48 protein-coding genes and 1 pseudogene (1 of these 49 running past the window's edge) are annotated in these 57,671 nt (G+C 72.0%); 18 read left to right on the top strand and 31 right to left on the bottom strand.

Going from position 1 to position 57,671, the window contains the following annotated elements; genetic code table 11:
* Positions 1-3,089 carry the 5' portion of a DNA polymerase III subunit alpha gene (locus tag ACFXB5_RS17915; protein ID WP_385208546.1) on the bottom strand. It extends 502 nt beyond the left edge of the window, so the window shows 3,089 of its 3,591 coding nt (coding positions 1-3,089); the start codon lies at positions 3,087-3,089; its stop codon lies off the left edge, out of view.
* 215 nt (positions 3,090-3,304) lie between these two features.
* On the opposite strand from ACFXB5_RS17915, the pseudogene ACFXB5_RS17910 reads away from it, so the two are divergent.
* Together ACFXB5_RS17910 and ACFXB5_RS17905 are read left to right on the top strand one after the other, a co-directional pair.
* Positions 3,305-3,795 (top strand): annotated as a pseudogene (locus ACFXB5_RS17910) (PPOX class F420-dependent oxidoreductase).
* A gap of 547 nt (positions 3,796-4,342) precedes the next feature.
* Positions 4,343-4,786, top strand: a complete 444-nt coding sequence (locus ACFXB5_RS17905) for a subtilase-type protease inhibitor (protein WP_385208543.1) — start codon at positions 4,343-4,345, stop codon at positions 4,784-4,786.
* Positions 4,787-4,918: 132 nt separating this feature from the next.
* On the opposite strand, the gene ACFXB5_RS17900 is transcribed toward ACFXB5_RS17905, so the two are convergent.
* The 10 genes from ACFXB5_RS17900 to ACFXB5_RS17855 all read right to left on the bottom strand — a co-directional run bounded on the left by ACFXB5_RS17900 (position 4,919) and on the right by ACFXB5_RS17855 (position 18,296).
* Positions 4,919-5,995, bottom strand: coding sequence for a S1 family peptidase (locus tag ACFXB5_RS17900; protein ID WP_385208540.1), 1,077 nt, complete (start codon positions 5,993-5,995; stop codon positions 4,919-4,921).
* Positions 5,996-6,326: 331 nt separating this feature from the next.
* Positions 6,327-7,244 carry a slipin family protein gene (locus ACFXB5_RS17895; RefSeq protein ID WP_385208537.1) on the bottom strand — a complete coding sequence of 306 codons (918 nt, stop codon included), beginning with the start codon at positions 7,242-7,244 and terminating at the stop codon, positions 6,327-6,329.
* A 219-nt stretch (positions 7,245-7,463) separates the two neighbouring features.
* The gene (locus tag ACFXB5_RS17890; protein ID WP_385208535.1) at positions 7,464-8,369 is read right to left on the bottom strand and encodes a S1 family peptidase; all 906 of its coding nucleotides are present in this window, start codon (positions 8,367-8,369) and stop codon (positions 7,464-7,466) included.
* A 315-nt stretch (positions 8,370-8,684) separates the two neighbouring features.
* On the bottom strand, positions 8,685-9,986 hold the full coding sequence (locus ACFXB5_RS17885) for an NtaA/DmoA family FMN-dependent monooxygenase (protein WP_385208532.1): 1,302 nt from the start codon (positions 9,984-9,986) through the stop codon (positions 8,685-8,687).
* A complete protein-coding gene (locus tag ACFXB5_RS17880; protein ID WP_385208530.1) occupies positions 9,983-11,098 on the bottom strand; it encodes an LLM class flavin-dependent oxidoreductase in 1,116 nt (371 codons plus the stop codon). The genes ACFXB5_RS17885 and ACFXB5_RS17880 overlap by 4 nt, the downstream gene beginning before the upstream one ends.
* A gap of 37 nt (positions 11,099-11,135) precedes the next feature.
* Positions 11,136-12,098 (bottom strand): ABC transporter substrate-binding protein, encoded by a 963-nt coding sequence (locus ACFXB5_RS17875; RefSeq protein WP_385208527.1) that lies wholly within the window; start codon positions 12,096-12,098, stop codon positions 11,136-11,138.
* Between the two features lie 143 nt (positions 12,099-12,241).
* On the bottom strand, positions 12,242-12,994 hold the full coding sequence (locus ACFXB5_RS17870; protein ID WP_385208580.1) for an amino acid ABC transporter ATP-binding protein: 753 nt from the start codon (positions 12,992-12,994) through the stop codon (positions 12,242-12,244).
* A gap of 5 nt (positions 12,995-12,999) precedes the next feature.
* A complete protein-coding gene (locus ACFXB5_RS17865) occupies positions 13,000-13,890 on the bottom strand; it encodes an amino acid ABC transporter permease (protein ID WP_385208524.1) in 891 nt (296 codons plus the stop codon).
* 170 nt (positions 13,891-14,060) lie between these two features.
* Positions 14,061-16,016: an FAD/NAD(P)-binding protein gene (locus tag ACFXB5_RS17860; protein WP_385208522.1), complete on the bottom strand. Its 1,956-nt coding sequence runs from the start codon at positions 16,014-16,016 to the stop codon at positions 14,061-14,063.
* Between the two features lie 1,056 nt (positions 16,017-17,072).
* Entirely contained in the window at positions 17,073-18,296 is a 1,224-nt protein-coding gene (locus tag ACFXB5_RS17855) for a DUF5685 family protein (RefSeq protein WP_385208578.1), read from the bottom strand.
* Positions 18,297-18,529: 233 nt separating this feature from the next.
* On the opposite strand from ACFXB5_RS17855, the gene ACFXB5_RS17850 reads away from it, so the two are divergent.
* Positions 18,530-18,961, top strand: coding sequence for a cell division protein SepF (locus tag ACFXB5_RS17850; protein ID WP_020872403.1), 432 nt, complete (start codon positions 18,530-18,532; stop codon positions 18,959-18,961).
* A 12-nt stretch (positions 18,962-18,973) separates the two neighbouring features.
* Here the strand turns inward: ACFXB5_RS17850 and ACFXB5_RS17845 are convergent, their stop codons facing one another.
* Both ACFXB5_RS17845 and ACFXB5_RS17840 read right to left on the bottom strand, forming a co-directional pair.
* Entirely contained in the window at positions 18,974-20,161 is a 1,188-nt protein-coding gene (locus ACFXB5_RS17845) for an acyl-CoA dehydrogenase family protein (RefSeq protein WP_201853737.1), read from the bottom strand.
* A 477-nt stretch (positions 20,162-20,638) separates the two neighbouring features.
* A complete protein-coding gene (locus ACFXB5_RS17840; RefSeq protein ID WP_385208519.1) occupies positions 20,639-22,372 on the bottom strand; it encodes an MFS transporter in 1,734 nt (577 codons plus the stop codon).
* 461 nt (positions 22,373-22,833) lie between these two features.
* Between ACFXB5_RS17840 and ACFXB5_RS17835 the strand changes: the two genes are divergently transcribed.
* Both ACFXB5_RS17835 and ACFXB5_RS17830 read left to right on the top strand, forming a co-directional pair.
* Entirely contained in the window at positions 22,834-24,024 is a 1,191-nt protein-coding gene (locus ACFXB5_RS17835) for a mannosyltransferase family protein (RefSeq protein WP_385208517.1), read from the top strand.
* 320 nt (positions 24,025-24,344) lie between these two features.
* On the top strand, positions 24,345-25,379 hold the full coding sequence (locus ACFXB5_RS17830) for a phosphatase PAP2 family protein (protein WP_385208514.1): 1,035 nt from the start codon (positions 24,345-24,347) through the stop codon (positions 25,377-25,379).
* Between the two features lie 223 nt (positions 25,380-25,602).
* Here the strand turns inward: ACFXB5_RS17830 and ACFXB5_RS17825 are convergent, their stop codons facing one another.
* Positions 25,603-25,818, bottom strand: a complete 216-nt coding sequence (locus ACFXB5_RS17825) for an I78 family peptidase inhibitor (protein ID WP_385208512.1) — start codon at positions 25,816-25,818, stop codon at positions 25,603-25,605.
* 394 nt (positions 25,819-26,212) lie between these two features.
* Here ACFXB5_RS17825 and gvpO point away from each other — a divergent pair, with 394 nt between their 5' ends.
* The 9 genes from gvpO (at position 26,213) to ctaD (ending at position 31,449) form a co-directional block, all read left to right on the top strand.
* Positions 26,213-26,515, top strand: coding sequence for a gas vesicle protein GvpO (gene gvpO, locus ACFXB5_RS17820; RefSeq protein WP_201853732.1), 303 nt, complete (start codon positions 26,213-26,215; stop codon positions 26,513-26,515).
* Between the two features lie 56 nt (positions 26,516-26,571).
* Positions 26,572-27,021, top strand: a complete 450-nt coding sequence (locus ACFXB5_RS17815; RefSeq protein ID WP_385208508.1) for a gas vesicle structural protein GvpA — start codon at positions 26,572-26,574, stop codon at positions 27,019-27,021.
* Positions 27,018-27,737: a GvpL/GvpF family gas vesicle protein gene (locus ACFXB5_RS17810; RefSeq protein WP_385208505.1), complete on the top strand. Its 720-nt coding sequence runs from the start codon at positions 27,018-27,020 to the stop codon at positions 27,735-27,737. The genes ACFXB5_RS17815 and ACFXB5_RS17810 overlap by 4 nt, the downstream gene beginning before the upstream one ends.
* Positions 27,737-27,943, top strand: a complete 207-nt coding sequence (locus ACFXB5_RS17805) for a gas vesicle protein GvpG (RefSeq protein ID WP_385208502.1) — start codon at positions 27,737-27,739, stop codon at positions 27,941-27,943. The genes ACFXB5_RS17810 and ACFXB5_RS17805 overlap by 1 nt, the downstream gene beginning before the upstream one ends.
* Before the next feature lie 80 nt (positions 27,944-28,023).
* Positions 28,024-28,338 (top strand): gas vesicle protein, encoded by a 315-nt coding sequence (locus ACFXB5_RS17800; protein WP_385208575.1) that lies wholly within the window; start codon positions 28,024-28,026, stop codon positions 28,336-28,338.
* Entirely contained in the window at positions 28,335-29,195 is an 861-nt protein-coding gene (locus ACFXB5_RS17795; protein ID WP_385208500.1) for a GvpL/GvpF family gas vesicle protein, read from the top strand. The genes ACFXB5_RS17800 and ACFXB5_RS17795 overlap by 4 nt, the downstream gene beginning before the upstream one ends.
* The gene (locus ACFXB5_RS17790) at positions 29,192-29,392 is read left to right on the top strand and encodes a gas vesicle protein (protein ID WP_014059691.1); all 201 of its coding nucleotides are present in this window, start codon (positions 29,192-29,194) and stop codon (positions 29,390-29,392) included. Before ACFXB5_RS17795 ends, ACFXB5_RS17790 begins: the two co-directional genes overlap by 4 nt.
* A complete protein-coding gene (locus tag ACFXB5_RS17785) occupies positions 29,389-29,667 on the top strand; it encodes a gas vesicle protein K (RefSeq protein ID WP_201853727.1) in 279 nt (92 codons plus the stop codon). The genes ACFXB5_RS17790 and ACFXB5_RS17785 overlap by 4 nt, the downstream gene beginning before the upstream one ends.
* Before the next feature lie 78 nt (positions 29,668-29,745).
* Entirely contained in the window at positions 29,746-31,449 is a 1,704-nt protein-coding gene (gene ctaD, locus ACFXB5_RS17780) for a cytochrome c oxidase subunit I (protein ID WP_385208495.1), read from the top strand.
* Here the strand turns inward: ctaD and ACFXB5_RS17775 are convergent.
* From ACFXB5_RS17775 to ACFXB5_RS17765, 3 genes are all read right to left on the bottom strand, one after another.
* Positions 31,418-32,377 (bottom strand): helix-turn-helix transcriptional regulator, encoded by a 960-nt coding sequence (locus ACFXB5_RS17775; RefSeq protein WP_385208493.1) that lies wholly within the window; start codon positions 32,375-32,377, stop codon positions 31,418-31,420. The genes ctaD and ACFXB5_RS17775 overlap by 32 nt on opposite strands.
* A gap of 119 nt (positions 32,378-32,496) precedes the next feature.
* Positions 32,497-33,357, bottom strand: a complete 861-nt coding sequence (locus ACFXB5_RS17770; protein WP_385208572.1) for a hypothetical protein — start codon at positions 33,355-33,357, stop codon at positions 32,497-32,499.
* 41 nt (positions 33,358-33,398) lie between these two features.
* Entirely contained in the window at positions 33,399-34,637 is a 1,239-nt protein-coding gene (locus ACFXB5_RS17765) for a glycosyltransferase family 4 protein (RefSeq protein WP_385208491.1), read from the bottom strand.
* A 268-nt stretch (positions 34,638-34,905) separates the two neighbouring features.
* Here ACFXB5_RS17765 and ACFXB5_RS17760 point away from each other — a divergent pair, with 268 nt between their 5' ends.
* Positions 34,906-35,865 (top strand): hypothetical protein, encoded by a 960-nt coding sequence (locus tag ACFXB5_RS17760; protein WP_385208569.1) that lies wholly within the window; start codon positions 34,906-34,908, stop codon positions 35,863-35,865.
* Positions 35,862-36,341 carry a hypothetical protein gene (locus tag ACFXB5_RS17755; RefSeq protein WP_385208488.1) on the top strand — a complete coding sequence of 160 codons (480 nt, stop codon included), beginning with the start codon at positions 35,862-35,864 and terminating at the stop codon, positions 36,339-36,341. Before ACFXB5_RS17760 ends, ACFXB5_RS17755 begins: the two co-directional genes overlap by 4 nt.
* Before the next feature lie 126 nt (positions 36,342-36,467).
* Here ACFXB5_RS17755 and der read toward each other — a convergent pair whose 3' ends face one another.
* The 14 genes from der to ACFXB5_RS17685 all read right to left on the bottom strand — a co-directional run bounded on the left by der (position 36,468) and on the right by ACFXB5_RS17685 (position 52,917).
* The gene (der, locus tag ACFXB5_RS17750) at positions 36,468-37,931 is read right to left on the bottom strand and encodes a ribosome biogenesis GTPase Der (protein ID WP_201853723.1); all 1,464 of its coding nucleotides are present in this window, start codon (positions 37,929-37,931) and stop codon (positions 36,468-36,470) included.
* A 55-nt stretch (positions 37,932-37,986) separates the two neighbouring features.
* Positions 37,987-38,661 (bottom strand): lysophospholipid acyltransferase family protein, encoded by a 675-nt coding sequence (locus tag ACFXB5_RS17745; RefSeq protein WP_385208485.1) that lies wholly within the window; start codon positions 38,659-38,661, stop codon positions 37,987-37,989.
* Positions 38,658-39,362, bottom strand: coding sequence for a (d)CMP kinase (gene cmk / locus ACFXB5_RS17740; protein WP_385208483.1), 705 nt, complete (start codon positions 39,360-39,362; stop codon positions 38,658-38,660). The genes ACFXB5_RS17745 and cmk overlap by 4 nt, the downstream gene beginning before the upstream one ends.
* A gap of 142 nt (positions 39,363-39,504) precedes the next feature.
* Positions 39,505-40,590, bottom strand: a complete 1,086-nt coding sequence (locus ACFXB5_RS17735; RefSeq protein WP_385208480.1) for a prephenate dehydrogenase — start codon at positions 40,588-40,590, stop codon at positions 39,505-39,507.
* Positions 40,587-40,949 (bottom strand): chorismate mutase, encoded by a 363-nt coding sequence (gene aroH / locus ACFXB5_RS17730; RefSeq protein WP_385208477.1) that lies wholly within the window; start codon positions 40,947-40,949, stop codon positions 40,587-40,589. Before aroH ends, ACFXB5_RS17735 begins: the two co-directional genes overlap by 4 nt.
* Positions 40,950-41,134: 185 nt before the next feature.
* Positions 41,135-42,265, bottom strand: coding sequence for a pseudouridine synthase (locus tag ACFXB5_RS17725; protein WP_385208474.1), 1,131 nt, complete (start codon positions 42,263-42,265; stop codon positions 41,135-41,137).
* Between the two features lie 41 nt (positions 42,266-42,306).
* Positions 42,307-42,963: an SMC-Scp complex subunit ScpB gene (gene scpB / locus ACFXB5_RS17720; RefSeq protein ID WP_385208471.1), complete on the bottom strand. Its 657-nt coding sequence runs from the start codon at positions 42,961-42,963 to the stop codon at positions 42,307-42,309.
* A complete protein-coding gene (locus ACFXB5_RS17715; protein ID WP_385208468.1) occupies positions 42,960-44,561 on the bottom strand; it encodes a segregation/condensation protein A in 1,602 nt (533 codons plus the stop codon). The genes scpB and ACFXB5_RS17715 overlap by 4 nt, the downstream gene beginning before the upstream one ends.
* A gap of 68 nt (positions 44,562-44,629) precedes the next feature.
* On the bottom strand, positions 44,630-45,211 hold the full coding sequence (locus ACFXB5_RS17710) for a hypothetical protein (RefSeq protein ID WP_385208466.1): 582 nt from the start codon (positions 45,209-45,211) through the stop codon (positions 44,630-44,632).
* Positions 45,196-46,212 (bottom strand): ParA family protein, encoded by a 1,017-nt coding sequence (locus ACFXB5_RS17705; protein ID WP_020872375.1) that lies wholly within the window; start codon positions 46,210-46,212, stop codon positions 45,196-45,198. Before ACFXB5_RS17705 ends, ACFXB5_RS17710 begins: the two co-directional genes overlap by 16 nt.
* Before the next feature lie 559 nt (positions 46,213-46,771).
* Entirely contained in the window at positions 46,772-47,887 is a 1,116-nt protein-coding gene (ald, locus tag ACFXB5_RS17700; protein ID WP_385208567.1) for an alanine dehydrogenase, read from the bottom strand.
* Positions 47,888-48,113: 226 nt separating this feature from the next.
* Positions 48,114-50,378, bottom strand: coding sequence for a tetratricopeptide repeat protein (locus ACFXB5_RS17695; protein ID WP_385208463.1), 2,265 nt, complete (start codon positions 50,376-50,378; stop codon positions 48,114-48,116).
* A 176-nt stretch (positions 50,379-50,554) separates the two neighbouring features.
* Positions 50,555-51,181 (bottom strand): NUDIX domain-containing protein, encoded by a 627-nt coding sequence (locus ACFXB5_RS17690; protein ID WP_385208460.1) that lies wholly within the window; start codon positions 51,179-51,181, stop codon positions 50,555-50,557.
* Positions 51,182-51,261: 80 nt separating this feature from the next.
* A complete protein-coding gene (locus tag ACFXB5_RS17685) occupies positions 51,262-52,917 on the bottom strand; it encodes a CTP synthase (protein WP_201853713.1) in 1,656 nt (551 codons plus the stop codon).
* A gap of 420 nt (positions 52,918-53,337) precedes the next feature.
* On the opposite strand from ACFXB5_RS17685, the gene ACFXB5_RS17680 reads away from it, so the two are divergent.
* Both ACFXB5_RS17680 and ACFXB5_RS17675 read left to right on the top strand, forming a co-directional pair.
* Positions 53,338-55,146, top strand: a complete 1,809-nt coding sequence (locus ACFXB5_RS17680) for a glycoside hydrolase family 15 protein (RefSeq protein ID WP_385208457.1) — start codon at positions 53,338-53,340, stop codon at positions 55,144-55,146.
* Positions 55,147-55,423: 277 nt separating this feature from the next.
* Positions 55,424-57,076 (top strand): PucR family transcriptional regulator, encoded by a 1,653-nt coding sequence (locus ACFXB5_RS17675; protein ID WP_385208454.1) that lies wholly within the window; start codon positions 55,424-55,426, stop codon positions 57,074-57,076.
* The last annotated feature ends 595 nt before the right edge of the window (positions 57,077-57,671 follow it).

Raw genomic sequence — 57,671 nt, 5'->3', positions numbered from 1 at the left:
AGCTCCTCCAGGAAGTCCCGGTGGTCGCCCATCAGATGGCGGGAGACGTCCATACCGAGGATGCCGAGTTCGGCGCCGAGGCGTTCGTCCGCGTCGAGGTCGGGGAGCCCGGCGGGGGCGGCGGGGCCGGTTTCGGCCAGCGGAAGCTGGCCCTCCGCGTTGCGCCGGGCGGCGCCCCGCTGCTGCCGGTGCAGCTCGGCGATCCGCAGCAGCAGATCGCGGCGGCTCGCGCCGAACGCGTCCAACGCGCCGACCTGGGCCAGCCGTTCGGCGACCGGCCGCCCGGGGTGGGCGCGCAGCCACAGGTCCTGGAGCGAGGAGTATGGCTGTCCGGCCGCGATCCGCTCGGTCTCGGCCTCGCTGATGCCGTGGACGTCGCTCAACGCCAGCCGGATACCGGCGTCCGCTTTGCGACGGCTGTCACGCTTATCACGGCTGTCACGCTTATCACGGCTGTCATGCTTATCACGGTCGTGATATTTATTACTTCCGTCACGAGAATCGCCAGACGTCAGTTCGATTCGATAGGTGGCCCCCGACCGGTTCACATCCAGCGGCAGGATCGGCACCCCGCGCCGCCGCGCGTCCGCCAGCAGCAGCCGCTTCGGGTACATCCCGGGGTCATGGGTGAGCAGCCCGGCGTAGAAGGCGGCCGGATGGTGCGCCTTGAGCCAGGCGGACTGATACGTCGGGACCGCGAAGGCGACGGCATGTGCCTTGCAGAAGCCGTACGAGCCGAACGCCTCGACGATCTTCCAGGTGCGCGTCAGCACCTCCGGCGCGTAGCCCCGCTTCTCCGCCTCCGCGTGGAACCAGGCCCGCACCCGCCCCTGCCGCTCGGGGTCGGACAGCGCGCGCCGCGCCTCGTCGGCGAGGTCCCTTTCACATCCGGTCATGATCGACACGATCTTGATGATCTGCTCATGGAAGACCACGACCCCGTATGTCTCGCGCAGCGCGTCCTCCAGGTCCGGATGCGGATAGCGCGGGGGCTTGCGGCCGTGCCGGGCGTCGATGAAGGGCCGGACCATGTCGGCGGCGACCGGACCGGGCCGGAAAAGCGATATGTCGACCACGAGATCGTGGAAGGAGGTGGGCTGCAGCCGACCGAGCAGATCGCGCTGACCGGGCGATTCGATCTGGAAGCAGCCGAGGGTCTCGGTGGAGCGGATCAGGTCGTAGGTGGCCGAATCGCCGGGCCGCACCTGTTCGGGGTCGTCGATGTCCACGACACGCCCGGTGGCCCGCCGGATCTCCGCGACCGCGTGCGCCATCGCGGACTGCATCCGCACCCCGAGGACATCCAGCTTGAGCAGTCCGAGCTCCTCCACGTCGTCCTTGTCGAACTGCGACATGGGGAAGCCCTCGCCGCTGGTCGGCACGATGGGCGTACGGGCCAGCAGCCCGGCGTCCGAGAGCAGCACTCCGCAGGGGTGCATGGCGATGCCACGGGGCAGCCCGTCGAGCGCCTCGACCAGCTCCCAGAACCTGCCGAAACGTTCCTGCTCGACGGTCGCCTCCCGTAGCTCCCGCAGCTCGGGCAGTTCCGCGAGCGCCGCGCGGGCATCGCGGGCGCGGATGTGCGGGAAGGACTTGGCGAGCCGGTCCACCTCGGCCGGGTCCATGCCGAGCGCCGCGCCCACGTCCCGTACGGCGTGGCGCACCCGGTAGGTCTCGGGCATCGAGACGGTCGCGACCCGCTCCGCCCCGAACCGCTCGAAGATCGCGCGATAGACGTCGAGCCGGCGCGCCGACTCCACATCGATGTCGATATCGGGCAGCGCGGCGCGCCGCACCGACAGGAAGCGCTCCATCAGCAGGCCGTTGGCCACGGGGTCGGCATGGGCGATGCCCAGCAGATGGTTGACGAACGATCCGGCGCCGGAGCCCCGGGCGGCCACCCGGATGCCCAGCTCCCGGGTGTCGTCGACGACCTGCGCGACGGTGAGGAAGTACGAGGCGAAGCCGAGCCGTTCGATGGTGCGCAACTCGTCCTCCAGCCGCTCCCAGCGCGCCCGGTCGCGGTCGTACCCCCGCAGCACCATCGCGGCGGCGCAGCGCGACCGCAGCACCCGCTCGGCGCTCCGCCGCCCGGCCCCGACCAGCCGGGGCTCGGGGAAGTGGACGCTGCCCAGGCCGATGTGGTCCTCGGGGTCGACCAGACACCCGGCGGCGGTGCGCCGGGTCTCCTCCAGCAGCCGGTGCGCGGCGTCCCGCCGCATCCCCGCCGCCTCCACGATCCGCTCGGCCGCCTTCGCCATGTCCCGGGGGCCCTTGAGCCAGCGCTCGCCGCTGTCGAGCGCCCCGGGGGTACGCGGGTCGATGGGGACCAGCCGGCGGGCCGAGTCCAGAACGTCGGCGACCGGCCCCTCCCCCGGATCGGCGTAGCGGACGGCGTTGCTCAGCACGGCCGGGACGCCCTGCTCGGCGGCGAAGCCGACGGTACGGGCGGCGAGCCGCAGCGAGCCCGGTCCGGTGCCGGTGCGGCCGTGCCATACGGCCTCCAGCCGCAGCGCGGCGCCGAAGAGTTCACGCCAGGGGGCGATCAGCCGGGCGGCCCGGTCGGGGCGCCCGGCGGCCAGGGCCCGGCCGACGTCGGAGTCCGGGCCGAGCAGCACGGTCAGCGGGGCGAGCGCGCCGGGGTCGCTCACCAGATCGCGCCAGTGCAGCAGGGGCGGGCCAGCGCCGTTCGTCCGGGCGGTTCCGGGGTGGGCGAGCCCCGCGTGGGCGGCGGAGACCAGCCCGCACAGCGCGGCCCACCCGGGCGCGCCGTCCCGGGCGAGGAAGACCGCCCGGGGCGTGGACTCGTCGATGAACGCCCCGCCGCGCACCGGCGTACGGCGTCGGGCGGTGCGCCCCGGCTCCGGGGCCTCCATCCGTACGGCGAGGTCCACCCCGAACAGCGGCCGCACCCCCGCGCGCTCACACGCCCGGGCGAACCGCACCGCTCCGGCGAGGCTGTCGCGGTCGGTCAGCGCGATCGCGTCCATGCCGCGCTCGGCGGCACGCTGCGCCAGCCGCTCCGGGTGCGCGGCCCCGTACCGCATGGAGAACCCGGACGCGGTGTGCAGATGCGTGAAGCCTGGCATCCGCACCTCCCGCTGCTCACACCCCCTGACCGACCCCGCATGTCCCACGCCCCACCATAACCCCATTCTCGAACACGCGTGCGAGTCGGTTTCGATGACACTTCCCTCTCCACCATAAGCACCTAAAACGCCCCTTAATCCCGCGTGTCGCCTTGTGAACGCGGCACACGGAAGCCGGTGGGTCGAATCAGTAGGCGGGCCACCGGCCCGTGCGTATGCTGATCACCATGACGGAGGGATCCCTGCTCGATCTGCTACGGGAGCAGCGCACCGGCGCGCTCGTCACCCTCAAGCGGGACGGACGGCCACAGCTGTCCAATGTCGCCTTCACCCATGACCCCGCGACGCGCCTCATCCGGATCTCCGTCACCGACGACCGCGCCAAGACCCGCAATCTGCGCCGCGATCCGCGCGCGAGCTTCTACGTCACCAGCGGGGACCACTACTCCTATCTAGTGGCCGAGGGCGATGCCGAGCTGACGCCGGTCGCCGCCGATCCCCATGACGCCACCGCCGATGAGCTGGTGGAGGTCTACCGCGCGATCCAGGGCGAGCATCCGGACTGGGAGGAGTTCCGCGCGGCGATGGTGGCCGAGCGGCGATGGTGGCCGAGCGGCGACTGGTGGTGCGGCTGCGCGCGGAGCGCGGCTACGGCTGGGGGAGCCGGACCGGACCTCTGAGCGGAGAGTTGCCCCAGGGCGACTAAGCGCTCCGCGGGAAGTGGCGCGAGGTGCGGTCGTTCATCCGCGGCCGCGTCGTGGCTGGTCGCGCAGTTCCCCGCGCCCCTTCGGGGCGCAACCGAACCGCACCGGACTTCAGCGAGGCCGCTTAGGACCCCCGGGGCGAGCCGCGGATTCCGGGGTCCGACCCCACTCCGCCGGTCGGCTTGCCCTGGCAGGTTCTCGCCCTAGCGTGGTACGCGACAGCCCTCACCCCAGAGGCATCACGAACATCACTCGATCTCGCTCACCTGAGCGCTCTTGAATCGATTTGAGCACCTCGGCGCCTCGCTGAGCACGCCATCCGCAGGAGCGCGAGACGGCGGACGGGGTCCCTCGAGGGGCGCAATGCGCGCGGCACCGCGCACCCGGTCGCCACGCGGCGTTCCGCGCCCGGACATCCACCGCACGCGACAATAAGCCACCGAACGACTACTTGTAGCGACCGGAAGTGCTCGATCGACGTGCGTTCCTGACGCGCACCGCGTAGAACTCCGTCCGGTATCTGCAACGACGAGCAAGGGAGTGTTCGAAATGCGGAAGACTACTGGGGCGATCGGGCTGGGAGCCGCACTGGCCGTGAGCGCCGTGCTGGGGATCGGCACGAGCGGCGCGGCACACGCCGCGCCCGCCAAGCCGCAGAGCCTGTATCCGCCGTCCGCGCTGGTCCTGACCGTCGGCTGGGGGGCCGACGCGGCCACGACCGAGGTCCAGCGGGCGGTGACTCTGAGCTGTCGCCCCACCCCCACCGGTACCCACCCGGCCCCCGCTCAGGCATGCGCCGAACTCCGCTCCGTGGGCGGCATGTTCGGTCAGCTGCGGACCGGGGCGGAGTCCGGCCGGGTGTGCACCAAGGAATGGCACCCCATCACCGTCACCGCCGAGGGGATCTGGGACGGCCGCCGGGTGTCGTACGAGCACACCTTCGCGAACAACTGCTTCAAGAGCGCGGCCCCGACCCTGGTCTTCGAGTTCTGATGAACTGACCGGAAAGGGGAAGGCCCCCGGACGCCGTCCACGGGTGTCCGGGGGCCTGCTTTCGTTCACACGGGAGCGGATCGCCGGAGCGAAACGCTCACCAGGTGAGCCGGGTCAGGCAGGTCAGCCAGATCAGCCGATCTCGGCGCCGAACGCCTGCAGCGCCTCCGGCACCGGCTGGAAGAAGGTCTCGCCGCCCGAGGAGCAGTCACCGCTGCCACCGGAGGTCAGACCCAGCGCCGTGTCGCCCGCGAAGAGCGCGCCGCCGCTGTCGCCGGGCTCGGCGCAGACGTTGGTCTGGATCAGCCCTTCGACCGACCCTTCCTGGTAGTTGACGGTCGCGTTGAGGCCGGTGACCTCGCCGTCGTGCACCTGGGTGGTGGAGCCGCTGCGGGTCACCTTCTGACCGACGGTGGCGTCACCGGCCTTGGCGATCGCCTGGGTGCTGCCGTTGTAGAGGTCGACCGCGCTCGGGTGGTCGGTGTCCTTGGTGTACTTGACCAGGCCGTAGTCGTTGCCGGGGAACTCGCTGCCCTCGTTGGTCCCGATCTCCTCGCCGCTCTGCGAGTCCGACCAGCTGCTGATGGCCTCGGTGCAGTGACCGGCGGTCAGGAAGTACGGCTGGCCGCCCTTGACGACGTTGAACCCGAGCGAGCAGCGCCCACCGTCGCCCCAGATGGCATCGCCACCAGCGATGAAGGTGGAGAACTTCCCGGCCGAGCGCTTCACCTCGACCTTGTCGCCGAGCGCGTCGGCGACCTTGTTGAGGGTGGCCATCCGGGTGCCCTTGACGGAGCTGTCCGCGGTGACGACGACCTTGTTGCTTCTGGGGTCCACCGACCACGAGGTGCCGGGGATGGTGGCCTTCTGCTTCAGCGTCTGACGCGCGCTGCTCAGCTCGGCCAGGGTGTTCGTGACCACCTTGGCCTCGGCCCCGGCCTCCCGGACCTTGTCCACGACGCCCTTGTTGACCACGTTGACGACGAGCTTCTTGGCCTTGGCGTCGTAGTACGAACCCGCCGTGTCGCTCTTGAGCGAGGAGGTGAGCGTACCGGCGAGCTTTCCTGCGGCGCCGACCGAGAGGGTGTCGGGCTGGGGCTCACCGGGGGCGGCGTTGGCGCTCTGCAGGGTGATGCCCGTGGCGACCAGGGCCGCTATGCCGGCTCCGGCAATGACGACACGACGCTTGGGTATGCGGCGGTGCTTCAACTCTCTGCCTTCCAGTGGGGGGTTGGGCCCATCGGCAGTGGGGTGCCAGGGCCCGGAGGGCGTAACGGCATAGCGCTTCTCCCCACCCGGGGGCGCGTCCATGCCAAATTGCGCCGCCGAGTATTCCCATCACCACCGGGCACGCACAAGGGCGCGTTCACGTCATGGGTGTGAAATTTACACTGCGGACTCATGTCCGGACATGGCGGTGCCCGCACACCTTCGAGGTGTACGGGCACCGAATCAGCTCTCCGGACGAGCCGTCAAACCGGGCGGATCACCGCAGGGAAACCCCTCGCGGGATTCCCCGCCGAACGTCACCTCCCACGGCTCATCGCTCGACCGAATGCGGCTCCGGCTCGCGCTCGGTGAGCGTCGGCATCGCCTGCCGAGCGGGCTGGGCCGGCTGCGTCGGCCGCGCGGGCGCGGCCTCCCGCTCCGGCGCGGCGGCCGGAGCGCCGCCCTCCGTCCGGGCCGCCGCCGGGATCTCCTGCTGGCCCTTCTCCAGGAAGCGCAGCAGCTCGACCGGGATGGGCAGCACCAGCGTGGAGTTCTTCTCGGCGGCGACCGCCATCACCGTCTGCAGCAGCCGCAGCTGGAGCGCCGAGGGGGTGTCGGCCATCTGGGAAGCGGCCTCGGCCAGCTTCTTCGACGCCTGCAGCTCCGCGTCCGCGTTGATCACCCGGGCGCGGCGCTCCCGGTCGGCCTCCGCCTGGCGGGCCATCGACCGCTTCATGGTCTCCGGCAGCGACACATCCTTGATCTCCACCCGGTCGATATGGACGCCCCATCCGACGGCCGGGCTGTCGATCATGAGCTCCAGGCCCTGGTTGAGCTTCTCCCGGTTGGAGAGCAGATCGTCCAGATCGCTCTTCCCGATGATCGACCGCAGCGAGGTCTGGGCCATCTGGGAGACGGCGAAGCGGTAGTCCTCCACCGCGACCAGCGCCTCGGCCGCGTCCACGACCTTGAAGTAGACGACGGCGTCGACCCGCACGGTCACATTGTCCCGGGTGATGCCCTCCTGGGCGGGGACGGGCATCGTCACGATCTGCATATTGACCTTCTGGAGCCGGTCGACGAACGGAGCGATCATGGTGAACCCCGGCCCCCGGATATCCGAACGGAGCCTCCCGAGCCGGAAGACCACCCCCCGCTCGTACTGCTTGACCACCCGGGCCGCGGCCAGCACGCCCAGGGCGCCGAGGCAAGCCAGTACCACTATCAATGTCACGAGCGCATCGACCATCACGGCCACCTGCCGTCCGTATCGCGAACAATGCCCCTCGTGGGGTACTGATGTCCACGATAGTCCGCCCGCCGAACAGTGGGGAGGGCTGTGGAAAACCCCCGTCGGGCCGCCCGGAGAGGCGTTCCCCACCGATGCGGAGAGCCCCCGTCCGGCGGTACGGACGGGGGCTCTCGGTCAGCCTGGTGCGGAGCTGATCGGCTTCAGGAACGGCGCCGATCAGTAGACGCTCACGCCGTACGCGTTCAGCGCCTCGACGACCGGCTGGAAGAACGTGGTGCCACCGGAGGTGCAGTTGCCGCTGCCGCCGGAGGTGAGGCCGAGGGCGGTGGAGCCGGCGTAGAGCGGGCCGCCGCTGTCGCCGGGCTCGGCGCAGACCGTGGTCTGGATCATGCCGTAGACGATGTCGCCGCTGCCGTAGTTGACCGTGGCGTTCAGCGCGGTGACCCGGCCGCTGTGGACGCCGGTGGTGGAGCCGCGCCGGGTGACCGTCTGGCCCACGGTCGGGTTGGCGGCCGAGGTGATGTCCTGGCTGCCGACGGTGCCCTCGGGGCTGACCGAGCCGCTGTACCGGACCAGACCGTAGTCGTTGGTCGGGAAGCTGGAGCCGGACGTCGGGCCGATGGTGGTGGTGTGGCCGGAGTTCGACCACCAGGTGCCGGCGCCGTCGGTGCAGTGACCGGCGGTGACGAAGTAGTTCGCCCCACTGCTGTTGCGCACGTTGAAGCCGAGGGAGCAGCGCCAGCTACTCGCGTAGATCGCGTCGCCGCCCGAGATCAGCTTCTGAATCTTGCCGGAGGTCCGCTTGACCTCGATCGCGTCGGCGTTCGAGCCCGCGGTGTTCTTGATCTTGGCTATCTCGCCCTGGGACACCGTGCTGTCGGCGGTGACCACGAGCTTGTTGGTCCCCTTCTCGACATACCAGGCGGTGCCCGCGACATCGGCCTCGAGGACGGCGCTGCTCGCCGACTTGGCCTCGGCCGCGCTGAAGGTGCGGGCGCCGTCGCTGCCGGCGTAGGCGGCGGGGGCGGCGAGCGCCGTTCCGGCCACCAGGGCGGAGGTCGCGGCGACCAGGGCTATACGTCTCGCCTGCTTGCTGTGGGGGGCGTTGCGCTTGATCCTCAACTCTTCCTCCGAGGGAATCGGGGGTCCGCTTGGGTGGGCAGGCCCGTGAGGCGCAGTCAACGAGCACGCCGATATGACCGATTCGGCGTGCCCCTGACAAGCGCTTCCGGAAGTATTCGTGGCTCCGGGCGCAGCGCGCAAGAGGACAATTCGGAACAGCCGTCGGGCACACGCCACATAGCCCCGGCGGGTTCAGGCCGCCGGGGCTTGTGCTCCCATCCCCTTGGGTATCCGGTGAGACGGACGCGCGGGCGATCGGGTTCCGTTATGGCACGGACGTATCGCGTCCCGGCGCCCGGGCCGCCGCGCCGCCGCTCAGCCCCGCTCCCCCGGATGCGGAAGTCCCAGGTGGTCCCGGAGTGTCGGACCGGTGTACGCGGTGCGGAACACCCCGCGCTCCTGGAGCAGCGGCACCACCCGGTCCACGAAGTCATCGAGCCCGCCGGGGGTCAGATGGGGTACGAGGATGAACCCGTCGGCGGCGTCGGCGGCCACGAATTCCGCCAACTCCGCCGCGACCGCCTCCGGGGTGCCGATGAACGACTGACGCCCGGTCGCCTCGATGACGGTCTGCCGGATGGACAGCCCTTTCTCCTCCGACAGCGCCCGCCACTTGGCGGCGACGGCCAGCGGATCGCCGTGCCGGACCCGGCCCTGGGCCAGCTGGGATTCGGGGTCGGGGTCGATGTCCGGAAGCGGTCCGTCCGGGTCGTAGCCGGACAGGTCCACACCCCAGATCTGCTCCAGGGTGAGGATCGCGGTCTGCGGCGAGACCTGCTGCCGCCGGATCTCGGCGGCCTTCTCCCGGGCGTCGGCCGGGGTGTCACCGAGCACCAGGGTCACCCCGGGCATGATCTTCAGCTCCCCGGGGGTGCGTCCGTACCGTGCGAGCCGCCGCTTGACGTCGGCGTAGAAGGCGCGCCCGGCCTCCAGTGAGCCGTGCCGGGTGAAGATGATGTCGGCGGTGGAGGCGGCGAACTCCCGGCCCTCGTCGGAGTCCCCGGCCTGGATCACCACCGGATGGCCCTGCGGCGAGCGTGGCACGCCGAACTCGCCGTCGATGGTGAAGTGCCGGCCGGTGTGGACGAACGGGCGCGGTGTGCCGTCCGGCGTCCAGGAGTCCCACAGCTCACGGGCGGCGGCGACGAACTCGGCGGCCCGGGTGTAGCGGTCGGCCCGGTCCAGGAAGCCGCCGCGCCGGAAATTCTCGCCGGTGAAGGCGTCGGAGGAGGTCACCACGTTCCAGGCGGCGCGGCCCCCGCTGAGATGGTCCAGTGAGGCGAACCGGCGGGCCAGTTCGTACGGTTCGTTGAACGTGGCGTTGACGGTGGCGGCCAGCCCCAGCCGTTCGGTGACGGCGGCCAGCGCGTTGAGCACGGTGATCGACTCGGGCCTGCCGACCACGTCGAGGTCGTGGATCCGGCCGTTGTGCTCGCGCAGCCGCAGCCCCTCGGCGAGGAAGAAGAAGTCGAACAGCCCCCGCTCGGCGGTGCGCGCGAGGTGTTCGAAGGAGGAGAAGTCGATCTGGCTCCTGGAGCGGGGATCAGTCCAGACAGTGGTGTTGTTGACGCCGGGGAAGTGGGCCGCGAGATGCATCTGCTTGGGCCGCGAGGTCATCGGGCGGCCTCCCGCTCCAGGGCGTAGCGGTTGGCCGGGCGGGAGAGCCCCAGGTGGTCGCGGAGTGTCGCACCGGGGTAGAAGGTGCGGAACAGCCCCCGGTGCTGGAGCAGCGCCACGCTGCCGTTGACGAAACGTTCCAGGTCATGGCGTGGGTCGACGGGGATGATGTGGAAGCCGTCCACGGCGTCGGCGGTGTGCCAGCCGGTGATCAGCTCGGCGAGCTCCACCGGTCCCCCGTGGTACAGCGGAGGTCCGCCGGGCGTGTCGGTCAGCGGGACCGGTGCGTCGCCCGTGGCCGGGGAGCTCCCGGGCGCGCCCTCCCCATCGGCCAGGTCCACGGCGACGGCGGCGAGCACCGTGAGCGCGCCGGGCTCCCGGCCGTGCGCCACCGCACGCCGCCGCAGCTCGTCGCGGATACGGCCCGCCTCCTCCGGGGAGGTGGCGCGGATGTACACCACATCGGCGTGTCGGGCCGCGGTCTGCCAGGTCACCGGGTCGGTCGCGGCGATGGCCAGCACCGGGTGGCCCTGCGGGGGCCGGGGCACGATGGCCGGGCCGCGCACCGTGAAATGGGCGCCCTCGAAGTCCACGTAGTGCAGCTTGTCGCGGTCGACGAAGCGGCCGGTGGCGGTGTCGCGGATCTCGGCGTCGTCCTCCCAGCTGTCCCACAGCCGGGCCACCACATCGGCCACCTCCCCCGCCTCGGCCCACAGCTCCCCGGCGGGGGCGGCGGGGCGGCGGCCCACCAGCCGCGCCTCCGCCTCCGTCGTCGACACCTCGACCCGCCAGCCCGCCCGGCCGCGGCTCACCCAGTCCAAGGTGGCCACGGACGAGGAGACATGGAACGGCTCGGTGTGGGTGGTGGTGACCGTCGGCACCAGGCCGATCCGCCCGGTGGCGGGCGCGACACGCGCGAGGACGGCGAGCGCGTCGAACCTGCCCCGACCCGGCCCCGGAGGGCCGAGGCTGTCGTCCAGGGTGATGAAGTCGAGCACGCCGTCCTCGGCGAGTCGGGCGAGCTCCACGTAGTACGGCGCCTGGTACTGCCCGTCGCCGTCGAGGGCGTCGATGGCGGCGGCCAGATGCAGGGTGCCGGTCGGTACGGCCATGGTCGGGGCCTTCCTCGTTCTTCGGGGGGTCAGCGGGTCACGGCTTGGGCAGACCCGGCGGGTTGATCTCGGACTTCTTCACCGCCTCGCTGGAGAGCCCCCACCGCTTCAGGACCTTGGCGTACGAACCGTCCTGGATCACGTGGTCCAGGGCCGCGGCATAGGCGTCGACCAGCCCGCTGCCCTTCTTGGTGGTGGCCGCGATCTTGCCCTGCACCTGGTCGCCACCGCCCGAGAACCGGCCGATGATCTGGGTCTGACCGGCCGAGGCGACGTGGTAGGCGGAGGTGGGGTTCGGGCCGAAGTAGGCGTCGATACGGCCGGACTGGAGGGCGAGGTAGTAGTCGGTGTCCTTCTGGAAGTACTTGATGTCCACGGGCTTGCGGCCCGCCCTCTCGTTCTGCTTGCTCCAGTCGACCAGGATCTTCTCCTGGTTGGTGCCGGAGGCGACCGAGACGGTCTTGCCCGCCACGTCCTTCGGCCCCTTGACCCGCCAGGAGGTGCCCTTCTTGGCCTCGAAGGCGAGGTCGTCCAGCCGGTAGGTGGCGAAGTCGTACTTCTCCTTGCGCTCCTCGGTGACCGTCACATTGGAGAACACGCCGTCGAACTTGGAGCTGTCCAGGCCGACGAAGAGGTTCTCCCAGGAGACCGGCTGGAAGTCGACCTTGAGCCCGAGGGTGTCGGCCACCAGCGTGGCGATGTCGAGCTCGGAGCCGATCCGGGTCTTGTCGTCGGTCGCGTAGAAGCCGAGCGGGGCGGAGGCGTCGGCGCTGCCGCCGATGCGCAGGGTGCCGCGCTCCCGGATCGCGGCCGGGACCTTCGCCGCGATCGAGTCGACCTTCTTCCCTCTGACGCGGTGCTGGTCAGGGCTGATGTTGATGGCGTTCTTCGAGCCCTTGGAACCCACCGTCTCCTGGGCATCGCCGTCGCCGCAGCCGCCGAGCAGGGCGGAGGCGGTGAGCGCGGCGACGGCGGTGACGAGGGTGCGGCGGGTCTTCACGGGGGTGCTCCTTGCGTAGGTGAACATCGGTGGTCTGGTGGTGACCTGTGATCTGGTGGACATCGGTGATCTGGTGGACATCGGCGGGCTCGTGAACATCGGTGATCTCGTGAACATCGGCGGGGTCGTGAACATCGGTGGCCTCAGAGGACCTTGGAGAGGAACGCCTTGGTGCGCTCGTGGCGCGGGGCGTCGAGCACCTCGGCGGGCGTGCCCCGCTCGACGATCCGGCCGCCGTCCATGAAGACGACGGTGTCGGCGACCTCCCGCGCGAAGCCGATCTCATGGGTGACGACGATCATCGTGGTGCCCTGATGGGCCAGGTCCTTGATGACGTCGAGGACCTCGCCGACCAGTTCGGGGTCCAGGGCGGAGGTCGGCTCGTCGAAGAGCAGCAGCTCGGGCTCCAGGGCGAGGGCGCGGGCGATCGCCACCCGCTGCTGCTGTCCGCCGGAGAGCTGCCGGGGGTACGCGGCCGCCTTGTCGGCCAGACCGACCCGGTCGAGCAGCGCCTCGGCCGCGCGCACCGCCTCCTTCCTGGGGCGGCGCAACGCCGAGACCGGTGCCTCGACAATGTTCTCCAGCACCGTCAGATGCGGGAAGAGGTTGAAGTTCTGGAAGACGAAGCCGATCCGGGTGCGCTGCCTGAGGATCTCTCGTTCGCGCAGCTCGTAGAGGCGGTCGCCCTGACGGCGGTAGCCGACCAGCGAGCCGCCGACGCTGATCCAGCCGCTGTCCACCTTCTCCAGGTGGTTGATGGCGCGCAGCAGGGTGGACTTGCCGGAGCCGGAGGGGCCGAGGACGACGGCCACTTCCCCGGAGCGCACCTCCAGGTCGATGCCGCGCAGCACCTGGAGCGACCCGAAACTCTTGTGGACGGAGCGGATGTCCACCATGGCGGTCATCGGGTGGCTCCCCGCGAGAAGTGGCGCTCGACGTAGTACTGCGCGACCGAGAGCACGGTGGTCAGGATGATGTACCAGACGGTCGCGACCATCAACAGCGGCACGACCCGGCCGTTGCGTCCGTAGATGACCTGCACCTGGTAGAAGAGCTCGCCGATCGCCATGACGGAGACGATCGAGGTGCCCTTGAAGAGCGAGATGACCTCGTTGGCGGCGTTCGGCAGGATCGACCGCATCGCCTGCGGGAGCACGATCCGGCGCAGCTGTCGCAGCCGGGGGATGCCGAGCGCGGCCGCCGCCTCCAACTGTCCGCCGTCCACGGCGAGGACGCCGCCGCGCACGATCTCCGCCGCGTAGGCCGCCTGGTGGAGGGCGAGTCCGAGCACCGCCGCGCTCATCGCCCCGACCAGACCGGCGGTGTCGAAGGAGAAGAAGCCGGGGCCGAAGGGGATGCCGAAGTCCAGCCGCTTGTAGAGATAGGTGAGGTTGAACCAGAACAGCAGCTGGACGATGAGCGGGATGGAGCGGAACGCCCAGATGTAGGTGAAGGCGACCGACTTCAGGAAGGGGCTGTGGGACAGCCGCATGAAGGCGAGGACGATGCCGAGGGCGAAGCCGAGCGCGGTGCCGTAGAAGGTGAGCTGGATGGTGATCCAGACGGCCTTGAGGATGGTCCGGGTGGTGAAGAAGTCGGCGAAGACGTCCCACTCCCAGCCGGGGTTGGTGATCAGGCCGTGGGCGAACTGGGCCACCAGGACGGCGGTGACGACGACGGCGGCCCAGCGCCAGGGGTGGCGTACCGGGACGACCTTGAGGGCGGAGTAGTCCTCGCGTTCGGCGCCGCTTGCGGCGGCCTTGCCGACGGGTGGATCGGAGGTCAGGGACATGGAGGGTCCTTCGGAGGGAGAGCTGGGGGTTGTGCGGGGGAGGGTTTCCAGGGGGACTCAGTCGGCCGGGCCCCAGGCGGTGAAGCTCAAGCGACGAAGCTCAAACGGTGAGGCTCAGGCGGCGAACCTCAGGCGGTAAGGGTCAAGCCGTGAGGCTCAAGCCATGAGGCTCAGGCAGTGGCCGTGGCCGGACAGGACAGCTCGCGCAGACAGCGCAGCAGGGCGCGCGCGGTGGCGTCGTTCTGCCGGAACGCGGGCGCGTTGGTGCGGGGCCTGGCGAAGGCGCCCGAGGCGCGGGCGTCGGTGTGCGGGCCGAGCGCGAAGCGGCGCGGATGCGGACGGCCGGCCCGGTCCAGGATCCGGGCGTCGGCGGGGCTGACGGCGAGCAGTCCGGCCGGGGTGGCGGCGGCGCCGTCGCGGTGCAGGGAGCGCAGCAGGGTGTCGCGGGAGCGGTCCACGGTCGGCTCCGGCAGCCGGGCCTCGACCAGCGCGCGGGCCTCGACGGCATGGCCGGGCACACTGGCGGAGCTCGCCCGGAACACCCCGCGCACCGGATCGGCGGTCACGGTCGTCTCGGCGCCGAGGAAGCGGACCACTCCGGCGCGGGAGAGCGCGAGCAGCTGCTCCAGCCGTGGCCCCGGCGGGCCGGAGGCGAGGAAGCTGAAGAAGCCGTGCCACCAGCCGCCGATGTCGCCGAGCCGGATCAGCTGGCCGTAGACGGAGAGCAGGGCGAGGAAGACGGCCAGGTCGGGGCTGTGCGCGGGGTCGTGGCGGCGGGCGAGGTCGGCCTCGACATGGCCGCGCAGCGCCTGCTGCAGGGCCTCGTGGTCGCCGAACCGCAGCCCGGCCAGGGGGTGGTCGAGGGCGTCCAGGTCAAGCCGGTCGGCCGGGTCGGGGACGGCCGCGGCGACCAGGACGTCCAGGTCGGGGCCGCCGGGCGGGCAGGCGGCGTACTTCTCCTCGAACGCGGGCCACTCCCCGGCCACGCGCTCCGGATGGGCGGTGAACAGCCGGTGGTAGTGGGCGAACCCCAGCTCCTTGGCGATCAGCGGCCAGACGTCACGCCGGAAGTCCGGCCGCCCGGGGCGGGAGAGCAACGCATCGACCTCGGCGGGGCCGAAGAAGCGCGGCACCGGGGGCCGCTCACCGCTCAGCGAGTAGCCGATCTTGGCGTGGTACGGCACGCCGCGCCGCGAACCGGCGTACAGCACGGGCTCGCGGCCGGAGGGCCGGTAGACCAACTCGCCGCCCGGGCCGCGCTCATAGCGTCCGCCGCGTCCCTCGGTGAGCAGCACCATCAGATCGACGAAGGCGAGGCCGAGCCCGCGTACGATCACCGGCTCGCCGGGGCGCAGCGCGCTCATATCGCTGTCGGCGGTGAACTCCGGTGGGAGATGGACCAGTTGGTGCTCGGCGGCGAACGCGGTGAGCGCTCGCTGCTCGGCGTCGGGTTCGGCGTCGAGGTGGCCGAGGGCGAGGACCACGGCGTCGGCGGTGAGCGGCACGGTCCGCCCCTCCAGCCACACCTGCTGCCGTCCGTCGCGCGGCCCGCTGACGCGTACGGCCCGGTCCCGGTGCTCATGGACGGTGGTGCCGGGCGGCAGATCGGCCACCGAGCGCTCGTACACCCAGCGCAGATAGGCGCTCTGGAGCCGTCTGGTGGCGAAGCTCTGCCCGGTCAGGGCGGCGGCCTCGGCGGCGAGTTCGGGCGGCAGGGCGTGCTGCGGCTCCCCTCCGCGGCCCTCACGGCCCTCATGGGCCTCGCGGAACTCACGGACCTCGCGGGCCCATTCGGCGAGGGAGGGGCCGGGGCGTATCGGGCCCTCGCGCTCCACCGACTCGTCGGTGAACATGGTGACGTCCTCGGCCATGGAGTTCATCCACAGCAGCGGGGACTGGTCGGGGCGCCAGATGCGGCCGCCCCCGGGCGGATGCGGATCTACCAGGTGCAGCTCGAACGGGACGCCATCGCCGTACAGCTCGGGGGCGTTGGCGGCGAGACGCTCGATCAGACCGGTGGCACGCGGGCCCGCGCCGACGATGACGACCGTGGCGGGTGGGACGACCGTGGCGGGTGATCGGAAGGGGTGGTCCGGATGCGCGGGATGGTCCGGGTTCGCGGACATGCGGAGGCTCCGTGAGTTCTGAAGTGAACACACGCATGGCCTTCACACACGCCGAGCCCCTCAGCTCGACAACGGCCGGGCCCCTCAGCCCGGCATGCGAGCCTCTCGGCCCGGCATGGACCCGAGGTTAAGACGACCCCACGGTGCGCTGTCAAGACTGTCCGAACTGTGAGCAGCGCGTCTCACCGCGGTTGACGAGGAAGCGGAAGGCTGCTCCACTTGTCCCATGGACTCACGGCAGCGACTGGTCACACGCGACCACATCGACTTCGGTCGGGTGTGGTCGTCGTCCTGTTCGGGCTGACCGCCCGCCTCCGCTGCCATAGGGGGACTCCCTTCCCCAGCGCCTCGAGGCTTCGCCCGCGCCCGCCGGATTCCCTCCCCGGTGTGGCCGCAGCACATCCGCGTCGTCACGCGCGTTCGGCCTTCCCACACACGTCAGTGCCCCACCCCTCCCCTCAACCCGTCTTTCGGCTACGGGGGTGTCCGGCGGTTCTTTCCCCTCCCCGCCCCTTCCCGCAACCATGGGCTCCGCCCCTGGACCCCCGGGGGCCGGGGCCAAGCCCTGCCACGCGGCGAAGTCGCATACCGATGCCACGGAGCGGAAAGGTGCGAAGCCCCCGGCCCAGGGCCTGGAGCAAAGCCCCCCACCCGGAGCCTGGAGCAAAGCCCCGGCCAGGAGACTGGGGCGAAGCCCCCGACCGGGGACCGGGGCAGAGCTCCGGCCCGGGGACTGGGGCGAAGCCCCCCACCCGGAGCCTGGAGCAAAGCCCCCGACCGGGGACTGGGGCAAAGCCCCCACCCGGAGCCTGGAGCAAAGCCCCCGACCGGAGCCTGGAGCAAAGCCCCCACCCGGGGTCTGGAGCAAAGCCCCCCACACGGAGCCTGGAGCAAAGCCCCCCACCCGGGGTCTGGGGCGGAGCCTGGAGCAAAGGCCCCCACCCGGGGTCTGGGGCGGAGCCCCGGCCCGGGGTCTGGGGCGGAGCCCCGGTTTCGGGAAGGGGCGGGGAGGGGAACAGCCCGCCGCAGGCGGCACGGTCCGCCGACCCCTGGCGGCTAGCAGTCGCAGCCGCAGTCACACCCATCACAGCAGTCACAGCTGCAGCAGTCGCCGCAGTTACCGCAGCAGTCACAACAGTCGCAGCAGTCATCGCACTTATGGCACAGGCCCTCACGCGGCTGCCCGGTCCACGGGTCGTGGTACGGGTCGCGGCAGCACACCTGGCAGGTGCAGCAGAGCCCGGTCCACACCAGACAGCCCGCGATCAGCCCCCGCCGGCGGCCGTGCGGCGGCTCCGGGGGCGGGGGCGCGCCGCCGGGGCCGCCCGGGTTGATCCACGGCGACTGCGGCGGCCCGTAGGAGGACTCCGGGGCGCCCGGAGTGCCCGCGCCCCGGCCGCCGGTGTGCGCACAGCCGGTGGTGCCGAAGGCGCGGTCGACCGCGCGCCCCAGCTCATGGACCAGCAGTACGTGGGCGAGCCGCCCGGAGCCCTTGTCCGCGAATTCGGTGTCCTTGAGCGCCAGCCGCACCCCGTGCACCGCGTCGTCACACAGCCTGCGGACCTCCGCGAGGTCGGCCCCGGTGGCCGCGATCGGGTTCCAGGCGCCCGTCTCGGCGTCCTCGGCCAGGTCCTCCACCGCGTCCAGCAGATGCGCCAGCCGCCCGAAGAGCCGGCCCGCCTCCTCCAGCGGGGCCCGGTTGCCGGGCCGCCCGGCCAGGACGGCGGTGTGCCCGAAGGCCGCGGCGGTCGCGGTCTCGGTGGGCTCGGTGACGGTCAGCAGGGAGGTGCCGGGGCCCGCCAGGGACTCCAGTTCCTCCTGCCGGCCGACCGCGTCGAGCAGCAGCGCGGTGTCGAAGCCGAGCGCGGCGCCGCTGCGCTCCCCCGCCCGGTCCCACCGCCCGGCCACCCGGCGGGCGGCCGCGGCGACCGGCCGCCGGGCCAACGCCCCGTCGCCGTCCGCCACATGGTCGCGTACCTTCGCCGAGGCCAGCACCAGCGAGACGGTGGCCGCGAGACGCGCCCCCTCGCCCTGGGCGACCGACGCCGTCCGCATCCCGCGCAGCGGACAGGGCCCGGCGGTCCGCCGCCAGCCCTCCGACCGCCCGGCCTGGGCCTCCACCAGCACCGATATCACCAGGCCGTCGTAATTGGTGGCGACGCGGGCGAACTGCCCGTGGTCACCCCTCAACGCGAGGCACAGCCCGCACAAATGCGCCATCCACTCAGTGCGCAGGTTTTCCGACAGCCGATGCCGACAAGGCCGGATAATGCCAAACACCACGATCCCCGTTCACCCGTACGTCCCCGACGTCACCCGTCCGGCAGCGGCGGAGTCTACCCACCACTCCGTCAGCCTTCGTAAGCAGGTGGAACTCTGATATGGCGCCAGCCGTTGTGCACCAGTAACGTCACGAATCCCCTGTGCGGCCGCAATCCACGTGGCAGACCATCCGCATCATGGACGACCATAGAGGGGCGGACGGTACACACCATCAGGGAGAGGAGGCGTCCATGGGATCGGTACGCAAGGCAAGTGCCTGGCTTGGCCTCGTCGACGACAGCGATGACGAGCGCTACTACGACGACGACTACGCCGAGGGGTCCGAGCCCGGCGGCTCCTGGATGACCGACCCGCGAGCGCGGGTGGCCGACGAGACCGCGCGGGACCAGGGCACCCGGATCGCCACGGTCACCCCGGACGGATTCCGGGACGCCCGCGGCATCGGCGAGCTGTTCCGGGAGGGCGTACCGGTCATCGTGAACCTCACGACGATGGAGTCCGCCGACGCCAAGCGCGTGGTGGATTTCATGGCCGGGCTGATCTTCGGGCTGCGGGGCTCGATCGACCGGGTGGCCAACCGCGTCTTCCTCCTCACCCCGGCCGACTTCCAGATCGTCAGCGGACAGTCCGGCCACGCCACGGGCTTTTTCAACCAGAGCTAGCCCCGGGGCCGCTCACCGGAAGGCGTCGATTCCGGTGAGCGCCTTGCCCAGCACCAGTTGGTGCATTTCGACGGTGCCCTCATAGGTGAGCACGGACTCCAGATTCGTGGCGTGCCGCATCACCGGATACTCCAGCGAGATCCCGTTGGCGCCCAGAATCGTCCGGGCCGTACGGCAGATCTCGATCGCCTCCCGCACATTGTTCAGCTTGCCGAAGCTGATCTGCTCGGGGCGGAGCCGCCCCGCCTCCAAGCGCCGCCCCAGATGGTGGGCGAGCAGCACCCCCTTGTGGAGCTCCAGCGCCATATCGGCCAGCTTGGCCTGGGTGAGCTGGAAGCCGCCGATCGGCCGGCCGAACTGCTCCCGCTCCCGCGCGTAGTCCAGCGCCGACTCGAACGCGGAGCGGGCCGCGCCCATCGATCCCCAGATGATGCCGTAGCGGGCGTGGCTCAGACAGCTCAGCGGCCCGCGCAGTCCGGTGACCTCGGGCAGCACCGCGTCGGCGGGCAGCCGCACCTCGTCCAGGACCAGCTCGCTGGTGACCGACGCGCGCAGCGACCACTTGTGCTTGATGTCGGGGGCCGAGAAGCCGGGCGCGTCGGTGGGGACGACGAAGCCGCGGATGCCCTCGTCGGTGCGGGCCCACACCACGGCGACGCCGGCCACCGAGCCATTGGTGATCCACATCTTGCGGCCGGTGAGCACCCAGTCCGAGCCGTCCCGCTTGGCGTAGGTGCGCATTCCCGCCGGATCGGAGCCGTGGTCGGGCTCGGTCAGCCCGAAGCAGCCGATGACCTCACCGGCGGCCATCCGGGGCAGCCACCGCTCCTTCTGCTCCTCGGAGCCGAAGCGGTGGATGGCGTACATGGACAGGGAGCCCTGCACCGACATCAGGGAGCGGATCCCGGAGTCGGCGGCCTCCAGCTCCAGACAGGCCAGACCGTACTGGATCGGGCCGGCGCCCGCGCAGCCGTAGCCGGTGAGGGACATCCCCAGCGCGCCGAGGGAACCGAGCTCCCGGGCCAGCTCGCGGATGCCGGGCACCTCGCCGCGCTCGTACCAGTCGGCGATGTGCGGCAGTACGCGGTCGGCGGCCCACTGCCGCATGGTGTCGCGGACCGCGAGGTCCTCGGGGTCGAGGAGATCGTCGAGCCCCAGCGGGTCGCGCGGATCGAACGACGGCAGGGTGCCAGCGGACATGGGTGGCGGCCTCCGGTGGATGCGGTTCCGGGTACGCCGGGCGCGTACCGGCCACCGGGGCGCGTCCTCCCGCCCGGCGGCCGGGGTGATCAACCCGGCCGATCCGACGCTACGGCCGGGTAACCCCTGACGTCCAGACCTGCTCACGCCGGGTCATCAGGGGCCGGGCAGCACTCGGACAGGACGAGGGCGGCACTCGGGCGGGCTGTCCCCTACCCGCGGCGGGCTGCTCCCCTCCCCGCCCCTTCCCGCGGCATCGATACGCGGCTCCGCCGCATGGCAAGGCGCGGCTCCGCCGCATGGCAGGGACTCCACCGCATGGCAGGGACTCCGCCCCTGGACCCCGGGGTCTGGGGCGGAGCCCCAGTTGTGGGAAGGGGCGGGGAGGGGAAAGCATCGATATGCGGCTCCGCCGCGTGGTCCGCCGACCACCCCGTGGGGCCCGGGTGGGGTCGGTCGGGACCCGGCCCGGGTCGGTCAGGACTCGGCGGCGACGGTGGCGCGGTCGAGGCGGGCCGGGACGTCCGGGGCGTCCGTGCACTCCGGCCCCTGCTTGTCCGCCGTCCCCTGCTTGTCCGCCGTCCCCTGCTGGTCCGCCGTCCCCTGCTGGTCCGCCGAGCCCTGGTCGGGCTCCTCGTCATCGCCGGCGCACTCCATGGCCTTGGGCAGCCGCAGTGCGGCCAGCGCACCGAGCGTCAGCAGCCCGGCGCTGACCGCGAGCGTGACGTGCAGACCGTGGACGAAGGCGGCGCGGGAGGCCGAGCGCAGGGCCTCCCCGGCGTGGCCGCCGAGCCGGTCGGAGACCTTGTACGCGGCGCCCAGCGACTGGCTCGCGTCGGAGCTGGCGGAGGCGGGGACGCCGGGCACCGAGGAGACGCCGGGCTTGTAGGCGGCGTTCATGACGCTGCCGAGGAGGGCGATGCCGATACCGGCGCCGAGCTGGTAGGAGGTCTCGCCGATGGCGGCCGCGCCGCCCGCGGAACCGGACGACGCCTCGTTGAGCATGGACTCGTACGCGCTGAAGAGCGTGGTCTCCAGGCCGAAGCCCAGGACGATGAAGCCGCCGACGAGCACGGCGGGCCGGTCGGACAGGCCCATGGCGGTGAGTGAGAGCACGGCGAGGGCGGTGAGCGCGAAGCCGACCACGACCATGGCCCGCGGGCCGAGCCACTGGAGCATCCGGGACCCCACAAGCCCGGCGGCCATGGCGGCGAAGGTGAGCGGCAGCAGCCGCAGACCCGTCTCGAGCGGGGTGAGCCCGAGCACGAGCTGGAGGTACTGGGCGGCTATGAGCTCCAGGCCGACGAGCGCCAGCAGGGCGAGCACGATACAGCCGACGGAGATCGAGAAGGCGGGCCGCGCGAACAGCTTGAGGTCCACCAGCGGATGCGTACGGCGGCGCTGGCGGCGGACGAAGAGCACCAGCAGCACCACCCCGACCAGCACCGGGGCGGCGGTCACGGCGTCCAGCGGCCCCGCGCCGCTGCCCACCCGCTTGACGCCGAGGACGACGCAGAACAGCCCGCAGGCGGCCATGAGCGCGCCCAGCACGTCCCAGGGGCCGTTCTTGTCGCCGGTGGACTCCGGCAGCAGCCAGCGGCCGACGGGCAGCGCCACGATCATCAGGGGGAGGTTGACCAGGAAGACCGAGCCCCACCAGAAGTTCTCCACCAGGAAGCCGCCGAGCAGCGGGCCGACGGCCGCGCCGACGGCGGCGACCGCGCTCCAGATGCCTATCGCCAGTGCCCGCTCCCGGCGGTCCGGGAAGACCTGGCGCAGTATCGACAGGGTGGCAGGCATGATCATCGCGCCGCCGACGCCCAGCAGGGCGCGGGCCATGATGAGGATCTGGGGGTTGGGGGCGAAGGCGGCGATCGCGGAGGCGGCACCGAAGAGCGCGTAGCCGAGCAGCAGGACGCGTCGTCTGCCGACGCGGTCGCCGAGGGTGCCGAAGAGGATCAGCAGCGAGGCGCAGACCAATGGGTAGACGTCCACGATCCACAGCAGTTCGATCCCGCCGGGGCGCAGATCCTCGGTCACCGCCGGGACCGCGACATGGAGCACGGTCGCGTCCACGGCGACGAGCAGCAGACTGACGCAGAGCACGAGGAGCACGACCCAGCGGTTCGCCCCGCCGCTCGCCTCGGTGCCGCGCCATTGCCGGGGAACGCCCGCCGTCCGCCGATTGCCGGCCGTGGTCGTCCCGGACATGTACGCACCTCCCTGGGTCTTGCGCTCGCGGTCCGCCGTCGTGACGGCGATACGTCACGTCGCAGGGACGTCCGGGTGACCCCGGTGGCGAAGGCGCGAGTGAGAGGTCAGGGTACGCGAGTCCCCGCGCGAGCCGTGTGCCGCAGGTCATGTTGGGACGTTCCTGCGGATGGTTACGGAGGCGTACGTTCCAGACTTCCCCTTTTGTCCCCCGTCTTGTCCCCCGTCCGTCTGCCGTCCCTCCTGTGTCCTCCCGGCGTCCCACCCGCGTCCCACCGCTGGTCCACCCGTGGTCCACCGGTGGCCGTCTTCCGTTCGTCCTCCGTTGTCGTCCGCCGTTCGCCCTCCGTTGTCGTCCGTGGTTCCCGCGACGTAGTTGTCCACAGCCTCCGCGGCCCCCTCCGCGGAGGGTTGTCCACAGGCCCCGCGAGTAGCCCGGAACATCCTTGATAATCGTCGCCGTGACTGATCTCGCCCAGGCCGGCACCGCGCCGCTCAGCGACGACGGCCGACCGGGCCGCGCCGCTGGTCGCGCGCTGCGCCGGGCCGCTCCAGCACTGCTCGCATATGCGGGGACGCGCCTGCTCGGGCTGGTGGTTCTCGCGATCTGGGGAGCCTTCGCGGACAAGAGCCCGCACCAGCTGCTCTCCGCGCGCTGGGACTCGCTGTGGTACACCCGCATCGCCGAGGAGGGGTACGGCTACGCGCTCCATCTGCCCGACGGCGCGGTCCACTCCAACCTGGCGTTCTTCCCCCTGCTCCCGGCGTTGGAGCGAGTGATATCGGTCATAGCCCCGCTGGACGCGGCCGACGCCGGTCTGCTGGTGAGTTCGGTTACGTCCCTGTTCGCCGCCTGGGGGATCTTCGCGATCGGGGATCTGCTGTACGGACGGCGGGTGGGCGTCACGCTGGCCGTGCTGTGGGGTGTGCTGCCGGTCGGCATCGTGCAGTCGATGGCGTACTCGGAGTCCCTCTTCACGGCGCTGGCCGCCTGGGGGGTCTACGCGGCGCTCACCGGGCGGTGGCTGTGGGCGGGGCTGTGCGCGGCGCTCGCGGGGCTCACCCGGCCGGTGGGGGCGGCGGTGGTCGCGGCGGTCTGGGTGGCGGCCGCCGTGGAGCTGCTGCCGGACGGGCGCTGGCGCCAGGCGTGGCGGAAGAAGGACCGAAGTCTGCTCGCGGGCGTCGTGCTCGCGCCGCTGGGCTGGCTGGGTTACGTGGTGTGGGTCGCCCTCCACACCGGAAGCGTCACCGGCTACTTCGACGTGCAGAACGGCTGGGGCAACGGCTTCGACGGCGGTCTGGCCTTCGCGGGCTTCATCGGGGGGCTGCTGATCGAGCCGCCCTTCGTGGGCGGGCTCGGGCTGCTGCTCGGCGTCGGGGCGCTGATCTGGCTCGCGGTCCGCTGTGTGCGGCAGCACCAGCCGCTGCCGCTGCTGGCCTACGGCGGGGCGGTGCTCGTCCTGGCGCTGGCCGCGAAGGGGTACTTCGGCTCCAAGCCCCGGCTGCTGATACCGGCCTTCCCCCTGCTGCTGCCGATCGCGGTCGCCCTGGCCCGGCTGCGCCCGGTGCGCAGCGCGCTGGTCCTGGGGTCCGTGGGGCTCGTCTCGGCGGTGTACGGGGCCTTCTGGCTGCATGGCTCCGGGCCGCCCTGATCCGGCCACCGCCGCGATCCGGCCACCCCGAGCGGCCGGGCGGAGCCTCGCCGACGATCACTCCCGGCCACCCGGCGACACCTAGGGAAACTTCGGGGAACGCTATGGCTAATAGGCGATAAACAGGCTCTGTAAGAATTCCATAAAGTCCCTGAGACACGCCCACTGGAAGGCCGCGAGCAGAAAAGTCCCGGGGCCTCGTGCATTCCTTGGAAAGGCGCGGCCAAAAGCCGTGGACGAGACGCACTCCACATCACATCGTCATCACAAAGCGACCTGATCGACTGAACCCACCTGTCACGCAATGTAACGTCGATTAGGTGCGTACCGAAGACAAGCTCCCCACGACCGAGGAGCGAAGGCCCGATCTCGCGCGACCGCGGATGACCCGAACACGTTTCTGGCTGCTCGGGACCACGCTGGCGGTCTACGCGGCGACCGTGATCGGCGTGCTCACCACCTCATGGCTGGTGAAGCTCGACTGGCAGGTCATGCTCTTCCGGCCTTACAAGCAGTGGCCCGAGTTCCACACCTTCCTGGACTACTTCGTGGTCATGGGCCAGCGCGGGCCCACCGCCGTGGCCGTCGCCGCCTGGCTGGGGTGGTGCTGCTACCGGCAGCGCACCCTGCGCCCGCTGCTGGCGCTGGGCACCTCCCTGCTGCTGCTGAACGCCACCGTGGGCGCGGTGAAGATCGGCTTCGGCCGGCTCGGTCCGCACTACGCGACCACCGTCGGGTCCAATGAGATGTGGGGCACCGGCGATATATTTCCTTCGGGTCACACCGCGAACGCCGTGGTCACCTGGGGCATTCTGGCCTATCTGGCGACCACCCCGGTGGCCCGCAGGGTCGCCTCGCTGATCGCCGCGGGCTTCGCCTTCGGGGTCGGCATGACCACCGTCTACCTCGGCACCCACTGGCTGAGCGATGTGGTGCTGGGCTGGGCCGCCGGGGTGCTGGTGTTGCTGGCGCTGCCCTGGCTGGAGCCCGCCATGGCGCGCGCCGAGGTGCTGCTGCTGACCCTGTGGCGCCGGTTGCGCGAGCGCCGGGTGCCCGTCCCGGTGCCGTCCGGGCGGCCGGTCGCCGGGACCCCGCTGGCCACCCCGCGCACCGCCCGCGACGACGAGCTGCCCACCCGCGAGACCGTGGCCGTGGTCCGGCCCGGCTCCGCCACTGGCCGGAGCCCCGACGGGCGGCCCCTCCACCCGGTCCGCCAGCACACGGTGCGCTCCGAGCGCACCCCGGTCACCCCGGTCGGCAGCCGCCGGCCGCCGCACGCCGACCGGGTGCCGCGCACCACGGCGCCCTTCGGCCCGTCCGGCGCCTCCCGGGGCCGGACGGCCACCGGAGGCTGAGCCACCTCACCGGCCCGCGGGGCGGTACGCACCCCCTCCCTCGCGCCGACCGGTCGCACCCACACCACGGCCCCGGAGCGCTCCGCCGAGAGCACTCCGGGGCCGTCGTCGTATCCGTGCCGGACGCACCGGCGCCCACCGGCCCACCGGCGCCCACCGGCCCATCGGCGCGCACCGGCGCGGACTCGGGCCGGTCGGCGGTCGGCCCGTCAGCCGCGCCCGGTCAGCCGCGCCAGCAGCGCTTCACCGTGCCCTCGTCCACCTCGAAGTCGATCCGCCCCTGCAGATACTCCATGGTGATGATCGCGCCCGGCGGAAGCGTCCGTACGGTGCTCCAGCCGCGTGCGCGTGCCCTCTCCTCGGCGGTGCCGGCGTCGAGGCCCACATAGCTGTCGAGGTCGTCGTCGGGTTCGGCCGGAAGGTTCGGTACAGGTCCCATGAGAGCCACCGTAGGTGGCTCCCTACGGGTGGCAAACCCAGAGTTGTCTTGGACCGCCACGGGACTACCACCGCCCCATGCCTCTCATGGCCGCCATTCGTCACACTTGTGTCACAGAAAACACGCCCGGGTTTGTGAACGACTTCATCACTCTTACGGGGCTTGTGTTGACGCCTCGAAGATGATTGCGAGTTTCCGTCGATATCCCGTGTCAAACGGCCGGCTCCGGTATGGACGGCGGTGCGCGGGCGAGATCTGTCGAACAATTCCCGCGGCGGCCGGAAAAGCATGGCCCGGACCCCTCCGGAGCGCACAATTCCACCACAAATCGCCATGGGCCGAAGCCCGAGGTTTACCCCCACCCGGACGCGGTACCCGCCGCCCCGGAGCCAACATGACTGACAGATCCGATGAGACCCCCGAGAAGACGGCGGCCGGCGGTACGAGTCCGCTGGCACTCCTACGTGCCGCCCGTGAGCAGCTCGTCGAGCTGACGGGCCTGTACCCCGAGTCCCTCCCCCGTCTGGAGCGGACCGACGACGGGTGGCTGCTGGAGGCCGAGGTGACGGAGCTGGCCCGGGTGCCGGAGACGATGAGCCTGATGGCCCTGTACGAGGTGACCCTCGACCCGGACGGCCTGCTGACCGGCTACCGACGCCTCCGCCGCTATGAGCGCGGCCGGAGCGACCGCCGCTGACGTCGGCGGTCGGCGGGGGCCCGGACGCCACCGGAAACGAGAGGAACTCACCCGACATGACCACTGTTGTCCCGGCACAGCAATCCAGGGGCGGGGGCGGCTCCAGCGGCCTGTACGACGTCCTGGAACTCATACTCGACCGAGGGCTGGTGATCGACGCGTTCATCCGAGTCTCCCTGGTCGGCATCGAAATACTCAAGATCGATATTCGGATCGTGGTCGCGAGCGTGGACACCTATCTGCGTTTCGCCGAGGCGTGCAACCGCCTCGACCTGGAGTCGGGCCCGAACAAGTCCCCCGGGCTGCCCGAGGTCGTCGAGGGCATCACCGAGAACGGCGCGCGGGCCAAGACCAAGGGCGCCCTCTCCGGCGCCGGCGACACCGTCTCCAAGGCCGCCCAGACCGTGGCCGACGCGATCCGGCCGTCGGAGGAGGAAGAGGAGGAGCCGCGCCGGCGCCGTCCGGCCCGTAAGGCGGCGCCGCGGAAGTCCGAGGAGTCCTCATGACCACGTATGTCTACGGCATCGCGCGGGGCGAGGTCCCTGACCTGGGCGATCAGCTGCTGGGCATCGGCGACCCCCCGCTGCCGGTCCGGGCGCTGAACGAGGGCGAGCTGGCCGCGATCGTCAGCGACTGCCCGCCCGAGCTCAAGCCCCGGCGCCGCGATCTGCTGGCCCACCAGCATGTGCTCGCCGAGGTCAGCGACTCCCGCGCGGTGCTGCCGATGCGCTTCGGCAGCGTCTCCTCCAGCGACGACGACGTCCGCAGCGTGCTGGCCGAGCACGCCGACCGCTACCAGGACCAGCTGAACCGGCTGACCGACCGGGTGGAGTACAACGTCAAGGCCGTGCACGACGAGGACTCGGTGCTCCACCAGGTGCTCGCCGAGGAGCCGGAGCTGCGGATGATGGCGGAGGCCAACCGGGCGGCGGGCGGCGGCACCTACGAGGACCGGGTGCGCTTCGGCGAGCTGATGGCGGGCGCGGTACGGGCCCGTGAGGTGCGGGACGCGAAGCTGGTGGAGGAGGCGCTGGCGCCGACCGCCGAGGAGGTGCGGCCCGGCCCGGAGAGCGGCGGCTGGTTTGTGAGCCTGTCGCTGCTGCTCGGCAAGGACGCCGCCGATCCGCTGCTGTCGGCGGCCGCCGAACTGGAGCGGGCCCACCCCGGGCTGAAGCTGCGGATCAACGGTCCGCTGCCGCCGTACAGCTTCGTCGAGTCCTGATGCTGATGATCGGCTGGGTGCTGAGGCAGGTCGTCGCCGCGGCGGAGCGGGAGTACTACGACCCGGCCAACATCCAGCATGCCCTGGCCGAGCTGGAGACCCAGCTCGACCAGGGCGTGATCGACGAGAAGGAGTTCGAGCGGCAGGAGGACGTGCTGCTCGACCGGTTGGAGGAGGCGCGCCAGTGGGCGAACGGGACTCTGTGACCACCCGGGGCGGTGCGGCCCCGACGGCCGGCGCCTACGGCTCACCGGCGTCGTCGCTCGGCTCCTCGGGGTCGTACGGCCTGGCCGGACGGGGTGAGGGCGGGGCGAACCTCGCCGACATCCTGGAGCGGGTGCTCGACAAGGGTGTGGTGATCGCGGGCGATATCCGCATCAATCTGCTCGACATCGAACTTCTCACGATCAAGCTGCGGCTGATCGTGGCCTCGGTCGATAAGGCGAAGGAGATGGGCATCGACTGGTGGGAGCACGACCCGTCGCTCTCGTCACGCGCCCGGACCGGGGTGGACGGCGGCGAGAAGGCCGAGGTGACCGGCCGGTACAGCCGTGAGAAGGCCGAGGTGACCAGCGGGGAGAACCGGGAGACCACCGAATGACCGACGGACTGCGGTACGCCTACGCGGTCGTGCGCGACACCGGTGCGCCGGAGGCCGCCCTGGACGCCCTCGCCGCCCTGGAGGGGGTGACCGGCGTCGCGGACGAACCGGTGTACGCCGTACGCCATCTGGGGCTCGCCGTGCTGGCGGGCGCCGTACCGGCCGAGGACTATGACGAGGCCTCGCTGCGGAAGCGGCTGGAGGACATGGCCTGGCTGGAGAAGATGGCCCGGGCCCATCAGCGGGTGGTCGACACCGCCGGCGCCGAGTCCTGTGTCATACCGGTCCGGCTGGCCACCGTGTGCCACGGCGACGAGGGGCTGCGGCGGATGCTCGCCACCGGGCGGGAGCGGTTCGCCTCGGCGCTGGACCGGCTGGAGGGCCGGGTCGAATGGGGCGTCAAGGCGTACGCCACACGGCCCGCCGCCGAGGAGCCGCCCGCCGGGACCGCGGACGCCGCGGACGCCCCGAGCACCCCGAACTCCCCGGGCGCCATGTCCGGCCGCGACTATCTGCGCCGCCGCAAGGCCCAGCGACAGGCCGCCGAGCGACGCTGGGGCGATACGGAGGAGGGCGCGCGGCTGGTGCACGACACCCTCAGCGGGCTGGCCGAGCAGTCCCGGCTGCATCCGCCGCAGGACCCCCGGCTGTCGGGGATCTCCGACCGCAATGTGCTGAACGCCGCGTATCTGGTGCGGCGCGAGGACAGCGCCGACTTCGCCGAGCGGGTCGGTGAGCTGGCCGGGCGGACGCCCGCGCTGCGGGTCGAGCTGACCGGCCCCTGGGCGCCGTACTCCTTCACCGCCATGGACGAGACCTCCGGCGCGGAAGAGGAGAGCGCGGGGACGGACGGATGACGATGGCCCCCGAGGGCCCCCTGGCCCATCAGCAGATCGCCCTGGTGGACGTGTTGGACCGGCTGCTGGCGGGCGGCGTGGTGATCACCGGTGATCTGACCCTGCGGATCGCCGACGTCGATCTGGTCCGTATCGATCTGCGCGCGCTCATCAGCTCGGTCAACGCCAATGTGCCGTCCCCCTGGGAGGAACCGTGAGCCGCAAGCTGGAGCTGGACCAGGACACCGTCGAACGCGATCTGATGAAGCTGGTGCTCACCGTCGTGGAGCTGCTGCGCCAGCTCATGGAGCGGCAGGCGCTGCGCCGGGTGGACCAGGGAAATCTGACGGAGGACCAGGAGGAGCGGATCGGGCTGACGCTGATGCTCCTGGAGGACCGGATGGGCACGCTCTGCGACCGTTACGGCATCGCGCCCTCCGATCTCAATCTGGACCTTGGGCCACTCGGTCCGCTCCTGCCCCCGAGGGAGTGACGCTCGGGACAGCTCCCCGGATCACGCCGTCCACCGGGTGATCATGGCGATACCCGCCCAGGACACGGAGGAGTCCCGATGGCGACAGAGACCGCGCGGGCCGCCGGTCCGGTACGGGAGACGCGGCAGGGCAGTGTGCTGGTGGACTGGCTCACCACCACCGACCACAAGAAGATCGGGCATCTGTATCTGATCTCGTCGTTCGGCTTCTTCCTGGTCGGCGGCGTACTGGCGCTGGTGATGCGCGCCGAGCTGGCCCGTCCGGGCCTCCAGATCGTCTCGCAAGAGGAGTTCAACCAGGCGTTCACCCTGCATGGCACGATCATGCTGCTGCTGTTCGCGACCCCGGCGTTCGCGGGGTTCGCCAACGAGATCATGCCGCTGCAGATCGGGGCGCCCGATGTGGCCTTCCCGCGTCTCAACATGCTGTCGTACTGGCTGTATGTGTTCGGCGGGGTGATCGTGGTGGCCGGTCTGCTGGTGCCGGGGGGCGCCGCGGACTTCGGCTGGACCGCCTATGCCCCGCTCAACAGCCCGGTCCGCTCCCCCGGTGTCGGCGCCGATATGTGGATCATGGGGCTGGCGCTGGCGGGGTTCGGGACGATCCTGGGCGCGGTGAACTTCCTGACCACCATCATGGCGATGCGCGCGCCGGGCATGACGATGTTCCGGATGCCGATCTTCACCTGGAACACCCTCTTCACCTCGATCATGATCCTGATGGCGTTCCCGGTGCTGGCGGCGGCGCTGCTGGCGCTGGAGGCGGACCGGCGGTTCGGGGCGGTGGTCTTCGATCCCCGGTACGGCGGGCCGCTGCTGTGGCAGCACCTCTTCTGGTTCTTCGGCCATCCCGAGGTCTACATCATCGCGCTGCCGTTCTTCGGCATCATCAGCGAGATCATCCCGGTCTTCTCGCACAAGCCGATCTTCGGCTATGTGACGCTGATCGGCGCGACCATGGCCATCACCGGGCTGTCGATGGTGGTCTGGGCCCACCACATGTTCGCCACCGGATCGGTTCTGCTGCCCTTCTTCTCCCTGATGTCGTTTCTGATCGCGGTGCCGACCGGGGTGAAGTTCTTCAACTGGATCGGCACCATGCTGGGCGGCTCGGTGTCCCTGGAAGCGCCGATGCTGTGGGCGGTCGGGTTCCTGGTGAGCTTCCTCTTCGGGGGGCTCACCGGCGTCATCCTGGCCTCACCGCCGATGGACTTCCACGTCACGGACACCTACTTCGTCGTGGGCCACTTCCACTACGTGGTCTTCGGGACGGTCGTCTTCGCGATGTTCGCCGGGTTCTACTTCTGGTGGCCCAAGTTCACCGGGAAGCTGCTGGACGAGCGGCTGGCCAAGATCCACTTCTGGACGCTGTTCACCGGCTTCCACACCACCTTCCTGGTGCAGCACTGGCTGGGCGTGGAGGGGATGCCGCGCCGCTACGCCGACTATCTGGCGGCGGACGGCTTCACCGCGCTCAACACCGTCTCCACGATCGGCTCCTTCCTGCTGGGCATGTCGACCCTGCCGTTCCTCCACAACGTCTGGAAGACGGCCAAGTACGGCAAGAAGGTGGAGGTCGACGACCCCTGGGGGTTCGGCCGCTCCCTGGAGTGGGCGACCTCCTGTCCCCCGCCCCGGCACAACTTCCTCACCCTCCCCCGGATCCGCTCCGAGTCCCCGGCCTTCGATCTGAACCATCCCGAGGTGGCGAGCCTGACGCGGGAGAGGGACCAGCGGCCGCGGGGCTCGGTCAGCCGAGGGCCCGGTCCAGCCGATTCCTGAGTTCCCGGATGTGGTCGTTCAGCTCCACCGGCTCGCGCACCTCGAAGTCGAAGCCGCTCAGCGCGATATGAATCACCAGCACATCGAGGCTGTGGGCGCCGGTGTGCAGCAGACAGCTGTGCTCGTCCACGGCCTCCAGCACCCCCACCGTGGGCGTGAAACGCTCGGCCGCCCGCTCGGCGGGCACCCGCAGCAGCACGGTGGCCCGCTGGGCGTAGACGGAAGTGGTGATGCCCCGGGCCACATAGGCGGCGATGTCGTCGGCGGGCGGGCGGCGCGGGTTGAAGCGGGGTCCGTGCGGCGGGGTCGGGGTGATCCGGTCGACCCGGTACGTACGCCAGTCGGCGCGGTCCACATCCCAGGCGACCAGATACCAGCGGCGCTGCGCGGCGACCAGCCGGTGCGGTTCGGCGGTGCGGCGGGTGACCGCACCGCCGTGGTCGCGGTACTCGAAGCGCAGCTGATGGCAGTCCCGGCAGGCGGCGGCCAGCTCGGTCAGCACCGCGGGGTCCACCCCGGGGCCGCCGCTCCAGCCGGACAGCGGCACCGTGAAGGCGGTCAGCGCGCCCACCCGGCGGCGCAGCCGGTCCGGCAGCACCTGCTCCAGCTTGGCCAGGGCCCGCACCGAGGTCTCCTCGATGCCCTCGACCCCGCCGCCCGCCGCCTGGCGCAGCCGCACCGCGACCGCGACCGCCTCCTCGTCGTCCAGCAGCAGCGGCGGCAGCTGGGCGCCCGCGCCCAGCTGATAGCCACCGCCGGTGCCCGGTGCGGAGTGCACGGGGTAGCCGAGCTCGCGCAGCCGGTCGACATCGCGGCGCACGGTGCGCGGGGTGACCCCGAGCCGGTCGGCGAGGTCCGAGCCGGACCATTCGCGGTGGGCCTGCAGCAGGGAGAGCAGGCGGAGCAGTCGGGCCGAGGTCTCCAGCATGCGGCCGAGTCTGTCACCGATCGAGGACAGCCTTCGTCCTCAAGGCTTCGCCCTCAAAACCTTCGTCCTCAAGGCTTCGTCCTCAAGGCTGCCCTCGGTTGGCTCTCAGGATCCCGGGCTCAGGTGAGCGCCTCGATCCGCACCGCGAGATCGTTGTCCCGGGTGTAGTACGGCCGGGCCAGTGCCTCCCCGTGCCGACCGGCCACCGTGCGCGGCGGATAGGTGAAGATCTCCTTCTTGTCCGCGACATCGTCCAGGATCCGGGCGAGCCGGGCCGGTGCCATGGTCCGGTCCGCCGGGCGCAGCCACAGGTCCCAGACGTCCGCGCCGCCGCCCCAGGTCCGCGCGAGGTCGGCGTAGGAGAGCGTGAAGGAGAAGTCCGGGCCCTCCACCTCCAGCGGTGCCGTGCGCACCGGGGCCTCGCCCCCGCGGCAGCGGGCCTCGACCACCGCGTCGGCCAGCCACTCGGACGGGTACGCGACGCGGTAGAGCCGCCCCCGCACCGCCATCGTGTCGTCCTCCAGCCGGATCTCCCCGGCCTCGGCGTGGGGCGCCCGCCGCCAGCTGCGCAGCGAGAGATTGCCGTGCTTGGTGGCGTATGGGATGCGGACGGACAGCGGGGAGGTGCTCGGCCCAGGACGGCGGTCCACGAGCGAGCGCAGATCGTTCAGGCCCGGGGCGAGCCGCCGCGGCTCCGCGTCCCGGTAGGCCACATGGACGTCCCAGCGGCCCTCGGGCAGGGCGACGATGCTGGGCAGGGCGGCCTGGAGCCGGCCGTCCGCGGTGGGGCCCAGCGGCAGCCGCACCTCCCCGTCGGGGGTGTCCTTCCCACCCCGGCGGATCAGCACCAGCGCCCCGCTCCAGTCGTCGTGGCCGCCCGGGGCGGGGCGGCCCCAGTCGGCGATGTGGAAGGTGAGCCCACCGGCGGAGTCCGCCACGCAGTCGGCGCGGGCGGGGGCGGCCTCGGCGGCCTCACTCATTCTGTCCTCCTCGACGTGCTGCGTTGCCTGTGCTGGTGCACTCATGCGACACGCACCTTCCGCAGGGAGTCCTTGGCTGCGAACGCGCCACCGATCAGGGAGCCGCGGGCGCGGTGCAGGGAGCCCCGCAGGCCGCTGCGGCCGATCAGCTCGGAGAACAGCGTCTCGTAGCGCCCGGCCACCCGCGAGGGGTCGAAGCGGGCCGAGTCCTTCAACGCGGCCTGCCCCATCTGCTGGCGCAACTCGTCATTGTTGATGAGGTCGAGCAGCGCGGCGGCGATGGCGTCGGTGTCGCCGGTGGGCACGAGACGGCCGTCCACACCGTTGTCGATGATCTCGGCGGGCCCGTGCGGGCAGTCGGTGGACACCACGGGGAGGCCGCAGCGCATGGCCTCCACGATGGTCATGCCGAACGACTCCAGGCTGGAGGTGACGGCGGCTATGGAGCCCTTGGCCCACTCGGGGTCGAGCGGATTGGCCGGGCCCATCAGGAAGACGTTGTTGTAGAGGCCGAGCTTGTCGATGAGGGCGCGCAGCTTGGCGTGCTGGGCGCCGCCGCCGTAGATCCGCAGCCGCCAGTCGGGGCGGACCTCGCTGACCTTCGCGAACGCGCGGATCAGCAGGTCGTAGCGTTTCACCGGGGCCAGTCGGCCGGCCGCGACCACCCACTTGCCGGTGCCGTCGGCGGGGTCGAGACCGGGCGCGGGCACGCTGTTGGGGACCGCCTCGACCCGCACGCCGGGCAGCCGCATCTGGTCGCGGTAGGTCCGGGCGTCGGCCTCGGTCACGGTGGTCACCGCGTCCAGTCGGGGGTAGACGGCGCGCAGGGCCCGCTTCAGTCCCTTGGAGTGGGTGCTGAGCGTCAGATGCTCCTGGCCGACCCGTACCGGACCGCGACGGGCCTCCCGGGCGATGTGGACATTGAGCCCGGGCCTGGTTCCGACAACGATATCGGCCTCGAGCGAGCGCAGATGATCCGCGATACGGCGGTCGGTGAGGGCGCTGTACTGCCTGGAGCGGCCCTCGATCGCGGGGAAGACCTGCGCCGGGCGGCCGTGGTCCGGATCGGCGCCGTCGTAGGACGGGCTGCTCTTCCTGAGGTCCACGAGATGGCTGAGCCGCACCTGCGGACCAGGGTCGAAGATCGGCTGGTCGCGGTGGCGGAAGACCGACACGATCTCCACATCGTGCTGCTCCCCCAGGGTGCGGGCCAGGTTGTACGTGGTCCGGATCGTCCCGCCGATCCCGTACGCGTTGTGAATAAGGAAAGAGATGTGCATCCGGCCCCGTATCCCACTGCTTCCCCGCGGACGGGTGTGTCGTCCGCCTACCACGATGTAAGACGGTGAAAAGTGGCACAGGGTTGGGTTTCATCACCTTCTTGTGCCCCAACAGATGTGAAATCGGTAGGGAGTCGGGGGAACTTTTCGGCCCGACGGCGCATCAGACCGCGGAGTGGCCGGGCGCGTGACCCACGCCCCGCATGCCCGTTGTCTACGTATGAGCCGGGAACCACTCGGCTCACCCACCGAGACCGAGGAGCCACCCGTGCCGCGCATGCTCGACGTCAGCGATGACGTACGCGCCGAGATCGGCGACGAAGAAGCCGACCGGCTGCTCGCCGGGGACAACGCCCCGGGCGCTTACGACTGCACGTCCTGCCGCACTCCCGGTAACACCGAGCAGGAGCGCACCAGCACCGTGCTCTTCGTGGGGCAGGAGACGGCGGTGCTGGCCTTCGCCCACGCCACCTGCGTGCCCTCCCAGGTCGTCCCGGTCTCGGAGGACCAGTTGCGCGGTGCGGTGCGGTCCATCACGGGTGAGGACAGCGCGCCGCCGACCGCCGAGGCGTCCCACGCGCCGCCCGTGCCCGCCGCGTCGCATGCCGCCACGTCCTACTTCCCCGGCCCGGCGGCCCCCGCCGCGGCCCCGTCGCCCGCCCCGGTCCCGTCGCCGGTGTCGCCCGTCGCCGTGTCCCACGCCCCAGAGCCGTCCGGCCACGCCCCGGCGCCGTCCGGCCACGCGCCGGCGCCGCAGCAGGCGGTGCTCGGTGTGACCAGCGGAGTGGTGCTGGTGGGTCAGGAGGCGTGCGCGGCGCTGGTGGTGGAGCCGACCGCCCCGATCATCCGCCCCGGTTCGATCGGCCACGGCGATGAATTCCTGCAGCTCCTGAGCGAGCAGGGGTTCGCCCCGGTGGTCGATCTGGGCCGGCCGCCCGCGCCCAACCCCGGCTGGTCGGTGCTGCTGGCCATGGGGCGGCTGCACGCGGTGCTGATGCCGGCGCCGGGCGGCGGCCGCCCGGTGGCCTGGTGGCAGGCGCACAGCCCGATGCCGCTCAGCGAGGGCTGGCGGAGCGCCGTCGGCCGCTCCCAGAAGGTGCTGGTCTACGCCGCGGCCGCGGGCACGATCGGCACCCAGCCGCGCGAGGACCAGCTGCGCGCGGCGCTGGACCGGGCCGCCGCGCGCGGCGCTCTGGTCGGCGCTTCGATGCCGCTCGCGGGCACATGACCGCCATGGCCGCCGCCGTCCCGGGCCTGCCCCCGGACTTCCCCCCGGACCTCACCGACCCTTGGTGGGCAGCCCATTCGCCACCGATCCCGCATCCGACGGGCGGCCGGGTCGTTGGCACATACGTGCACGCATACGACCTCTCCTACCGTTCCCCCTCATACGGCTGCATTCCGGCCATGCGCCCCGCGCTGGAGGCAGCGCACGATCCTTGGCGCCACTCCGCCACGCCGATCTACGACGCGTTGTACGCGGAGTACCGCAGGCTGTTCCGGGCGCTGCCCGGTGACCGCTCGGACGAGGAGAACATGGAGTTCGTGGCGTTCGCCGCCATCGGCCAGCCCCGGGGCCTCGTCAGCGGCTACGGCCGCCCGGACGACCACAGCGGGTCCTGGCACACCGACGAGCTGTACTACCGCGGCTATGTCCCCGCGCTCCCGCCCGGCCGGGGCGAGGCGTCGGGGCACACGTACTGACGTGGTGCCGGGGGCCGGGGCGGCGTGAGCCCCCCGGCGCGGCCGCCGCTCCGTCCCGCGACCGCGCTACCGCTACCGCTGCTTCTTACGGCCGCGCTACCGCCACGTCTTGCGGCCGCGCCGCCGCTACTTCTTGCGGCCGCGCTTCTCGCGCACCCGCACCGAGATCTGCAGCGGCGTCCCCTCGAAGCCGAACTCCTCGCGCAGCCGCCGCTCGATGAAGCGGCGGTAGCCCGCCTCCAGGAAGCCAGAGGCGAAGAGCACGAACCGCGGCGGCCGGGTCCCGGCCTGCGTCCCGAAGAGGATCCGCGGCTGCTTGCCGCCCCGGATCGGATGCGGATGGGAGGCGACGATCTCGCCGAGGAAGGAGTTGAGCCGCCCGGTCGGGACGCGGGTCTCCCAGCCGGCCAGCGCCGTCTCGATCGCCGGGACCAGCTTCTCCATATGGCGGCCGGTGCGGGCCGAGACATTGACCCGCGGCGCCCACTGGATCTGCACCAGCTCCGTCTCGATCTCGCGCTCGAGGTAGTAGCGGCGCTCCTCGTCCAGGGTGTCCCACTTGTTGTAGGCGATGACGAGCGCGCGCCCGGCCTCGACGGCCATCGTGATGATCCGCTGGTCCTGGACGCTGATGGACTCGCTGGCGTCGATCAGCACGACCGCGACCTCCGCCTTCTCCACGGCGGCCGCGGTGCGCAGCGAGGCGTAGTAGTCGGCGCCCTCCTGGAGGTGGACCCGGCGGCGGATACCGGCGGTGTCGACGAACTTCCAGGTGATGCCGCCGAGTTCGATCATCTCGTCGACCGGGTCGCGGGTGGTGCCCGCCACCTCGTTGACGACCACCCGCTCCTCGCCCGCGACCTTGTTGAGCAGCGAGGACTTGCCCACGTTCGGGCGGCCGATCAGGGCGATCCGGCGCGGTCCGCCGATCGTCGCCCCGAAGGTCTGGGCCGGGGCCTCGGGCAGCGCCTCCAGGACCGCGTCGAGCATGTCGCCGGTGCCGCGGCCATGCAGCGCGGACACCGCGTACGGCTCGCCGAGGCCCAGCGACCACAGCATCGCGGCATCCGCCTCGGCGCTGGGCCCGTCGACCTTGTTGGCGCACAGCACCACGGGCTTTCCGGCCCGGCGCAGCAGCTTGACCACGGCCTCGTCGGTGTCGGTGGCGCCCACCGTGGCGTCCACGACGAAGACCACCGCGTCGGCGGCCTCGATCGCGAACTCGGCCTGGGCGGCCACGGACGCGTCGATGCCGAGCACGTCCTGCTCCCAGCCGCCGGTGTCGACCACCTTGAAGCGGCGGCCGGACCACTCGGCCTCGTAGGACACCCGGTCGCGGGTGACGCCGGGGCGGTCCTCCACGACCGCCTCCCGGCGGCCGAGGATCCGGTTCACCAGGGTGGACTTGCCGACGTTGGGGCGGCCGACGACGGCCAGCACCGGCAGCGGGCCGTGCCCCGCCGCGGCGAGGTCGCCCTCGACGTCCGTCAGGTCGAAGCCCTCTTGCACGGCGAGCTCCATGAACTCCGCGTACTCGGCGTCGCCAAGCTCCCCGTGCTCGTCGCCGCCGCTGTGGATCTGGTCGTTCATGAAGATTTCCTCGTCGTCCCTCAATACCGCGCACCGCCCCTGGCGGTGCGCGGGTCTATGTCTGATCCGGTCGGCCGGTCAGCCGCCTGGCAGTGCCCAGATGCGCGCCCAGCCGCTTCTGGATGCGCTCGGTGGCCTGGTCCAGGGCCGCCCGCGTCCGCCTGCCGCTGCCGTCCCCCGCCTCGAACGGGTCGCCGAACACCACGTCGATCCTGCTGCGCAGCCGGGGCAGCGGCCTGGACCGGCCGTCGTCGCGCGGGGTGGCGGTGCCGAACACCGCCACCGGCACGATCGGCGCGCCGGAGCGCACCGCGAAGTACGCGAGCCCCGAGCGCAGCGAGGCGAAGTCGCCCTCGCCCCGGGTGCCCTCGGGGAAGATCCCCAGCACCCCGCCGCGCTCCAGCACCCCCAGGGCCTGGCCGATCGCGGTGCGGTCGGCGCTCGTACGGTCCACCTTCAGCTGCCCCATACCGCGCAGGAACGGGTCCAGCGGGCCGATGAACGCCTCCTTCTTGACCAGGAAGTGCACCGGCCGCGGCGAGGTGCCGATCAGCATCGGGCCGTCGACGTTGTGGGAGTGGTTCCCCGCGAGGATGACGGGCCCGGCGGACGGGATCCGCCACGCGCCCAGCACCCGCGGCCGCCACAGCCCGTACATCAGGCCGATGCCGATCCGGCGCGCCACGACGGCCCCGGAGGGGCTGGGCAGGGTCTCGTCGGTGGCGCTCACGCGACCGTCCGCTTCTCCTCGACGAGGGTGACCACGCACTCGATGACCTGGTCGAGGGTGAGCTCGGAGGTGTCCACCTCGACCGCGTCGTCCGCCTTGGCCAGCGGCGAGGTCTTGCGGCCGGAGTCCAGGGCGTCCCGCTTGGCCAGCGCGGCCTGGGTGCTGGCCAGGTCGCTGGCCTCCTTGCCCTTCAGCTCACCGCTGCGGCGGGCCGCCCGGACCTCCGGGGAGGCGGTCAGGAAGATCTTGAGGTCGGCGTCCGGGAGGACCGTGGTGCCGATGTCCCGGCCCTCGACCACGATGCCGCGCGGCGCCTCGGCGGCGATGGTCCGCTGCAGCTCGGTGATCACGGTCCGCACCTCGGGCACCGCGCTGACCGCGCTGACCCGCGAGGTGACCTCCTGGGTGCGGATCGGCCCGGAGACATCGGTGCCGTCGACGGTGATCGTCGGGTTGGCCGGGTCGGTGCCGGAGACGATGGCGGGCTTGCCGGCGGCGTCCGCCACGGCCACGGCGTCCTCGACGTCGATGCCGTTGGCCACCATCCACCAGGTGATCGCCCGGTACTGGGCGCCGGTGTCCAGGTAGCCCAGGCCCAGCTTGGCGGCGACGGCCTTCGAGGTACTGGACTTGCCCGTGCCTGCGGGGCCGTCGATCGCGACAATCACTGCGGCCGGGGCGGTCCGGGCGGCGGTTTCCACGGTGACAGACACCTTTCGTGTGCACGGGGCTGAGTTGAACGGGCCATGTGAGCCTCGGACAAGGTTACTGGCTTCCTCCGGGCGGCTTCGCACCGCTGGGGCACGGCCCCGGGGCCGAGGCCATGGGCGGTCCGTCCCACCGCTACTGCCGGATGGACCATCCCCGCTCCCGCAGGGCCTGGGTGAGCCCCGGGGCCGCCGAGGGCTCGACCACCAGCTGGATCAGACCGGCCTGCTGCCCGGTGGCGTGCTCGATCCGGACGTCCTCGATGTTGACACCCGCCCGGCCCGCGTCGGCGAAGATCCGGGCCAGCTCGCCCGGCTGGTCGCCGATGAGCACCGTCACGGTCTCATAGACGGCCGAGGCGGCGCCGTGCTTGCCCGGCACCCGCTCGCGCCCGGCGTTGCCCCGGCGCAGCACGTCCTCGATCCCGGCCGCGCCGCCGCCGCGCTTGGCCTCGTCGGCGGACTGGAGCGCGCGCAGCGCCCGCACCGTCTCGTCCAGGTCGGCGGCGACGGCGGCGAGCACATCGGCCACCGGGCCGGGGTTGGCGGAGAGGATGTCGATCCACATGGCGGGGTCGGAGGCCGCGATCCGGGTGACGTCGCGGATGCCCTGCCCGCACAGCCGCACCGCCGTCTCATCGGCGTCCTGGAGCCGCGCGGCGACCATGCTCGACAGCAGATGGGGGGTGTGCGAGACGAGCGCCACCGCCCGGTCGTGGGCCTCGTCCTCCATCACCACGGGCACCGCCCGGCACAGCGCGACCAGCTCGAGCGCGAGGTTGAGCACCTCGGTGTCGGTGCCGCCGGTGGGCGTGAGCACCCAGGGCCGCCCCTCGAAGAGATCGGCGGTGGCGGCCAGCGGCCCGGAGCGCTCCCGGCCCGCCATCGGATGCGTGCCGATGTAGCGGGTCAGATCGCAGCCGAGGGCCTCCAGCTCACGGCGCGGGCCGCCCTTGACGCTCGCGACGTCCAGGACGCCGCGGGCCAGCCCGCGGCGCAGCACATCGGCCACGGTCGCCGCCACGTACGCCGGGGGCACGGCGACGATCGCCAGGTCCACGGGCCCCTCGGGCTCGGCCTGCGTCCCGGCGCCGCGCGCCTCGGCGGTGCGCGCCTGGGCCGCGTCGTGGTCGGCGAGGTGCACCTGGACGCCACGGCCGGCCAGGGTCAGCGCGGCGGAGGTGCCGATCAGGCCGGTGCCGATGACGAGGGCGGTTCTCATTGGGCGATGTCCTTGCGGAGGGAGCCGGCGGCGCCCAGGTAGACATGGGCGACGTCGGACTTGGACAGGGAGGTCTCGACATGCGCCAGGATGCGGACGACGCGGGGCATGGCCCCTCGTATGTCCAGCTCCTGGGCGCAGATCAGCGGTACGTCGGTGATGCCCAGCTTGCGGGCGGCGACCGCCGGGAAGTCGCTGTGCAGATCGGGGGTGGCCGTGAACCACACGCTGATCAGGTCATCGGGGTCGAGGGTGTTCCGCTCCAGGATGGCGGTCAGCAGCGCGGAGACCTGCTCATGCATGTGCTCCGGCTCGTCCCGGTCCAGCTGGACGGCCCCGCGGACCGCTCGTACCGCCACGTCTCGCTCCCCTGTGCGCGCTGTGCTTGTCGTGCGTCGGGCGCGGCCGCGGTGTTCGGCCGCACTCCCGATCAGCGTAACGAGCGGGTCGGACAGGCTCCCGGGGCGACCGCTGGGCGAGACGCGGCGCCCCGCGGACGGCCGGGGCCGTCAGCGGCGCCGGGTCCGTAGGCGCCGGGTTCGTATCAGAGTTCGACCTCGCGCATGAGCATGCCGACCTCGGTGTTGGTCAGCCGGCGCAGCCAGCCGGACTTCTGGTCGCCGAGCGCGATCGGGCCGAAGGCCGTCCGCACCAGCTTGTCGACCGGGAAACCGGCCTCGGCGAGCATCCGCCGCACGATGTGCTTGCGGCCCTCGTGCAGGCTCACCTCGACCAGATAGTTCTTGCCGGTGTTCTGCACCACCCGGAAGTGGTCGGCGCGGGCGTAGCCGTCCTCGAGCTCGATGCCGCTCTTGAGCCGCTTGCCCAGGTCGCGCGGGAGCGGGCCCTGGATGGCGGCGAGATAGGTCTTCCGCACGCCGTAGCGGGGGTGGGTGAGGCGGTGGGCCAGCTCGCCGTGGTTGGTGAGCAGGATGATGCCCTCGGTCTCGGTGTCGAGGCGGCCGACGTGGAAGAGCCGGGTCTCGCGGTTGGTCACATAGTCGCCCAGGCACTGGCGGCCGTCGGGGTCCTCCATGGTGGAGACGACACCGGCGGGCTTGTTCAGCGCGAAGAAGAGGTACGACTGGGTGGCCACGGTCAGCCCGTCGACCTTGATCTCGTCCTTCTCGGGGTCGACGCGCAGCCCCTGCTCGGTCACGATCTTGCCGTTGACCTCGACCCGGGCCTGGTCGATCAGCTCCTCACAGGCGCGGCGCGAGCCCATGCCGGCGCGGGCGAGGACCTTCTGGAGCCGCTCGCCCTCCTGCTCGCCGAAGGTCTTGGGCAGCTTGACCCGCGGCTTGTCGTGGCGGGCACGGTTGCGCTCCTCTATCTGCGCCTCGTACTCGCGCGGACGGGCCGGGCCCGGCTTGCGGCCACGGCCGCCGCCCTTGGGACCGCCCTGGGAGCCCTTGGGGCCGCCGCCCTGGGAGCCCTGGGGACCCTGGGAGCCCGTCCTGGGGCCGCCCTGAGACCCTTGGGAGCCCTTGGGGCCGCCCTGGGAGCCCTTGGGGCCCGTCTTGGGGCCGCCGCCCACGTCGTAGCGGCGCTCTTCGGGGCGGGGGCGGCCGGCGCGCTGCTGCTGCTCGTCGCGCCTGTTGTTCCCCGCGCCCCGGTAGTTCTTGCCGCCGCTACCGCTACCGCTGCCCCTGCTGTTCCTGCCGCTGCTTCGCATCAAGTTTCCGTCTGAGAGTGGGCCGCTGTCGGCTCGGTGTGCTACGTCGTCGTGCGTTCTGCGTCGTCCTGCGCGTCATCGCCGTCGATGGCGTCCGGATCGAACGACGGCACGCCCTCCTGGGACTCGCCCTCGACCGCGTCCGCCTCGGGGAGGAACGGCGCGAGCTCCGGGAGCTCGTCCAGCCCCCGCAGGCCCATCCGCTCCAGGAAGTAGTTCGTCGTCCTGTACAGGATCGCACCTGTTTCGGGTTCCGTGCCCGCCTCCTCGACCAAGCCCCGCTGGAGGAGGGTCCGCATCACGCCATCGCAGTTGACGCCGCGGACGGCCGAGACTCGGGAACGGCTGACCGGCTGACGGTACGCGACCACCGCGAGGGTTTCCAAAGCGGCCTGGGTGAGCCGGGCCTGCTGGCCGTCCAGGACGAACCCCTCGACGGCGGCGGTGTAGGCCGGGCGCGTGTAGTAGCGCCAGCCGCCCGCGACCAGCCGCAGCTCGAAGCCCCGGCCCTGGGTCGCGTACTCGTCGGCCAGCTCGCGCAGCGCGTCCGCGACCGCGCGGCGCGGACGCTGGAGGACCTTGGCGAGGTTCTCCTCGGTGGCGGGCTCGTCGACGACCATGAGGACGGCCTCCAGGGCGGGCTTGAGATCCAGCTCGGCGACCTCGGAGAGCCCGGCGGGTGTCCGCTGCTCGCTCAACTCGCTACCTCTTCCTTCTCCTTCTCGGGCGTGGCCGTCTCCTTCTCGGACTCCTTCTCGGGCTCCTTACGGGGCTTGGCCTCCTGGTCGAACTCGTCGGTGACCAGTGGCCGCTCACCCGCCTCGCCCGTCCAGCGGACCATGAGCGACCCGAGCGCCTCCGGCTGGTCCAGGAGGACCGCGCGCTCGCGGTAGAGCTCCAGGAGCGCCAGGAAGCGCGCGACGACCGTAAGGACGTCGGGAGCGTCCTCGGCGAGCGCGGCGAAGGTCGCCTCCCCCAGCTCCCGCAGCCGCGCGACCACCACCTCGGCCTGCTCCCGGACGCTGACCAGCGGGGCGTGGATGTGGTCGACGTACACCTGCGGCTTGGGCTTGGGCTGCATCGCCTTGACGGCCAGCTTGGCGAAGCCCTCGGGGCCGATGCTGATGACGACGTCGGGGAGCAGCTCGGCGTGGTGCGGCTCCAGGCCGACGGTACGGGGGTGACGGGCGGCCTCGGCGGTCAGCCGGTCGTTGAAGATGTCCGCGATCTGTTTGTACGCGCGGTACTGGAGCAGCCGGGCGAAGAGCAGATCGCGCGCCTCCAGCAGCGCCAGGTCCGCCTCGTCCTCGACCTCGGCGGCGGGCAGCAGCCGGGCCGCCTTGAGGTCCAGCAGGGTCGCCGCGACGACGAGGAACTCGGTGGTCTGGTCGAGGTCCCAGTCCGGCCCCATGGCGCGGATATGGGCCATGAACTCGTCGGTGACCTTGGAGAGGGCGACCTCGGTGACGTCCAGCTTGTGCTTGGAGATCAGCTGGAGGAGGAGGTCGAAGGGCCCCTCGAAGTTGGCCAGCCGCACGGTGAACCGATTGCCACCGTCCTCGGCTCGCGCCTCGCCCCGACCGCCCCCACCGCTCGCCTCGGCCCCACCGCTCGCCTCGGCCCCACCGCTCGCCTCGGCCCCACCGCTCGCGTCGGCCCCACCGCTCGCCTCGGTCCCGCCGCCGACGTCAGCCCCGCTGCTCGCCGCCCCGGCCGCCTCACCGCCGTGCCCACCCGCCGGGGGCGCCGCATCGAGGTCGGCCCGTGCGTGTACCGGCTCCGGCTCGTCCGCCGAGGGCCCCTTACGGCTGCGCTCACCGCTCGCGCCCCGCCGCTCGGCCGTGGCAACGGCCTCGGCCGTCGCCGGGGACGGCTCGGGCTCGGCGTCCGGCGCGGTGCGTTCCTCCGCGGCGGCTTCGGGCGCCTCTGGCTCCACGACGGCCTCACGCGCCTCGGGCGCTTCAGGCGCGACGGGCGCGGTGGGCGCCTCGGACACGACAGGCACCTCGGACACGACAGGCGCCTCGGGCGCGACGGGCGCGGCGGGCGCGGCGGGCGCCCCGGATGGCTCAGCAGGGGCCTCGGGCGCCGTCTGGGCGCCGTTCTGCGGCTCTTCCGCCGCTGCTTCCACCGCTTCCGCCGCCAGGGGCGGAGCGGGGCGCTGAGCGGCCTCCTGCGGAGGCGTGGGCGCGGTGGACCGGTCCGGACCCGTCGTGGCCGGCGCCGTGCCGGGGCCCCGGCCGAGGGAGCGGCGGGAGGGGCGGGGCGGCGGGGCGGGGGTGTCGTTCGTCGGCATCGCGGTCCAGGGTGCTCAGGGCCGGGCGGGGCAGCCCGTACGACCGGGCAGGCTATCGCCCGGCCCGGTCAACGGCCGCGGAGGCGGCGCACCAGGATGCTCGCGTCGCCGCGCGACTCGAGGTCGGCGAGGACGACCGCGACCGCCTCGCGGACGATCCGGCCGCGGTCGACGGCGAGCCCGTGCTCGCCACGGAGCACCAGACGCGCGTGCTCGAGGTCCATCAGCTCCTCGGCGGAGACATAGACCGTGATCTTCTCGTCGTGGCGCTCGCGCCCGCTGGGCCTGCGGTTCGGCGTACGGGCGCGGCGGCGGGCCGGGCCGTTCTGCTCGGCCGCGGCCGAACCGCCCTGGGCCTGACGGCCCTTGGGCCGGTCCCCGGCGGCGGGGCGCCGCTCACCGACCGCGTCCTGGGAGGCCGTCTCCCGTCCCGTGTGTTCGCCCGAGCCGGATTGCTCACCGTCCGCGCGCTGCTCCTGCCCTTCGCGCGGCTCGGCGCCCGTGTCGGGTTCGGTGGCGGGCGGGGGCACCCGGGGGCTCTCGCCGTTCGTCTGGCGGCGCCCGGCGGCGGGAGCGGAGGACTGGAGGCCCATCCCTCCCGTGGTGCGGAACAGTTCGTCGGCTCCCGGCAGACTCACTCGGCGTGACACCGGGCGAGCACCTCCCTGGCGAGCTGGCGATAGGCGGCGGCACCGACGGAGTTGGACGCGTACGTGGTGATCGGCTCACCCGCGACCGTGGTCTCGGGGAAGCGGACCGTACGGCCGATGACCGTGTGGTAGACGTGATCGTCGAACGCCTCGACCACGCGGGCGAGGACCTCACGGCTGTGCACGGTGCGCGAGTCGTACATCGTGGCGAGGATGCCGTCCAGCTCCAGGTCGGGGTTGAGCCGCTCCTGGACCTTCTCGATCGTCTCCGTGAGCAACGCCACACCGCGCAGCGCGAAGAACTCGCACTCCAGCGGCACGATCACCTTGTGCGCGGCGGTCAGCGCGTTGACGGTGAGCAGACCGAGCGAGGGCTGGCAGTCGATGACGATGTAGTCGTAGTCGGCCATCAGCGGCTTGAGCGCGCGCTGGAGGGTCGACTCCCGGGCAACCTCGCTCACCAGCTGCACCTCGGCGGCCGACAAGTCGATATTGCTGGGCAGCAGGTCCATGTTGGGCACGGCCGTCTTCAGCAGCACCTCGTCGGCGGACATGCCCCGCTCCATGAGCAGGTTGTAGACCGTGAGGTCGAGCTCCATCGGGTTGACCCCGAGGCCGACCGACAGGGCGCCCTGCGGGTCGAAGTCGACGAGCAGGACCCGGCGGCCGTACTCGGCCAGGGCCGCGCCCAGGTTGATGGTGGAGGTGGTCTTGCCGACCCCGCCCTTCTGGTTGCACATCGCGATGATCTTCGCGGGACCGTGGTCGGTCAGTGGCCCGGGGATCGGGAAGTACGGCAGCGGGCGCCCGGTGGGGCCGATCCGCTCGCGGCGCTGGCGGGCAGCGTCGGGCGCGAGCGTGGCCGCGTATTCGGGGTCTGGCTCGTACTCCGCGTCCGGGTCGTAGAAGTGCCCGTCGGGGAGGTCGTCGTAGTCGGCGAAGCGGGCGGGATCCGTGCCCCCCTGGTCGCCGGCCATGGCGTTCACGTGATGGCCGTCCATGCTGTGGCTCTGGTGGGCTGTCGTCGGGCTCTGGCGGGTTGCGAAGGTACGGACAGCGACGGAGCCGACAGCCTCGAGCCCCGAGGGGCCCTGGCCCCGCGCAGCCGGTCCTGGTTGACCACCCCCGGGAGAAAATGTCGACTCATTCACAAGTCGTCCTACCTCCTTGGTGACCAGGAAATTTCTCTATAGGTCAGCGTGACACCATGCCGACGGTTGGCGACTCTATGGCGTGTCACCGGTCCGCAGCAACACAATCCACCGGACACGGCACGATGTGTCGGCAATCGAACATCCCGATGTCAAGGGCGTGTGAACGGTGCCACGGAGATTTCAGCACCGCATAAAGCGTCTGAATAGTTGCATTTAGGGCGAGTTGGCCGAGCGGTGGTCGGCGCGCGATACGGGGCACAGCGGACACACCTTCGGCCGGGCCTCGTCCTTCGACAAGACCCGGCCGGATGCCCGATGTTGACATGTGGTTGACGGTCCGGGTTGACCGTCCGGCAACCGGGGTTCACGGGCCCGGCGGCCGGGTCCGGTGAACTCCGGGCGCCATTCAGCCGATCAGCGAGCCCAGTTCGACGACGGGCAGCTCATGGGCCTCGGCGACCGGGCCGTAGACGACCTGACCCTCATGGGTGTTGAGCCCCTTGGCCAGCGCGGCGTCCCGGCGCAGCGCGTCCCGCCAGCCGCGGTTGGCCAGCTCCACGATGTACGGGAGCGTGGCGTTGGTGAGCGCGTGGGTGGAGGTGTTCGGAACCGCGCCGGGCATGTTCGCCACACAGTAGAAGACCGAGTTGTGGACCTCGAACGTCGGCTCGGCGTGGGTGGTGGGACGGGAGTCCTCGAAGCAGCCGCCCTGGTCGATCGCGATGTCGACAAGGACACTTCCCGGCTTCATCCGGGACACCAGCTCGTTGGTGACCAGCTTGGGCGCCTTGGCGCCCGGGATGAGCACCGCGCCGATGACCAGGTCGGCCTCGAGGACGGCCTTCTCCAGCTCATAGGCGTTGGAGGCGATGGTCTGCACCCGGTTGCCGAAGATCCGGTCGGCCTCGCGCAGCTTGTTGATGTCCTTGTCGAGCAGGGTGACGTGGAAGCCCATGCCGATGGCGATCTGGGCGGCGTTCCACCCGGAGACGCCACCGCCGATGACGACGGCCCGCCCGGCGGCCACACCCGGCACCCCGCCGGGCAGCACGCCTCGGCCGCCGGCCGAACGCATCAGGTGGTACGCGCCGACCTGCGGCGCGATCCGGCCCGCGACCTCGGACATCGGCGCGAGCAGCGGCAGGGCGCGGTTCGCGGTCTCGACGGTCTCGTAGGCGATGGCGGTGGTGCCGGACTCCAGCAGCGCGTCGGTGCAGGCCCGGGAGGCGGCCAGGTGCAGATAGGTGAAGAGCGTCTGACCCTTGCGCAGCCGGTGGTATTCCTCCGCGATGGGCTCCTTGACCTTGAGCAGCAGGTCGGCCGTGGCCCAGACCTCGTCGGCGGTGTCGAGGATGTGCGCACCGGCGGCGGTGTACTCCTCGTCCGTGATGGACGAGCCGAGGCCCGCACTCCGCTCGATGACGACCTCATGGCCGCCTCGGACCAGCTCGTGCACACCGGCGGGGGTGATGGCCACACGGAACTCGTTGTTCTTGACCTCGCGGGGGATGCCGACCTTCACGTCGATCACGGTCCTTGAATGGGGGAAATGGAACATATCGCCATAGCCGACCACGGGTCGATACACCATCGACCATAGACAGGCAAACCGGCACGCGCGTCCGCATGCCGGAGACGACCGCAACAATCGCGGTACAGCCAGTCTAATGAAGGACGTCGCACTGTCTAGCCTTGCAATGCATCAATCTTTTGGGAGACCACTACTGATTTCGTAGGTCGGTAGCGTTTCAGGCCCCACTCTGAGGTGACGGACCGGTGTCTTCCGCCTCGCCCGCGTCGATCCTCCGGGCGGTGCGCCGCAGCGACCGCGCCACCGCGGGATCCCCGCCGAGCCGGTCCATCGCGTCCGCCGCATGGCGCGCCAGCTCGGCGTACAGCCCGGTGTCACCGCAGGTCCGGGCGGCCGCGGCGGTCTCCGCCCAGGTGCGCAGCGCCTCCCTCGGCCGCCCCGAGCGCTCCTGGGCGTCCGCGGTGCCGCCGAGCGCCCGGGCGTACCCCGGCTGGTCGCCCGCCCGGCGGCAGGCGGCCGCGGCGGCACGCCAGTCGCGCAGTGCCTCGCCCCACCGCCCGGCGTAGCCGTGGACGGTGCCGAGCCGTGCGTACAGCCGGGCCGCGGCGGGCGTGTCGCGGCGGCTCAGCCGCAGCTCCAGGGCGCGTCCGTACCAGTCGGCCGCCCGGTGCCAGTCCTCCAGCGCCTGGTATGTGCCGCCGATCGACTCCAGCGCACGCCCGGTCGTATACGGATCGCCCGAGGCGCGGGCGGCCTCCAGGGCGCTCTTGTAGCGGGCGAGGGCCTTGTCCACCCGGCCCGCCCCGCCGTCCAGATCGCCAAGGTTCAGCAGCGCGGCCGCCCGCTCCACCGGCAGATCGCGTCGCCGGGCCACGTCCAGCACCAGCTGATGCAGCCCGTACAGCTCCACCGCCGCGCCCTCGAAGCCCCGGTGGGCGGTCAGGGCGTGGGTCAGCGCGGCCACCAACCGCCGCGCCAAGGTGTCGAGTTGACCGGTCTCGACGGCCATCCGGGCGGCCTCGATCAGGGTGGGCAGCCGCTCCTCCAGCCAGTCGGCCGCCTCCGCCGACGACGAAAACCGCAGCGGCTTCGGCATTCCGGCCAGCTTCTTCCGGCCCGGCGAACCGGGGGGCTCGGCCGCCAGCCGGCAGGTGTGCAGCTGCCGTACGGCGCGCTCCAGCATCCGCGCCCGCGCCAGCTCCACCTCCGCCGGGCGCTCCTCGGCCGCCAGCCGCTCCCGCAGCAGCGGATCGAGACAGCCGGGCACCAGGTAGCGGCCGGTGCCGCGCGGGCGCAGCATCCCGTACGCGGCGAAGCCCTCCAGCGCCGCCTCGCCGTCCGCCACCGAGCAGCCGGCCAGCGCGGAGGCGATCTGGGCGTCGGCCGATCCGCCGGGCGCCAGCACCAGCAGCCGCAGCATCCGGGCGGCGGCCGACGGCAGCGCGGCGTAGGCCAGCCGGAAGGCGCGGGTGAGCGGGCGGGCGCCGTGGTCGAGGTCGCCCTCGTCCGGCGGCAGTTCGCGCAGCCGGGCCAGGGCGTCGTCCACCGACGCCTGGGGGCGGGCGGCGAGCCAGCCGCCGACCAGGACGAGCGCCGCGGGCTGGCCCGCGCACTCCTCGACCAGGGACTGCGCGGCCACCGGATCGCAGGTGATCCGGGTGGGGCCGGTGTACTGCGCCAGCAGCCCGACCGCCGCGCTCACATCCAGCCCGCCCACCGTGCACGGCCGCACATCCGGCACCCCGGTCAGCGGGCCGCGCGAGACGGCGACCACCAGGCAGTCGGGCTCGTCGGGCAGCAGCGCGTCCACCTGCTCGGCCCCGGCCACGTCGTCGAGCAGCAGCAGCACCCGCTTGCCGTCGAGGGCCGCGCGCAGCGCCTCGCCCAGATCGTCCTCGTCCGCCCCCGGCGGGGCGCTGACCCCGAGCCGTCCCAGCAGCTCACGGGCGGTGCGCTCGGTGGGGACGGGATCGCCGGCGGAGGTCGTCAGCCGGGCGCTCAGCACTCCGTCGGGGTAGTCGTCGGCGAGCCGCCGGGCGAGCTCCTCGGCCAGCGCCGTACGGCCCCAGCCGGGACGGCCCGCGATCAGCAGCACCCGGCTGCGGGCGGCCTTGCGGCCGGCGATGGTGTCCAGACCCGCGCGCTCGATATCGGCCCGCAGCGAGAGCAGCTCGCGCCGCCGCCCGGCGAACCCCCGCCCCACGGAGGCGGCCGCCGCGAACAGCACGGCCCGGGTCGCCCCGCTCCACACCCCGCCGTCCTGGGCGCCCGCGGTGGAGCGCCGTTGCCGCGGCGGGGTGTCGGAGGAGGAGGTCTCATCTCCGGGCGAACGGCCCGGGGCGGATTCCGGCGGACGGCCGGTAGCGGATTCCGGCGGACGGCCGGGGGCGGACGAAGCGGATGAAGCGGACGCGGCGGGCGGCGGCTGCCGCTTCCCTGGGGCCGTCGGCTCCCCATCGGTGTCGACCGCCTGCTCCGCCACGGGCCCACTCCCGTCCACCTGCGCGTACGAGCCCCTTCGGCTCACTATGAGCGTAGTTCACTCCGCGTCAGGTACCCGGTACTCGCCGCCCACAGCACGGACCGAAAATCACTCCATCGGATCTTCACCGAGGCCGAGCGGGGCCCATGCGCCCCATCAGTGGCTCAGGCAGTGGCTCAGGCGTCGAAGGGCCGGGCCGGCCAGGAGGCGTCGGCGGGCCGGAGGGCGTCGATGCCGTCGCCGGAGAGCGCGGCCCGCAGCGCCAGCGCGCCCGTCGCGAGGCAGTTGTTGTGCAGCTCGCCCGCGAGCGCGCCGCGCACCAGCTCCTCCAGGGACACCCGGGCGAGCTCCATGTCGGCCTCCTCCTCGGAGACCTCGAACCGCTCGCCCTCGGCCACGGAGACCTCCCGGGCCAGGAAGATCCGCACGGCCTCGTCACAGCCGCCGGGCGAGGTGTAGAGGTCGATGAGGACCCGCCAGTCCTCGGCCTTGACGTGCGCCTCCTCGTACAGCTCCCGCTGGGCGGCGTGCAGCGGGTTCTCACCGGGGATGTCCAGGAGCCCGGCCGGGATCTCCCACAGCCGCTGCCGGACCGGGTGCCGGTACTGCCGCAGCACGATCACGCGGTCGTCCTGGTCCAGGGCGAGGACGGCGACGGAGCCGGGGTGGACCTGGTAGTCGCGCTTCACCCGGCTCCCGTCGGGCATCTCCACCTCGTCCGTGCGCACGCTCGTCTTGTTGCCGGTGAACGGCGTGGCGGTGGCGGTGACCGGCCATTCCTCGGGGGTGTCCTGGATGCGCATGCTTGCCTCAGCGTCCTTTCCGCGTGCGGTTGCCGGGGCGGTGGGCCGCGCCGGCCGCCCGCCCCTGCCAACCGTAACGGTCAGACGCTCGCGCCCCGCGTCTGAGCTGCCACCTGTCGCCCGACCGCAGCCTTCACCAGGCCCGCGAAGAGCGGGTGCGGACGGGTCGGGCGGGAGCGCAGCTCGGGGTGGGCCTGGGTGCCGACCAGATAGGGGTGGACCTCGCGCGGGTACTCCACGTACTCCACGAGCTTGTTGTCCGGGGATGTGCCGGAGAAGACGATCCCGGCCTTCTTCTCCAGCTCACCGCGGTAGGAGTTGTTGACCTCGTAGCGGTGGCGGTGGCGCTCCTCGACATACGGCTGGTTGTCGTAGACCTCGCGGACGATCGAGCCCTCGGCCAGCTTGGCCGGGTACATGCCCAGCCGCATGGTGCCGCCCATGTCGCCCTCGCCCGCGACGATGTCGAGCTGCTCGGCCATGGTGGAGATCACCGGGTCGGTGGTGGCGGGCTCGAACTCGGTGGAGTTGGCGCCCTCGATGCCCGCGAGGTTGCGCGCGGCCTCGATGACGATGCACTGGAGTCCCAGGCAGAGGCCCAGCACCGGGATCTTGTTCTCCCGGGCGTAGGTGATCGCGCCGACCTTACCGATGACACCGCGGTCGCCGAAGCCGCCGGGGATGCAGACCGCGTCCACGCCGTCGAGCTGCTCCCGGGCGCCGGCCGCCGTCTTGCAGTCGTCGGAGGTGACCCACTTGATCTTCACGCGGGCGTTGTTGGCGAAGCCGCCGGCCCGCAGCGCCTCGGTGACGGAGAGATAGGCGTCGGGCAGGTCGATGTACTTGCCGACGAGCGCCACGGTGACCTCGTGGTCGGGCTCGTGGACCCGCTTCAGCAGGTCGTCCCACTGGGTCCAGTCCACGTCACGGAAGGGCAGGTCCAGCTTGCGGACGACATAGGCGTCCAGGCCCTCGGAGTGCAGCACCTTGGGGATGTCGTAGATCGACTTGGCGTCGATGGCGGCGACCACGGCGGCGTCGTCCACGTCACACATCAGCGAGACCTTGCGCTTGATGGAGGTGGGGACCTCGCGGTCGGCTCGCAGCACGATCGCGTCCGGCTGGATACCGATATTGCGCAGCGCGGCCACCGAGTGCTGGGTGGGCTTGGTCTTCAGCTCGCCGGAGGGGCCGATGTAGGGCAGCAGGGAGATGTGCACCACGAACACGTTGTCCCGGCCGACCTCGTGCCGGACCTGCCGGACGGCCTCCAGGAAGGGCAGCGACTCGATGTCGCCGACGGTGCCGCCGACCTCGGTGATGACGACGTCCACGTCATCGGTGGCCATGCGCCGGATGCGGTGCTTGATCTCGTTGGTGATGTGCGGAATGACCTGCACCGTGTCCCCGAGGTACTCACCGCGCCGCTCCTTGGCGATTACGGTGGAGTAGACCTGTCCGGTGGTCACATTGGCCGAGCCGTCGAGGTCGACGTCGAGGAAGCGCTCGTAGTGGCCGATGTCCAGATCGGTCTCGGCGCCGTCGTTGGTGACGAACACCTCGCCGTGCTGGAAGGGGTTCATCGTGCCCGGGTCGACATTCAGATACGGATCGAGCTTCTGCATGGTGACGCGCAGACCGCGCGCCTTCAGCAGCGCCCCCAGACTGGAGGCGGTAAGACCCTTGCCGAGTGAGGAGGCGACACCCCCGGTGACGAAGAGGTGCTTGGTCGTCATGGGCTTAGCGGCAATGGCCAAGAGGGGGCTCCCGTGGTCGCGTCGTGAGGGTGCGTACGGCAGCCGCTCCGGGGTCCGGGGGCGCCGCCGCTGAGGTTCGGGGGTTTTGTGCCCGCCGCTCCACGGGCTACCAGGGTAACAGCGCCCCGGAGCGGTCGTTGCTGACCTGGTTCCCGCGTTCGGTCTGCGCAATCGCCCGAACACCATGCGTGACCTGGCCACCCGATCGGCCGTGAGATGCGAGCCACGATGTGGACGGGCTCAAGCGGATCACCGTTGTCCGTCGTATCCTCATCGGACGCACGCATGCGAGCCACCCCGGCACGGCACCACCAGCACGCCCCCGGAACAAGAGCTCGTCAGAATTTTCCGAGACCGTAGGAAACGCCCTCCGGGGCGATACGGCCGTTCGAATGGGGAATGCACGTGGCCGGGCGTATCGAGGATTACGCACTGATTGGTGATATGCAGACGGCCGCCCTCGTCTGCAGAGACGGGACCGTCGACTGGCTGTGCCTGCCGAGGTTCGACTCCCATGCCGTCTTCGCCGGTCTGCTGGGCACCGAGGAACACGGTTTCTGGCGGCTGGGGCCCGCCGCCCCCGCGGGGAGCCGGCCGCCCACCGCGGACCGCCGCCGCTACCGCGGCGACTCCCTGGTCCTGGAGTCGGAGTGGGACACCCCGCGCGGCACGGTCCGTGTGATCGACTTCATGCCGCCCCGTGACGGCGCCCCGCAACTGGTGCGGATCGTCGAGGGGGTCAGCGGCCGGGTGCCGATGCGCTCCGCGCTGCGGATGCGGTTCTCCTACGGCTGGGTCGTGCCCTGGGTACACCGGGTGGACGGCCGTACCGTCGCCGTCGCGGGTCCGGACTCGGTGTGGCTGGACACCGAGGCCGACACCTACGGCAAGGACCTCACCACCTACTCGGACTTCACGGTGGGCCCAGGCGACCGGATCGCCTTCACCATCAGCTGGCAGCCCTCGCACCGCGAGCCGCCCGCCCTGCCCGAGCCGGAGGGCGCGCTGGAGGCCACCGAGGCGTTCTGGAAGGAGTGGGTCGAGCACTGCACGTACCACGGCCCCTACCGGGACGCGGTGGTCCGCTCGCTGATCACGCTCAAGGCGCTGACCTACGCCCCCACCGGCGGCATCGTCGCGGCGCCCACCACCTCGCTGCCCGAGGAGATCGGCGGCGTCCGGAACTGGGACTACCGCTTCACCTGGCTGCGGGACGCGGCGATCACCCTCTCCTCGCTGCTGCGCACCGGCTACCGCGAGGAGGCCCGCGCCTGGCGCGAATGGCTGCTCCGCGCGGTCGCGGGCGACCCGGAGAACCTCCAGATCATGTACGGCATCGCGGGCGAGCGGGAGTTGTCCGAGGCCGAGCTGACCTGGCTGCCCGGCTTCGAGAACTCCCAGCCGGTCCGGATCGGCAACGGCGCGGCGGGCCAGGTCCAGCTCGACGTCTACGGCGAGGTCACCGAGGCGCTGCACCTGGCCCATATGACGGGCCTGGCGCGCAACGACTACGCGAGCGTGCTCCAGCTGAAGCTGATCCGCTACCTCGAGGAGCACTGGGACGAGCCGGACGAGGGCATCTGGGAGGTGCGCGGGCCGCGCCGCCACTTCGTGCACTCCAAGGTGATGGCCTGGGTCGCGGTCGACCGCACCGTCAAGCTGATCGAATCCGGCGATGTGGACGGGCCGTTGGACCGCTGGCGGGAGCTGCGGGACGAGATCCACCGGGACGTCTGCGAGCGGGGCTACGACGCCGAGCGGAACACCTTCACCCAGTCCTACGGCTCCAAGGAGCTGGACGCCTCGCTGCTGCTCATCCCGCAGATGGGCTTCCTGCCGCCGGACGACAAGCGCGTCATCGGCACCATCGAGGCGATCCAGCGGGAGCTGTCGACCGAGGACGGCTTCGTGATGCGCTACCCCACCGCGGGCGAGGACGCCGGGGTGGACGGTCTCGAGGGTGACGAAGGGGCCTTCCTGGCCTGCTCGTTCTGGCTCGCCGACGACCTGGCGATGATCGGCCGGGTGGACGAGGCCCGGAAGCTCTTCGAGAAGCTGCTGGCGCTCCGCAACGACCTCGGGCTGCTGTCCGAGGAGTGGGACTCGCACAACCAGCGTCTGGTGGGCAACTTCCCGCAGGCGTTCAGCCATGTGCCGCTGATCGACACCGCGCTGCGGCTGACCGCGTCCGGCGCGTACGGAGGCTGACCTCCGGCCCGGGCCCGCGGGGGGGGGGGGCCCCCCACCTCCCGGGCCGCCCCCCGGGCGGGCGCGCGGGCGGGCGGCCCCGGCGGGGGGTGGCGCGGCCGCGAAGGGGCGGCTGAGCAGGTCGGAGGAAGTCCGCTACGGTTCGGGCAGCGCCCCGAAGGGGCGCGGGGCGGTGCCGATGTGCGGCTCCGCCGCGTGGGCGCGACCAGCCACGACGGCGCCGCAGTCGGCCGACGGCCCATCGCGGCACTTCCCGCGGAGCGCTTAGCGTGGCGGCATGGAACCACAGGGAACGATCACCGTGGCGCGGGCCCTCGGCCTTCCCGCCCTGCGCCGCGGGCTCCCCGAGGTGGTGTCCGGGCAGGAACTGCTGGACCGCCCGGTGCGCTGGGTGCACGCGGGCGAGGCGCCGAACATCGCCGCGCTGCTCAAGGGCGGTGAGCTGCTGCTGACCACCGGTCTCGGGGTCGGTCCGCGCCCCGCCGAGCAGCGCGCCTTCGTCCGCCGGCTCGCCGAGCGCGGCATCGCGGCGCTGGTGGTGGAGCTGGGCGCCCGGTTCCGTACCCTGCCGGGGCCGGTCGTGGACACCGCGCGCTCGTGCGGGCTGCCGCTGGTGCAGCTCCATCGCGAGGTGCCGTTCGTGACGGTCACCGAGGAGATCCACACCGAGATCGTCAATGAGCACTACGCCCTGCTGCGCCAGGCCGATGTGGTGCACCGGCAGGCCACCGAGGTGCTGCTGCGCGGCGGCGGGGTGCCGGAGATCCTGCGCCACTTCGCCGCCTTCGCGGCCAATCCGGTCTTCCTGGAGACCCCCGAAGGACAGCTGCTGTACGCGGCCGGGCCGGGCGGTACGCCCCCGGCGGGCGCGGCCGATCCACTGCAGGTGTGGGAGGGGCTGCGGGCGCCGCGCGCGGCCGAGCGGCCCGAGCCGCCGGCGGGCAGCGTGATCGCGGACATCCCGGGCGGCGGGCCCGGCCCCGGTGCCGTACGGGCGCGGCTGACCGTCCTTCCGGTGGCCGGGCCGCTGGGCCCGGTGCACCGGATCGCCGCCGAGCGGACGGCGGATCTGCTGGCGGTGGTGCTGCTGCGGGCGCGTCAGGAGGAGGAGCTCGCGGCGCGCGGGCGCGGGGACTTCCTCACCGATCTCGCCGAGGGCCGGATCGAGGCGTCGGACGCCCCCGCCCAGGCCCGGGTGCTGGGCTTCCGGCCGGGCTCGGGCGGGCCGCTGCTGCCGGTGGTGATGCGGCTGGTGGAGGATCCGCGGCCGCTGGCCGGGCGCGGGGAGAGCTGGGCCGCACTGGCGCACGCCGTGCAGGAGGAGCTGGCTGGGGTCGGGGTGCCGGTGCTGCTCGGCGTACGACTTCCGGAGGGGCGGGTTCCGCTGCTGGCGGGGCTGCGCGACGCGACCGAGCGGAGCGCGGTGGCCGAGCGGATCGCGGCGGCGCTGCGGGCCGGGGTGGAGCGGGCCTGGCCGGACCGGGCCGGCGCCCGGCCGCCGGTGGTGGTCGCCGGGCTCGCGGTCGGCTGGGACGCGGCCGGAGCCGAGCTGCGGCATGCGGCGGAGGCGGCGAACGCGGCGTGCGGATCGCCGCCCGACCGGGGCTGGTACGACGTACGCAGCCTGGATGTCGACCTATTGCTGTGGCGACTGCGCGAGCACGGCGATCTGGCCGCCTTCGTGGACCGGGTGATCGGTCCGCTACTGGCCCATGACCGCGCCGCCCGCCCGCCGCTGGTGCCGACGCTGGAGACATATCTACGGCATGCGGGGCGCAAGGCGGAGACGGCCCGCGCACTGCACCTCAACCGCCAGACGCTGTACGACCGGCTGGCCCGGATCGCGTCGCTGCTGGGCAGCGATCTGGAGGATCCCCGGACGGTGCTGGCCCTGGGGGTGGCCCTCCAGGCACGCCGCCATGTGCGGTAACACGGCGGCGGACCGCCCCGCCTGACGCGCGTACGGCCCACCGCGACGTAGGTGTGGCCCACCCGACACGGATGCGGCCCACCCCGACGCGGATGCGGCCCGCCTGACACGCATGCGGCCCGCCCCGACACAGGCACAGCCCACCCCGACGCAAGTGCGGCCCACCCGACACGGGAACGGCCCACCTGACACGGGCACGGCCCACCCATACGCGGATGTGGTCCGCCCCGCATGCCCGGGACCCCGTCCGGCGTCCCCCCGTGCCGCCGGGCGGGGAGTGGCTCCCTCGCTGTCCGCGGCGCCGCCCTCGCCGTGCGCCGCGAACTCCTCCCCGCCCGGCCGCCCGGTGCCGAACCGCGGCCGACGGCCCCTGCCCGGCCCGGCCCGGCGGATCTTCGCGGCCCGCGACGCCTGGCACGGCGCCCCCGGCCACCGCCGGGAGGCACCCCCCGCACCAGACGCCGCGGGCCTCGTGGCGGCGGCCGCTGACATCGCGGACGCGAAGACCGCTCCACCGGACGGGCCTACCGGGTGTGGGCCCCCGGGGGGGGGGGGGGCCCCCTGGACCCGGGGGTGGGGGGGGGGCGCCCGCCCC

It is taken from the genome of Streptomyces sp. NPDC059455 (assembly GCF_042750115.1).
GTDB classification, from domain to species: Bacteria; Actinomycetota; Actinomycetes; order Streptomycetales; family Streptomycetaceae; genus Streptomyces; species Streptomyces endocoffeicus.
The sequence above is the reverse complement of the archived record's forward strand: the minus strand, read 5'-3'. Positions and strand labels throughout refer to the sequence as shown.

What these genes read in the sequence shown, in the direction of transcription:
- ACFXB5_RS17905 (WP_385208543.1), top strand. Translation starts at nt 4,343, where the DNA reads ATGCGGAAGACTACTGGGGCGATCGGGCTGGGAGCCGCACTGGCCGTG.
- ACFXB5_RS17895 (WP_385208537.1), bottom strand. Translation starts at nt 7,244, where the DNA reads ATGGTCGATGCGCTCGTGACATTGATAGTGGTACTGGCTTGCCTCGGC.
- ACFXB5_RS17885 (WP_385208532.1), bottom strand. Translation starts at nt 9,986, where the DNA reads ATGACCTCGCGGCCCAAGCAGATGCATCTCGCGGCCCACTTCCCCGGC.
- ACFXB5_RS17880 (WP_385208530.1), bottom strand. Translation starts at nt 11,098, where the DNA reads ATGGCCGTACCGACCGGCACCCTGCATCTGGCCGCCGCCATCGACGCC.
- ACFXB5_RS17870 (WP_385208580.1), bottom strand. Translation starts at nt 12,994, where the DNA reads ATGGTGGACATCCGCTCCGTCCACAAGAGTTTCGGGTCGCTCCAGGTG.
- ACFXB5_RS17865 (WP_385208524.1), bottom strand. Translation starts at nt 13,890, where the DNA reads ATGTCCCTGACCTCCGATCCACCCGTCGGCAAGGCCGCCGCAAGCGGC.
- ACFXB5_RS17860 (WP_385208522.1), bottom strand. Translation starts at nt 16,016, where the DNA reads ATGTCCGCGAACCCGGACCATCCCGCGCATCCGGACCACCCCTTCCGA.
- ACFXB5_RS17850 (WP_020872403.1), top strand. Translation starts at nt 18,530, where the DNA reads ATGGGATCGGTACGCAAGGCAAGTGCCTGGCTTGGCCTCGTCGACGAC.
- ACFXB5_RS17845 (WP_201853737.1), bottom strand. Translation starts at nt 20,161, where the DNA reads ATGTCCGCTGGCACCCTGCCGTCGTTCGATCCGCGCGACCCGCTGGGG.
- ACFXB5_RS17840 (WP_385208519.1), bottom strand. Translation starts at nt 22,372, where the DNA reads ATGTCCGGGACGACCACGGCCGGCAATCGGCGGACGGCGGGCGTTCCC.
- ACFXB5_RS17825 (WP_385208512.1), bottom strand. Translation starts at nt 25,818, where the DNA reads ATGGGACCTGTACCGAACCTTCCGGCCGAACCCGACGACGACCTCGAC.
- gvpO (WP_201853732.1), top strand. Translation starts at nt 26,213, where the DNA reads ATGACTGACAGATCCGATGAGACCCCCGAGAAGACGGCGGCCGGCGGT.
- ACFXB5_RS17815 (WP_385208508.1), top strand. Translation starts at nt 26,572, where the DNA reads ATGACCACTGTTGTCCCGGCACAGCAATCCAGGGGCGGGGGCGGCTCC.
- ACFXB5_RS17810 (WP_385208505.1), top strand. Translation starts at nt 27,018, where the DNA reads ATGACCACGTATGTCTACGGCATCGCGCGGGGCGAGGTCCCTGACCTG.
- ACFXB5_RS17805 (WP_385208502.1), top strand. Translation starts at nt 27,737, where the DNA reads ATGCTGATGATCGGCTGGGTGCTGAGGCAGGTCGTCGCCGCGGCGGAG.
- ACFXB5_RS17795 (WP_385208500.1), top strand. Translation starts at nt 28,335, where the DNA reads ATGACCGACGGACTGCGGTACGCCTACGCGGTCGTGCGCGACACCGGT.
- ACFXB5_RS17790 (WP_014059691.1), top strand. Translation starts at nt 29,192, where the DNA reads ATGACGATGGCCCCCGAGGGCCCCCTGGCCCATCAGCAGATCGCCCTG.
- ctaD (WP_385208495.1), top strand. Translation starts at nt 29,746, where the DNA reads ATGGCGACAGAGACCGCGCGGGCCGCCGGTCCGGTACGGGAGACGCGG.
- ACFXB5_RS17775 (WP_385208493.1), bottom strand. Translation starts at nt 32,377, where the DNA reads ATGCTGGAGACCTCGGCCCGACTGCTCCGCCTGCTCTCCCTGCTGCAG.
- ACFXB5_RS17770 (WP_385208572.1), bottom strand. Translation starts at nt 33,357, where the DNA reads ATGAGTGAGGCCGCCGAGGCCGCCCCCGCCCGCGCCGACTGCGTGGCG.
- ACFXB5_RS17765 (WP_385208491.1), bottom strand. Translation starts at nt 34,637, where the DNA reads ATGCACATCTCTTTCCTTATTCACAACGCGTACGGGATCGGCGGGACG.
- ACFXB5_RS17755 (WP_385208488.1), top strand. Translation starts at nt 35,862, where the DNA reads ATGACCGCCATGGCCGCCGCCGTCCCGGGCCTGCCCCCGGACTTCCCC.
- der (WP_201853723.1), bottom strand. Translation starts at nt 37,931, where the DNA reads ATGAACGACCAGATCCACAGCGGCGGCGACGAGCACGGGGAGCTTGGC.
- ACFXB5_RS17735 (WP_385208480.1), bottom strand. Translation starts at nt 40,590, where the DNA reads ATGAGAACCGCCCTCGTCATCGGCACCGGCCTGATCGGCACCTCCGCC.
- ACFXB5_RS17725 (WP_385208474.1), bottom strand. Translation starts at nt 42,265, where the DNA reads ATGCGAAGCAGCGGCAGGAACAGCAGGGGCAGCGGTAGCGGTAGCGGC.
- ACFXB5_RS17715 (WP_385208468.1), bottom strand. Translation starts at nt 44,561, where the DNA reads ATGCCGACGAACGACACCCCCGCCCCGCCGCCCCGCCCCTCCCGCCGC.
- ACFXB5_RS17705 (WP_020872375.1), bottom strand. Translation starts at nt 46,212, where the DNA reads ATGGACGGCCATCACGTGAACGCCATGGCCGGCGACCAGGGGGGCACG.
- ACFXB5_RS17690 (WP_385208460.1), bottom strand. Translation starts at nt 51,181, where the DNA reads ATGCGCATCCAGGACACCCCCGAGGAATGGCCGGTCACCGCCACCGCC.
- ACFXB5_RS17685 (WP_201853713.1), bottom strand. Translation starts at nt 52,917, where the DNA reads ATGACGACCAAGCACCTCTTCGTCACCGGGGGTGTCGCCTCCTCACTC.
- ACFXB5_RS17680 (WP_385208457.1), top strand. Translation starts at nt 53,338, where the DNA reads ATGCACGTGGCCGGGCGTATCGAGGATTACGCACTGATTGGTGATATG.
- ACFXB5_RS17675 (WP_385208454.1), top strand. Translation starts at nt 55,424, where the DNA reads ATGGAACCACAGGGAACGATCACCGTGGCGCGGGCCCTCGGCCTTCCC.